General features: G+C 65.6%; 60 protein-coding genes and 1 tRNA gene (2 of these 61 cut by a window edge). 19 read left to right on the top strand and 42 right to left on the bottom strand.

Annotated features, from left to right (window positions below; all coding sequences use genetic code 11):
• Window positions 1-1,019, bottom strand: partial view of a phosphopyruvate hydratase gene (gene eno / locus ASE58_RS08975; RefSeq protein ID WP_055755964.1) — the 5' portion only. Its footprint begins 256 nt before the window's first position; the window shows 1,019 of its 1,275 coding nt (coding positions 1-1,019); the start codon lies at window positions 1,017-1,019; its stop codon lies beyond the left edge, outside the window.
• Window positions 1,020-1,163: 144 nt separating this feature from the next.
• On the opposite strand from eno, the gene ASE58_RS08970 reads away from it, so the two are divergent.
• From ASE58_RS08970 to ASE58_RS08950, 5 genes are all read left to right on the top strand, one after another.
• Window positions 1,164-1,661, top strand: a complete 498-nt coding sequence (locus ASE58_RS08970) for a hypothetical protein (RefSeq protein ID WP_156347679.1) — start codon at window positions 1,164-1,166, stop codon at window positions 1,659-1,661.
• A gap of 8 nt (window positions 1,662-1,669) precedes the next feature.
• Window positions 1,670-2,005: a phage holin family protein gene (locus ASE58_RS08965; protein ID WP_055820143.1), complete on the top strand. Its 336-nt coding sequence runs from the start codon at window positions 1,670-1,672 to the stop codon at window positions 2,003-2,005.
• Window positions 2,002-2,301: a hypothetical protein gene (locus ASE58_RS08960; protein WP_055755960.1), complete on the top strand. Its 300-nt coding sequence runs from the start codon at window positions 2,002-2,004 to the stop codon at window positions 2,299-2,301. Before ASE58_RS08965 ends, ASE58_RS08960 begins: the two co-directional genes overlap by 4 nt.
• A 4-nt stretch (window positions 2,302-2,305) precedes the next feature.
• The gene (locus tag ASE58_RS08955) at window positions 2,306-2,755 is read left to right on the top strand and encodes a DUF883 family protein (protein WP_055755958.1); all 450 of its coding nucleotides are present in this window, start codon (window positions 2,306-2,308) and stop codon (window positions 2,753-2,755) included.
• A gap of 90 nt (window positions 2,756-2,845) precedes the next feature.
• Window positions 2,846-3,067 (top strand): DUF4170 domain-containing protein, encoded by a 222-nt coding sequence (locus tag ASE58_RS08950; protein ID WP_055755956.1) that lies wholly within the window; start codon window positions 2,846-2,848, stop codon window positions 3,065-3,067.
• A gap of 136 nt (window positions 3,068-3,203) precedes the next feature.
• Here ASE58_RS08950 and ASE58_RS08945 read toward each other — a convergent pair whose 3' ends face one another.
• The 5 genes from ASE58_RS08945 to carA form a co-directional block, all read right to left on the bottom strand.
• Complete coding sequence (locus ASE58_RS08945; protein WP_055755955.1) at window positions 3,204-3,857, bottom strand: rhomboid family intramembrane serine protease; 654 nt, start codon at window positions 3,855-3,857, stop codon at window positions 3,204-3,206.
• Window positions 3,858-3,863: 6 nt separating this feature from the next.
• Window positions 3,864-4,340, bottom strand: a complete 477-nt coding sequence (gene greA, locus ASE58_RS08940; RefSeq protein ID WP_055755953.1) for a transcription elongation factor GreA — start codon at window positions 4,338-4,340, stop codon at window positions 3,864-3,866.
• A gap of 89 nt (window positions 4,341-4,429) precedes the next feature.
• Window positions 4,430-7,762: a carbamoyl-phosphate synthase large subunit gene (gene carB, locus ASE58_RS08935; protein WP_055820139.1), complete on the bottom strand. Its 3,333-nt coding sequence runs from the start codon at window positions 7,760-7,762 to the stop codon at window positions 4,430-4,432.
• A complete protein-coding gene (locus ASE58_RS08930) occupies window positions 7,762-7,986 on the bottom strand; it encodes a hypothetical protein (protein ID WP_055755949.1) in 225 nt (74 codons plus the stop codon). The genes carB and ASE58_RS08930 overlap by 1 nt, the downstream gene beginning before the upstream one ends.
• Window positions 7,986-9,194 carry a glutamine-hydrolyzing carbamoyl-phosphate synthase small subunit gene (gene carA, locus ASE58_RS08925; protein WP_055820136.1) on the bottom strand — a complete coding sequence of 403 codons (1,209 nt, stop codon included), beginning with the start codon at window positions 9,192-9,194 and terminating at the stop codon, window positions 7,986-7,988. Before carA ends, ASE58_RS08930 begins: the two co-directional genes overlap by 1 nt.
• 145 nt (window positions 9,195-9,339) lie before the next feature.
• Between carA and ASE58_RS08920 the strand changes: the two genes are divergently transcribed.
• The 8 genes from ASE58_RS08920 to ASE58_RS08885 all read left to right on the top strand — a co-directional run bounded on the left by ASE58_RS08920 (window position 9,340) and on the right by ASE58_RS08885 (window position 18,822).
• Complete coding sequence (locus ASE58_RS08920) at window positions 9,340-9,792, top strand: GatB/YqeY domain-containing protein (protein WP_055820133.1); 453 nt, start codon at window positions 9,340-9,342, stop codon at window positions 9,790-9,792.
• Window positions 9,793-9,838: 46 nt separating this feature from the next.
• Window positions 9,839-11,644 (top strand): DNA primase, encoded by a 1,806-nt coding sequence (gene dnaG, locus ASE58_RS08915; RefSeq protein ID WP_055820128.1) that lies wholly within the window; start codon window positions 9,839-9,841, stop codon window positions 11,642-11,644.
• A gap of 168 nt (window positions 11,645-11,812) precedes the next feature.
• Window positions 11,813-13,852 carry an RNA polymerase sigma factor RpoD gene (rpoD, locus tag ASE58_RS08910; RefSeq protein WP_055755942.1) on the top strand — a complete coding sequence of 680 codons (2,040 nt, stop codon included), beginning with the start codon at window positions 11,813-11,815 and terminating at the stop codon, window positions 13,850-13,852.
• A gap of 176 nt (window positions 13,853-14,028) precedes the next feature.
• On the top strand, window positions 14,029-14,679 hold the full coding sequence (locus ASE58_RS08905) for a DUF6975 family protein (protein ID WP_235513548.1): 651 nt from the start codon (window positions 14,029-14,031) through the stop codon (window positions 14,677-14,679).
• 48 nt (window positions 14,680-14,727) lie between these two features.
• Window positions 14,728-15,573 (top strand): AAA family ATPase, encoded by an 846-nt coding sequence (locus tag ASE58_RS08900; RefSeq protein ID WP_055820123.1) that lies wholly within the window; start codon window positions 14,728-14,730, stop codon window positions 15,571-15,573.
• A 103-nt stretch (window positions 15,574-15,676) separates the two neighbouring features.
• On the top strand, window positions 15,677-16,219 hold the full coding sequence (locus ASE58_RS08895; protein ID WP_055755936.1) for a CHAP domain-containing protein: 543 nt from the start codon (window positions 15,677-15,679) through the stop codon (window positions 16,217-16,219).
• Between the two features lie 53 nt (window positions 16,220-16,272).
• Window positions 16,273-17,634 (top strand): hypothetical protein, encoded by a 1,362-nt coding sequence (locus ASE58_RS08890; RefSeq protein WP_156347678.1) that lies wholly within the window; start codon window positions 16,273-16,275, stop codon window positions 17,632-17,634.
• Between the two features lie 9 nt (window positions 17,635-17,643).
• Entirely contained in the window at window positions 17,644-18,822 is a 1,179-nt protein-coding gene (locus ASE58_RS08885) for a vWA domain-containing protein (RefSeq protein ID WP_055820118.1), read from the top strand.
• Here the strand turns inward: ASE58_RS08885 and ASE58_RS08880 are convergent, their stop codons facing one another.
• Window positions 18,823-19,113, bottom strand: a complete 291-nt coding sequence (locus ASE58_RS08880) for an Hpt domain-containing protein (protein WP_055755929.1) — start codon at window positions 19,111-19,113, stop codon at window positions 18,823-18,825. It lies immediately after the preceding gene.
• Between the two features lie 80 nt (window positions 19,114-19,193).
• On the opposite strand from ASE58_RS08880, the gene ASE58_RS08875 reads away from it, so the two are divergent.
• On the top strand, window positions 19,194-21,479 hold the full coding sequence (locus ASE58_RS08875) for a hypothetical protein (protein ID WP_055820115.1): 2,286 nt from the start codon (window positions 19,194-19,196) through the stop codon (window positions 21,477-21,479).
• A 228-nt stretch (window positions 21,480-21,707) separates the two neighbouring features.
• Here the strand turns inward: ASE58_RS08875 and ASE58_RS08870 are convergent, their stop codons facing one another.
• From ASE58_RS08870 to ndhC, 20 genes are all read right to left on the bottom strand, one after another.
• Window positions 21,708-21,968 carry a DUF1467 family protein gene (locus ASE58_RS08870; RefSeq protein WP_055755926.1) on the bottom strand — a complete coding sequence of 87 codons (261 nt, stop codon included), beginning with the start codon at window positions 21,966-21,968 and terminating at the stop codon, window positions 21,708-21,710.
• A gap of 5 nt (window positions 21,969-21,973) precedes the next feature.
• On the bottom strand, window positions 21,974-23,614 hold the full coding sequence (locus ASE58_RS08865) for a ribonuclease J (RefSeq protein WP_055820112.1): 1,641 nt from the start codon (window positions 23,612-23,614) through the stop codon (window positions 21,974-21,976).
• Between the two features lie 48 nt (window positions 23,615-23,662).
• A complete protein-coding gene (locus ASE58_RS08860; RefSeq protein WP_055755921.1) occupies window positions 23,663-24,454 on the bottom strand; it encodes a type III pantothenate kinase in 792 nt (263 codons plus the stop codon).
• Between the two features lie 111 nt (window positions 24,455-24,565).
• Window positions 24,566-25,297 carry a biotin--[acetyl-CoA-carboxylase] ligase gene (locus ASE58_RS08855; protein ID WP_268795858.1) on the bottom strand — a complete coding sequence of 244 codons (732 nt, stop codon included), beginning with the start codon at window positions 25,295-25,297 and terminating at the stop codon, window positions 24,566-24,568.
• Complete coding sequence (nuoN, locus tag ASE58_RS08850; RefSeq protein WP_055820109.1) at window positions 25,264-26,709, bottom strand: NADH-quinone oxidoreductase subunit NuoN; 1,446 nt, start codon at window positions 26,707-26,709, stop codon at window positions 25,264-25,266. Before nuoN ends, ASE58_RS08855 begins: the two co-directional genes overlap by 34 nt.
• Window positions 26,709-28,274: an NADH-quinone oxidoreductase subunit M gene (locus ASE58_RS08845; RefSeq protein ID WP_055820107.1), complete on the bottom strand. Its 1,566-nt coding sequence runs from the start codon at window positions 28,272-28,274 to the stop codon at window positions 26,709-26,711. Before ASE58_RS08845 ends, nuoN begins: the two co-directional genes overlap by 1 nt.
• A gap of 37 nt (window positions 28,275-28,311) precedes the next feature.
• Window positions 28,312-30,405, bottom strand: coding sequence for an NADH-quinone oxidoreductase subunit L (gene nuoL, locus ASE58_RS08840; RefSeq protein WP_055820104.1), 2,094 nt, complete (start codon window positions 30,403-30,405; stop codon window positions 28,312-28,314).
• A 34-nt stretch (window positions 30,406-30,439) separates the two neighbouring features.
• Window positions 30,440-30,745 carry an NADH-quinone oxidoreductase subunit NuoK gene (nuoK, locus tag ASE58_RS08835; RefSeq protein ID WP_055755914.1) on the bottom strand — a complete coding sequence of 102 codons (306 nt, stop codon included), beginning with the start codon at window positions 30,743-30,745 and terminating at the stop codon, window positions 30,440-30,442.
• The gene (locus ASE58_RS08830; protein WP_055820101.1) at window positions 30,742-31,353 is read right to left on the bottom strand and encodes an NADH-quinone oxidoreductase subunit J; all 612 of its coding nucleotides are present in this window, start codon (window positions 31,351-31,353) and stop codon (window positions 30,742-30,744) included. The genes nuoK and ASE58_RS08830 overlap by 4 nt, the downstream gene beginning before the upstream one ends.
• A gap of 112 nt (window positions 31,354-31,465) precedes the next feature.
• Window positions 31,466-31,951: an NADH-quinone oxidoreductase subunit NuoI gene (gene nuoI / locus ASE58_RS08825; protein WP_055820098.1), complete on the bottom strand. Its 486-nt coding sequence runs from the start codon at window positions 31,949-31,951 to the stop codon at window positions 31,466-31,468.
• Window positions 31,948-33,003, bottom strand: a complete 1,056-nt coding sequence (gene nuoH, locus ASE58_RS08820) for an NADH-quinone oxidoreductase subunit NuoH (protein WP_055820095.1) — start codon at window positions 33,001-33,003, stop codon at window positions 31,948-31,950. Before nuoH ends, nuoI begins: the two co-directional genes overlap by 4 nt.
• Window positions 33,000-35,015, bottom strand: a complete 2,016-nt coding sequence (gene nuoG / locus ASE58_RS08815) for an NADH-quinone oxidoreductase subunit NuoG (protein ID WP_055820091.1) — start codon at window positions 35,013-35,015, stop codon at window positions 33,000-33,002. Before nuoG ends, nuoH begins: the two co-directional genes overlap by 4 nt.
• Window positions 35,015-36,319 carry an NADH-quinone oxidoreductase subunit NuoF gene (nuoF, locus tag ASE58_RS08810; RefSeq protein ID WP_055820088.1) on the bottom strand — a complete coding sequence of 435 codons (1,305 nt, stop codon included), beginning with the start codon at window positions 36,317-36,319 and terminating at the stop codon, window positions 35,015-35,017. The genes nuoG and nuoF overlap by 1 nt, the downstream gene beginning before the upstream one ends.
• 2 nt (window positions 36,320-36,321) lie before the next feature.
• Window positions 36,322-36,492, bottom strand: coding sequence for a hypothetical protein (locus tag ASE58_RS17895; RefSeq protein WP_156347677.1), 171 nt, complete (start codon window positions 36,490-36,492; stop codon window positions 36,322-36,324).
• Window positions 36,489-37,169 carry a complex I 24 kDa subunit family protein gene (locus ASE58_RS08805; RefSeq protein ID WP_055755904.1) on the bottom strand — a complete coding sequence of 227 codons (681 nt, stop codon included), beginning with the start codon at window positions 37,167-37,169 and terminating at the stop codon, window positions 36,489-36,491. The genes ASE58_RS17895 and ASE58_RS08805 overlap by 4 nt, the downstream gene beginning before the upstream one ends.
• Window positions 37,169-37,501, bottom strand: a complete 333-nt coding sequence (locus tag ASE58_RS08800; RefSeq protein WP_235511736.1) for a nuclear transport factor 2 family protein — start codon at window positions 37,499-37,501, stop codon at window positions 37,169-37,171. The genes ASE58_RS08805 and ASE58_RS08800 overlap by 1 nt, the downstream gene beginning before the upstream one ends.
• Entirely contained in the window at window positions 37,498-38,721 is a 1,224-nt protein-coding gene (locus ASE58_RS08795; RefSeq protein WP_055755903.1) for an NADH-quinone oxidoreductase subunit D, read from the bottom strand. The genes ASE58_RS08800 and ASE58_RS08795 overlap by 4 nt, the downstream gene beginning before the upstream one ends.
• A complete protein-coding gene (locus ASE58_RS08790; RefSeq protein WP_055820085.1) occupies window positions 38,721-39,485 on the bottom strand; it encodes an NADH-quinone oxidoreductase subunit C in 765 nt (254 codons plus the stop codon). The genes ASE58_RS08795 and ASE58_RS08790 overlap by 1 nt, the downstream gene beginning before the upstream one ends.
• Window positions 39,482-40,051 carry a NuoB/complex I 20 kDa subunit family protein gene (locus ASE58_RS08785; RefSeq protein ID WP_055755898.1) on the bottom strand — a complete coding sequence of 190 codons (570 nt, stop codon included), beginning with the start codon at window positions 40,049-40,051 and terminating at the stop codon, window positions 39,482-39,484. The genes ASE58_RS08790 and ASE58_RS08785 overlap by 4 nt, the downstream gene beginning before the upstream one ends.
• Entirely contained in the window at window positions 40,042-40,416 is a 375-nt protein-coding gene (gene ndhC, locus ASE58_RS08780) for an NADH-quinone oxidoreductase subunit A (RefSeq protein WP_055820083.1), read from the bottom strand. The genes ASE58_RS08785 and ndhC overlap by 10 nt, the downstream gene beginning before the upstream one ends.
• Before the next feature lie 173 nt (window positions 40,417-40,589).
• Here ndhC and ASE58_RS08775 point away from each other — a divergent pair, with 173 nt between their 5' ends.
• The gene (locus tag ASE58_RS08775) at window positions 40,590-41,057 is read left to right on the top strand and encodes a YbjN domain-containing protein (RefSeq protein ID WP_156347676.1); all 468 of its coding nucleotides are present in this window, start codon (window positions 40,590-40,592) and stop codon (window positions 41,055-41,057) included.
• Between the two features lie 42 nt (window positions 41,058-41,099).
• Here ASE58_RS08775 and ASE58_RS08770 read toward each other — a convergent pair whose 3' ends face one another.
• From ASE58_RS08770 to tkt, 12 genes are all read right to left on the bottom strand, one after another.
• The gene (locus ASE58_RS08770) at window positions 41,100-41,915 is read right to left on the bottom strand and encodes an inositol monophosphatase family protein (RefSeq protein WP_055755889.1); all 816 of its coding nucleotides are present in this window, start codon (window positions 41,913-41,915) and stop codon (window positions 41,100-41,102) included.
• A 135-nt stretch (window positions 41,916-42,050) separates the two neighbouring features.
• Window positions 42,051-42,614: an elongation factor P gene (gene efp, locus ASE58_RS08765; RefSeq protein WP_055755886.1), complete on the bottom strand. Its 564-nt coding sequence runs from the start codon at window positions 42,612-42,614 to the stop codon at window positions 42,051-42,053.
• Between the two features lie 38 nt (window positions 42,615-42,652).
• Window positions 42,653-43,246, bottom strand: a complete 594-nt coding sequence (locus ASE58_RS08760; RefSeq protein WP_055820077.1) for a peptidoglycan DD-metalloendopeptidase family protein — start codon at window positions 43,244-43,246, stop codon at window positions 42,653-42,655.
• Window positions 43,247-43,256: 10 nt separating this feature from the next.
• Window positions 43,257-44,249, bottom strand: coding sequence for a L,D-transpeptidase family protein (locus ASE58_RS08755; protein ID WP_055820073.1), 993 nt, complete (start codon window positions 44,247-44,249; stop codon window positions 43,257-43,259).
• Between the two features lie 55 nt (window positions 44,250-44,304).
• Window positions 44,305-44,991 carry a thiamine phosphate synthase gene (gene thiE, locus ASE58_RS08750; RefSeq protein WP_055820070.1) on the bottom strand — a complete coding sequence of 229 codons (687 nt, stop codon included), beginning with the start codon at window positions 44,989-44,991 and terminating at the stop codon, window positions 44,305-44,307.
• Between the two features lie 268 nt (window positions 44,992-45,259).
• Window positions 45,260-46,165 carry a fructose bisphosphate aldolase gene (locus ASE58_RS08745; protein ID WP_055820067.1) on the bottom strand — a complete coding sequence of 302 codons (906 nt, stop codon included), beginning with the start codon at window positions 46,163-46,165 and terminating at the stop codon, window positions 45,260-45,262.
• Window positions 46,166-46,195: 30 nt separating this feature from the next.
• Window positions 46,196-46,510: a type II toxin-antitoxin system PemK/MazF family toxin gene (locus ASE58_RS08740; protein ID WP_156347675.1), complete on the bottom strand. Its 315-nt coding sequence runs from the start codon at window positions 46,508-46,510 to the stop codon at window positions 46,196-46,198.
• Between the two features lie 8 nt (window positions 46,511-46,518).
• The gene (locus ASE58_RS08735) at window positions 46,519-46,755 is read right to left on the bottom strand and encodes a ribbon-helix-helix protein, CopG family (RefSeq protein WP_055755878.1); all 237 of its coding nucleotides are present in this window, start codon (window positions 46,753-46,755) and stop codon (window positions 46,519-46,521) included.
• A gap of 191 nt (window positions 46,756-46,946) precedes the next feature.
• On the bottom strand, window positions 46,947-48,137 hold the full coding sequence (locus ASE58_RS08730; protein WP_055755875.1) for a phosphoglycerate kinase: 1,191 nt from the start codon (window positions 48,135-48,137) through the stop codon (window positions 46,947-46,949).
• Between the two features lie 105 nt (window positions 48,138-48,242).
• The gene (locus tag ASE58_RS08725; RefSeq protein WP_327196336.1) at window positions 48,243-48,782 is read right to left on the bottom strand and encodes an MOSC domain-containing protein; all 540 of its coding nucleotides are present in this window, start codon (window positions 48,780-48,782) and stop codon (window positions 48,243-48,245) included.
• Window positions 48,725-49,732, bottom strand: a complete 1,008-nt coding sequence (gene gap, locus ASE58_RS08720) for a type I glyceraldehyde-3-phosphate dehydrogenase (protein WP_055755873.1) — start codon at window positions 49,730-49,732, stop codon at window positions 48,725-48,727. Before gap ends, ASE58_RS08725 begins: the two co-directional genes overlap by 58 nt.
• A gap of 12 nt (window positions 49,733-49,744) precedes the next feature.
• Window positions 49,745-51,724, bottom strand: coding sequence for a transketolase (gene tkt, locus ASE58_RS08715; protein ID WP_055821016.1), 1,980 nt, complete (start codon window positions 51,722-51,724; stop codon window positions 49,745-49,747).
• A 116-nt stretch (window positions 51,725-51,840) separates the two neighbouring features.
• Here tkt and ASE58_RS08710 point away from each other — a divergent pair, with 116 nt between their 5' ends.
• The 4 genes from ASE58_RS08710 to ASE58_RS08695 all read left to right on the top strand — a co-directional run bounded on the left by ASE58_RS08710 (window position 51,841) and on the right by ASE58_RS08695 (window position 53,272).
• Window positions 51,841-52,032 (top strand): hypothetical protein, encoded by a 192-nt coding sequence (locus ASE58_RS08710; RefSeq protein WP_055755871.1) that lies wholly within the window; start codon window positions 51,841-51,843, stop codon window positions 52,030-52,032.
• Entirely contained in the window at window positions 52,032-52,334 is a 303-nt protein-coding gene (locus tag ASE58_RS08705; RefSeq protein WP_055820064.1) for a cell division protein ZapA, read from the top strand. Before ASE58_RS08710 ends, ASE58_RS08705 begins: the two co-directional genes overlap by 1 nt.
• A gap of 180 nt (window positions 52,335-52,514) precedes the next feature.
• Window positions 52,515-53,060 carry a 5-formyltetrahydrofolate cyclo-ligase gene (locus tag ASE58_RS08700; protein ID WP_055820062.1) on the top strand — a complete coding sequence of 182 codons (546 nt, stop codon included), beginning with the start codon at window positions 52,515-52,517 and terminating at the stop codon, window positions 53,058-53,060.
• The gene (locus ASE58_RS08695; RefSeq protein ID WP_055821014.1) at window positions 53,057-53,272 is read left to right on the top strand and encodes a DUF2842 domain-containing protein; all 216 of its coding nucleotides are present in this window, start codon (window positions 53,057-53,059) and stop codon (window positions 53,270-53,272) included. Before ASE58_RS08700 ends, ASE58_RS08695 begins: the two co-directional genes overlap by 4 nt.
• A gap of 17 nt (window positions 53,273-53,289) precedes the next feature.
• On the opposite strand, the gene ASE58_RS08690 is transcribed toward ASE58_RS08695, so the two are convergent.
• The 3 genes from ASE58_RS08690 to ASE58_RS08680 all read right to left on the bottom strand — a co-directional run.
• Window positions 53,290-53,366, bottom strand: a tRNA-Asp gene (locus ASE58_RS08690).
• Window positions 53,367-53,463: 97 nt separating this feature from the next.
• On the bottom strand, window positions 53,464-54,789 hold the full coding sequence (locus ASE58_RS08685; protein ID WP_055820059.1) for an NAD(P)/FAD-dependent oxidoreductase: 1,326 nt from the start codon (window positions 54,787-54,789) through the stop codon (window positions 53,464-53,466).
• A gap of 29 nt (window positions 54,790-54,818) precedes the next feature.
• Window positions 54,819-56,100, bottom strand: the 3' portion of a protein-coding gene (locus ASE58_RS08680) for an aldehyde dehydrogenase family protein (protein ID WP_055820055.1). 161 nt of this gene lie beyond the right edge of the window; 1,282 of the gene's 1,443 nt are visible here — the last part of the coding sequence; its start codon lies beyond the right edge, outside the window; its stop codon occupies window positions 54,819-54,821.

Here is a 56,100-nt window from a genome sequence, read left to right as displayed (position 1 = left end):
TGGTTGACTTTCACCAGCAGCGAGTTGGCGAGGCCCTGCTCCAGACCCATGGCCAGACGCTTCGGATTGGTGACGAACAGGTCGTCCCCGACCAGCTGTACCTTATCGCCGATCTTGTCGGTCAGCGCCTTCCAGCCTTCGAAATCGTCCTCGCCCATACCGTCCTCGATCGACAGGATCGGGTAGCGCGCGGCGAGGTCGGCCAGATAATCGGCCATCTCGTGTGGGGTCAGCGACTTGCCTTCGCCGACCATTTCATAGCGACCGCCCTTAAAGAATTCGGTCGCGGCGCAGTCGAGCGCCAGCATCACGTCCTCGCCAGGCTTGTACCCGGCACGCTCGATGCTCTGCATGATGAAGTCGAGCGCATCGATCGTGCTGTTGAGCGCCGGGGCGAAGCCGCCCTCGTCGCCAACCGAGGTCGACAGACCCTTCTCCGACAGGCCCTTCTTCAGCGTGTGGAAGATTTCCGACCCGCAGCGAACCGCTTCGGCGATGCTGTCCGCACCGACCGGCATGACCATGAATTCCTGGAAATCGATCGGGTTGTCGGCATGCTCGCCGCCGTTGATGATGTTCATCATCGGCACCGGCAGCAGGTGCGCCGAAACGCCACCGACATAGCGATACAACGGCAGCCCGCGCGCATCCGCCGCCGCCTTCGCGACCGCAAGGCTGACGCCCAGGATCGCGTTCGCGCCCAACCGGCCCTTGTTCTCGGTCCCGTCGAGCTGGATCATCGCTTCGTCGATGTCGCTCTGGTCCTCGGCATCCATGCCCAGCACCGCTTCGGCAATGTCGCCATTGACCGCTTCGACGGCGGCCAGCACACCCTTGCCCAGATAGACGCCCTTGTCGCCATCGCGCTTTTCGACGGCTTCATGCGCGCCGGTCGATGCGCCCGACGGAACCGCGGCGCGGCCGAAGCTGCCGTCTTCCAGCAGCACATCAACCTCGACGGTCGGGTTGCCACGGCTGTCGAGGATCTGGCGGCCATGCACCTGGATGATTGCGGTCACGTAACGACTCCTTTTATGTCCGTGCGAAACGGCTTGGTCGCGGCTCCTCTATCCATTCGGCCCGCCGCCCGCAAATCCTCTACGCACGACGGAACCGCCGCACTGCCGCATGGTTTTCCTACCGAAACGACGAAAGGATTCGTTATGACCGACTTCAATCGGACCGGTATTTCGCCGACGAGCAACGACAGCAGTGTCGTGATCGACACCGACCTGCCCCCCGTTACCACGACCGGCACCAGCGACACCGTGGGCGGTGCCAAGCAGACGCTGAAGGACGAAGCATCGAAGCTGTCGGCCAAGGCGACCGAAAAGGCACGCGGTCTGGCCGATGAGGGCAAGGCGCGGGCGGCCGGTGCACTCGATGAATTTTCCAAGCTGATGGAAGATGCCGCCGGCACGGTCGATGAAAAGCTGGGCGAACAATATGGCCAGTATGCCCGCTCGGCCGCCAAGGCGATTTCGGGCTTTTCCGACGGCCTGCGGGGCAAGGAGGTCGAGGACCTGCTCGCCGACGCCAGCGATTTCGTGCGCAAGAGCCCGGCGATCGCGATCGGTACTGCTGCGGCGCTCGGCTTCGTGCTGGCGCGCATCGTCAAGGCCGGGGTCGATACCGACACCACCCCGTCGATCAAGGGCTGAGCCCGATCATGGGGGATGAGGGACTGGGAACGGTCGTCACCCGCGTAGTCGACGATGCCAAGGCGTATGCCCAGGCAGAGATGACGCTTTGGAAGACGGTGGCCAGCACACGCGGGTCGCAAGCCGGCATCGCCGTAGGAATGGCGGCTTGCGCGGTGGTGATCGCCCTGTCGGCGGTCGCTGCACTGCTGGTCGGCGCGATCCTGTCGCTGCAAGCGATGATGGGGCCGGGTTGGGCCACGTTGCTGGTCGTCGTCGTGGCGCTGGCCATCGCCGGACTGCTGGCCAAGATGGCGGTGACCGGGTTCAAGCGGGTTATGGCACCACTTGGAGACCGACATTGATCCCGCCCTCGCTCGCCGCCGCGCAGGCCGATGTCCTGGTCAAGCGTGCCCGACTGAAGGCCAGTTTGGCCGAAGCAAGGCATCGCCTGTCGCCCGCCACCATCGCCTCGGGCGTCGCAGACGACCTGCGCGACAAGGCTGAAGAGGGCGTGGCCGTCATCCGCGAACGGCCCGGTGTCGCCGCCGGCGTCGCGACCGGCCTGGTCGCGCTGCTTGCCCGCAAACGGATCATGGGTCTGTTCCGCAAGGCTCCTCCGCCCCCGCCCCTGCCACCGACCGCCCCGAACAAGGATTAGCATCATGAGTGAACTCAAGACCGCCCCGACCGCGACCACCCCCGGCACGATCGACACGATCAAGGACAAGGCCGCAACCGCCGCCCACGCGACCAGCGACGCGGCGCACGATGCAGCAAAGCGCGCCTCGGACGCCGCGCATGACGCTGCCGTGCGGGCGCAGGACACGATCGAGACGCACCCGCTCGCCGTTCTGGCCGGTGGCTTGGCCCTCGGTGCTGTTGTCGGCGCGCTGCTCCCACGCACCGCGCAGGAATCGAAGACGCTGGCACCGCTCGGTCGCAAGCTGTCGGCAGCGGCGACCGCTGCTGCGACGACGGCACGCGACGTCGGCAAGGAACAGCTCGCCGCCGCGCTGCCCAGCAAGGACGGCGCGAAGGAGCAGCTGCGTTCGGTCTTCTCGAACGTGGTCCAGGCCGCGACCGATAGCGGGAAAAGCGCGATCAAGGGCTGATCCGCACCGGCTTCGGCAACTTATGGGTTGAAGGGTACGCTCCGTCCGCTATGCGACGGGGCGTATTCTTTTTGCACTGCGGGAACGACCATGAGCAAACTCCACCTCGTCTTCGGCGGCCGCGTGGCCGATCCGCGCACGCTCGATTTCGCCGACCTGAAAGCGATCGATATCGTCGGCATCTTCGGCGATTATGCCAGCGCCGAAAAGGCATGGCGCGCCGCCGCCCAGCGGACGGTCGACGATGCCGAGATGAAATATGTGGTGGTGCATCTTCACCGCCTGCTGGAGCCGGAACTGCCGGCGGCTTAAGCCGCTGCCCGGCTCGTCCGTTTCGAGCCTGCCGGGAAGCAACCGTCGAGAACACCTCGCTTGGGGTGCCCATCTCTTGGCTGCGGTTCTCGATAGGCTCGAAGCGAACGGGTGAGGCCGCTGAAGGTGCAGCAAACTAAGCCGCCGTTTGTCGCCCCCAGCGCCACAGCAACAACGGCCGCAACAGCACCATGCCGGCAATGAACCCGCCGACATGCGCCGCGCCGGCGATCGGCATCTCGCTGCCCGCACTCGACCAAGCGATGAACAGGTTCAGCGCGGTCCAGAATATGCCTAGCCAGATCGCATGAACGACATGCGCGGGGATCGGCCCGATCGGCTTGGCCTTTGCCCCGCCGAACAACAGCGCATAGGCCCCGATCAACGCCGAGATCGCGCCGCTCGCCCCGATCATCGGCGCGGGCGAGGTCGGCCCGGCCAGCCACTGCGCCGCGATCGAAGCATAGGCTCCGACCAGCAACAGCACGATCACACCCCGTAGGCCGACCGCCCGCTGGGTCGGCGTCCCGACGATCGCCAGGCTCAGCAGGTTGAAGCCGAGATGCAGCCAACCATCATGGATGAACGCGGCGGTGATCGGCGTCAGCCACACCGGCACGAACGGCGCAAACCCTTCGATGGATGCGATGTTGCTGGTCAAACGCAACGGCACGAAGCCCGCCGCGATCGACGCGCTCCACACCCCGCCCGTCAGGATCAACCACGCGCTCACGCACGCGATCAATCCGCCGATCGTCAGGATCGCCGGTGACGAACGCTGTTCGAACATGGCGGTTTAGATAAACTCGATCTTCGAAATCTGGTAGTAGCGGTCACCCGACGGCACCGTCACCTCGACATCATCGTCGACCTTCCGCCCGATCAGCGCGCGGCCCATCGGCGAATTGTACGAGATACGGCCCGACTTCGCGTCCGCCTCGGTCTGGCCCACGATCTGGTACACGACCGTCTTGTCGTCTTCGTCGAGCAGGGTGACGGTCGCGCCGAACACTACCTTGTCGCCCGACAGGTCCTTCGGATCGATAACCTGCGCGCGCGACAGCTTGTCCTCGATATCGGCGATCGACGCCTCGATCTGGCCCTGCCGTTCCTTCGCCGCATGATATTCGGCGTTTTCCGACAGGTCGCCGTGCGCGCGTGCTTCCTCGATCGCGTCGATGATCTGCGGCCGTTCCACCTTCAACTGCTTGAGGTGCACCGTCAGGCGGTCATAGCCCTCCTGCAACATCGGCATCTTTTCGACCGTCGCCATCGCGCGCGCGTCCCTTTTTCTATCATTGCCCCCGCCACACGGACGGACCCGTCAAGGCCCGTCCGCGCGCAACTTTTCGCTGATGGGGATCAGTTGTGCGATTGCGAATAATAGGACTGGAGCGGCCGTACTTCAAGGGACCGGGCGCCCAGCGCCTGAATGGCCTGCGCCACCGCGACGCTGGCCGGGGCCGTCGTGAAATACGGCACCTTCTGCGATTGGGCCGAGGCGCGGATCGATTCCGAATCCTTCAGCGACTGCCACCCTTCGGTCGTGTTGAAGATCATCGCGATATCGCCGTCGAAGATCTTGTCGACGATGTGCGGACGGCCCTGCGCGACCTTGTTGACCCGTTCGACCGGCACGCCGTTTTCGGACAGGTAATCGGCAGTGCCGCTGGTGGCGACGATCCGGAAGCCCAGCTCGACCAGCAGCTGCACGCCCGGCAGGATCACCGGCTTGTCGCCATGCTTGACCGACACGAACACCGTACCGCTCTTGGGCAGGACGATGCTCGCGCCCATCTGTGCCTTGGCGAAGGCCGTGGCAAAATCGCTATCGATTCCCATGACTTCGCCGGTGGACTTCATCTCGGGCGAGAGAACCGGATCGACGCCGGGGAAGCGACCCCAAGGGAATACCGCTTCCTTGACGGCCACGTGATCGATGTTGCGGTCGATTACGGGCAGGTTGGCCAGCTTCTCGCCAGCCATCACTCGCGCCGCGATCTTGGCGACCGGCGTGCCGATCGCCTTGGCGACGAAGGGCACCGTGCGGCTGGCGCGCGGATTGACCTCGATCAGATAGACCTTGCCGTCCTTGACCGCGAACTGGATGTTCATCAGGCCCTTGACGCTCAGCGCCTTGGCCAGTGCCACTGTCTGCCGTTCGATCTCGACAATGACGTCCGCCGAGAGCGAGTAGGGCGGCATCGAGCAGGCGCTGTCGCCCGAATGGACGCCGGCTTCCTCGATATGCTGCAGCACGCCGGCTACGACCACGTCGTCGCCGTCGGCGATCGCATCAACATCGACCTCGATCGCGTCGCGCAGATATTGATCGATCAGCACCGGGCTGTCGCCAGACACCTGCACCGCGGTCTGGATATAGTCGTCCAGCTGCTGGAGCGAGTCGACGATCTCCATCGCGCGGCCACCCAGCACATAGCTTGGCCGCATCAGCACCGGATAGCCGATCCGCTCGGCGATCACCGCCGCTTCGTCGCGGCTGCGCGCAAGGCCATTGGCCGGCTGGAGCAGGCCGAGCGAATTGACCAGATCGGCGAAGCGCTCGCGATCCTCGGCCAGATCGATCGAATCCGGCGTGGTGCCGAGGATCGGGATACCGGCGGCTTCGAGTGCGCGGGCGAGGTTCAGCGGGGTCTGACCGCCGAACTGCACGATCACCCCGACCAGTTCACCCTTCTGCTGTTCGACATGCAGGATTTCCAGCACGTCCTCTGCGGTCAGCGGCTCGAAATACAGGCGATCCGACGTGTCGTAATCGGTGCTGACCGTCTCCGGGTTGCAGTTGACCATGATGGTTTCATAGCCGGCATCCGCCAGCGCGAAGCATGCGTGGCAGCAGCAATAATCGAACTCGATCCCCTGCCCGATCCGGTTCGGACCACCGCCGAGAATGACGATCTTCTTACGGTCCGACGGCTGGCTTTCGTCCTCCGGCTCGCCGAAGGTCGGCGCTTCGTAGGTCGAGTACATGTACGGCGTCTTCGCCTCGAACTCGGCGGCGCAGGTGTCGATGCGCTTGAAGACCGGCCGCACGCCCAATTTGTGGCGATGTTGGCGCACTTCGTCCTCGGTCACGCCACCGGTCATCATCTTGACGACCTCGTGGATCAGGCCCGAGCCGCGCTGGATACCGCGTTCCATGCCGCGCAAGTTGGCGGACTGCAGCGCCAGCCAAGCCAGGCGCTTGTCCGAGAAACCCATGGATTTCAGGCGACGCATGCCCGCCGCGTCCTGGGGCAAGCCGTTGGTGCAAACTTCGGTCTCGGCAGCGACGATTTCTGCCAAGCGCTCGAGGAACCACGGATCGTATTTGGCGATGGCGTGGACTTCGGCGACGGTGAAGCCTTCGCGCAGCGCCTGGGCCGCGACCAGCAACCGATCGGGGGTCGCGACGGCCAGCGCCGCCTCGATCTCCGCGCGGGGTGCGCCGACCAGCCGATCGACCTGATTGAAGCCCGACAGGCCGGTTTCGAGGCCGCGCAGTGCCTTCTGCATCGATTCGTGGATGTTGCGGCCGATCGCCATCACTTCACCGACCGACTTCATCGCGGTCGACAGCACCGCCTGCGACCCCTTGAACTTTTCGAAGGCGAAGCGCGGAATCTTGGTGACGACGTAATCGATCGTCGGTTCGAACGACGCCGGCGTCGCGCCGGTGATGTCGTTGGTGATCTCGTCCAGCGTGTAGCCGACGGCAAGCTTGGCGGCGACCTTCGCGATCGGGAAGCCGGTCGCCTTGGACGCCAGCGCCGAGGAGCGCGACACGCGCGGGTTCATCTCGATCACGATCAGGCGGCCGTCCTTCGGATTGACCGCGAACTGTACGTTCGAACCCCCTGTTTCGACGCCGATTTCCCGGAGTACCGCGATCGATGCATTGCGCATGATCTGGTATTCCTTGTCGGTCAGCGTCAGCGCCGGGGCGACGGTGATCGAGTCCCCGGTATGGACGCCCATCGGGTCGATATTCTCGATCGAACACACGATGATGGCATTGTCGGCGCGGTCGCGCACGACTTCCATTTCATATTCCTTCCAGCCGAGCAGCGATTCCTCGATCAGCACCTCGGTGGTCGGAGAGGCGTCGAGGCCTTCGCGGACAATCTTCAGGAACTCGTCGCGGTTGTAGGCGACGCCGCCGCCGGTGCCGCCCAGCGTGAACGACGGGCGGATGATCGCGGGCAGGCCGACATGCTCGAGACCAGCAAGCGCCTCCGCTTCGCTGTGCGCGATGTGGCTGCGCGCGGATTCGAGGCCGATCTTGTCCATCGCGACCTTGAACTTCTGGCGGTCCTCGGCCTTGTCGATCGCCTCGGCATCGGCGCCGATCATCGTCACGCCGAACTTTTCGAGCGTCCCGTCATTGGCCAGCGCGAGCGCGGTGTTCAGCGCCGTCTGTCCGCCCATCGTCGGGAGGACCGCATCGGGGCGCTCCTTCTCGATGATCTTGGCGACGATCGCGGGGGTGATCGGCTCGACATAGGTCGCGTCGGCCAGTTCCGGATCGGTCATGATCGTGGCGGGGTTGGAATTGACGAGGACGATACGATAGCCCTCCTCCTTCAACGCCTTGATCGCCTGCACGCCCGAATAATCGAACTCGCAAGCCTGGCCGATGACGATCGGCCCTGCGCCGATGACGAGGATGGACGAAATGTCGGTGCGTTTTGGCATTAGAAGTGGTCGTCCCCGAGAGCGACAAATTTGCGGAAAGCGGCTTCATCAAGGCGGATTGTCTGAGACAATTTCCCTGGAAACTCGCGCGATGCGCGACCGAATGTATCGATCTGTATCATCTTCTCACCATCACATTCGACTAAGCGAACGACAGCGGTCACCTCTTCCTGCGGCTTTGCGATACGCAGCGTGTCAGTTTCAAACTTACGAACGGTAGCCATCAGTTATTCCCGGCTACTGGTTCGCGCATCATGCCGACGAACCGCTCGAACAGATAAAAGCTATCCTGCGGACCCGGCGATGCCTCCGGGTGATACTGCACGCTGAACGCACGGCCACCGTCCGTTTCGATCCCGGCATTCGATCCGTCGAACAGCGACACGTGCGTTTCGCGGACGTTCCCCGGCAGGCTATCGCGTTCGACCGCGAAGCCGTGGTTCATGCTAGTGATCTCGACCGCGCCATCCGACAGGCGCTTGACCGGATGGTTCGCGCCGCGGTGGCCCTGGTGCATCTTGGTCGTCTTAGCGCCCAGCGCGAGGCCGAGCAGTTGGTGGCCGAGGCAGATGCCGAACAGCGGCTTGCCGGTGTCGAGCAGTTGGCGGATCACCGGCACCGCATATTCGCCCGTCGCGGCGGGATCGCCCGGCCCGTTCGACAGGAAGATGCCGTCGGGGTTCGCCGCCATCACCTCTTCATAGGTTGCGGTGGCTGGCAGCACGGTGACTTCGGCACCCGCGTGAACCAGGTTGCGGAAGATATTGCGCTTGCTGCCATAATCGATCGCCACGACATGCGGGCGGCGGGCATCGGCGGCAGGCTCGACACTTCCGGCCGCGGTGCTGTCGTCATAGCCCTTGCCCAGATGCCACGCCCCGCCGGCCCAGCCATAATGGGTTTCGCACGACACGGTCTTGGCAAGGTCCATGCCCTCCAGCCCCGGCCATGCCTGTGCCTGTGCCAGCAGCGTCGGAATGTCGAACTCGCCGGTCGCCGAATGGGCGATGACGCCGTTCGGCGCGCCGCCCTGCCGGATGCGACGGGTCAGCGCGCGGGTGTCGATGCCCGCTAGGCCGATGCGGTTGTGCCGCGCCATCCACGCATCCAGATGCTCGTTCGAACGGAAGCTCGACGGTGCGGTCACGTCCTCGCGCACGATCATGCCCAGCGCATGGGGGTCGTTCGCTTCCACATCGTCGACGTTGGTGCCGACATTGCCGATGTGCGGGAAGGTGAAGGTAATGACCTGCCCGGCGAAGGACGGATCGGTCATGATCTCCTGATAGCCGGTCATGGCAGTGTGGAAACACACTTCGCCGACCGCGGCGCCCTCTGCGCCGAAGCCACGGCCCCACAGCACGTCGCCATTGGCAAGGACGAGGACCCCGGTGGCTCCTTCGGGCATGGCGAATGGCTTGGCGTCGGCCATGATGGGCGGGCACTCCTGGGTAAATCTGATGATGTCGCTAAGCGGTGGCGGCTAGTCCCAACCCCGCGCCGCGTCAATCCTGTGATCGTATGACGAATGCGGCTAAGGGTGATCGCTTATCCAAACGAACGACATCGGAACCGCCATGATTCGCGACACCATCAAGGACGCGCTCGTCACCGCCATGAAGGGCGGGGACAAGGAAACGACCGCCACGATCCGCCTGATCCAGTCGTCGATCAAGAACCGCGATATCGAGGCACGCACCGGCAAGGCCCCCGACAGCGACGACGCGCTGGTGGTCGAAGTGCTGCAGAAAATGGTGAAGCAGCGTCGCGAATCGATCGAGATGTACGAGAAGGGCAACCGCCCCGAACTGGCCGCCGCCGAGGCGCGCGAAGTGACCGTCATTGAACGCTTCCTGCCCGCGCAGATGGACGATGCGCAGACGGCGGCGGCGATCGAGGCGATCAAGGCCGATCTGAATGCCGCCGGCATGAAGGACATGGGCCGGGTTATGGCCGAGCTGAAATCGCGCCACGGCAGCGAACTGGACATGAGCAAGGCGAGCGCGGCGGTGAAGGCGGCGCTGAGCTGAACGCAAACCCATTGCCGTACCCGTTCCGTTCGGGGCATATGGAGCCATGACCCTCTCGCCCCAGTTCCTTGACGAGTTGCGCACCCGCACGACGCTGTCGGCGCTGGTGGCGAAATCGGTGAAGCTCCAGCGCTCGGGCAACGAGTTCAAGGCGTGCTGCCCGTTCCATACCGAGAAGACGCCGAGCTTCTGGGTCAATGACGACAAGGGCTTCTACCATTGCTTCGGCTGCGGCGCGCATGGCGATGCCATCCGCTGGATGACCGACCAGCGTGGCCTGCCCTTCATCGACGCGGTGAAGGAACTGGTCGCGGCGGCGGGCATGGAGATGCCGGCACAGGACGCGCGTTCAGCCAAGGCGGCGGAACGGGCCAAGGGCCTGCACGAGCTGATGGCCGATGCGCAGGTCTGGTTTGCCGACCGGCTGGGCGACGAGGGCGGCATTGCCCGCGAGGCGCTGGCCAAGCGCGGGATCAAGCCGGAGACGGCGCGCGCGTTCGGTATGGGCTTTGCCCCCGATGCGCGCGGCCGGCTGAAGGCGGCGCTTGCGTCGTACGGCGATCCGATGCTGGTCGAATCGGGGATGCTGATCTCGGTCGAGGGCAAGGAACCGTACGACCGGTTCCGCGGCCGGCTGATGATCCCGATCCGCGATGCGCGCGGGCGGACGATCGCGTTCGGCGGGCGCATCCTGGGCGATGGCGAGCCGAAGTACCTGAACTCGCCGGAGACCCCGCTCTTCGACAAGGGGCGCACGCTCTACAATATCGACCGTGCGCAGGCCGCCGCGCGCAAGGCCAAGCGGGTGATCGCGGTCGAGGGCTATATGGACGTCATCGCGCTGGCGCAGGCCGGTTTCGATGAGGTCGTGGCGCCGCTTGGCACGGCGCTTACCGAGCATCAGCTCGAACGGCTGTGGCGGATGGCTGACGTGCCGATCCTGTGCTTCGACGGCGATGCGGCGGGGATCAAGGCGGCGCGGCGGGCGGCAGAACGCGCGCTGCCGCTGTTGCAGCCGGGCAAGAGCATTGCGATCGTTACCATTCCCGATGGCATGGACCCCGACGATCTGGTCCGCGCAGAGGGCGCGCAGGCGTTCGAGGACCTGCTCGCGCGGCGCGAATCGCTGTCCGATTTCCTGTGGCGGCTGGAACTGGCGACGCTGCCGCCCGGCGCGGGGCCGGACGAGCGCGCGGCGTTCGAGCATGAACTGGCGCGGCTGGCCGGCACGATCACCCATGAAGGCATTCGCCGCGAATATTTCCGGACCTTCAAGGATCAATTCTTTGCGCTGTTCGGCGCAAAGGACCGCCGCTTGCGGATCGTCGCCAACGACATGGCAGCGGCGGCCGAGGTCCAAAAGGTCGATATGGTCTTCGCCTTCCAGCGGGCAATCCTGATGGGGCTGATGCAGCATGTCGACGTGCTGAAGCGCCACTGCGAACTCGTCGCGCAACTGCCGATCGTGAACGGGCTGCTGCGGCGCTGGCGCGACCATCTCATCGACCTGGCCATTTACCGCAGCGACCTGACTGAAAGCCTGCTGACCGACACGATCGCCGCTGACCGGCAGCTGGTCGACATGGCGCGGCGGAACAAGGAAACCGATCTCGCCTTCAGCTTCTGGCTGCGCGATACCGAAGTGGAGACGGCCGAAACCGACCTGTTGCGGGTGATCCAAATCCTGGTCGACGAACAGGCGTGCCGCCGGGCGGAGAATGCGGCGGCCGAACGGTGCCGCCAGGATACGACCGAACGGACCTTCGCCGACTATCAACAGGCGCGATCCGACCACGCCGCCGTGCAGGCGCGCATCCGGAGCTGGATGGAGGAACTGGACGAGGCGGCTTGATCCCCTCGCCCTTGCCTCCCATATCGCCGTCGTACAATTACCGCGAATCTACCTCCGAACCGCTTCATTGCGCGCTCTTGGCTTGCAAAACGCGCGGTGCCGGACAAAGACGACGGGTAAAATAGCGCCAGCGCGGTTGTGCTGCGTGACATTTCTTGAGGGTTATTGATGGCCAAGGCGAATGGTGGCGGCGACGACACGATCGATACCGGCGACGCGCCGCTGATCGACCTGAACGAAGGGTCGATCAAGAAGCTGGTCGCCCGTGCGAAGAAGCGCGGCTACATCACCGTCGACCAGCTGAACGAGATGCTGCCGCAGGATCAGATGACCTCGGAGCAGATCGAGGACATCATGTCGGCGCTGAACGACATGGGCGTCAACGTCGTCGAGAACGAGGACGCGGGCGAGGACGGCGAAGGCGAGGAACGCGCCAAGCAGGAAGAGGACGGCGACGACGAAACGTCGACCGACCAGGACGATGCGTCCGCCGCGTTCGAACCGGTCAAGAAGAAGGAAACCGTCGACCGGACCGACGATCCGGTGCGCATGTACCTGCGCGAGATGGGCGCGGTCGAACTGCTCAGCCGCGAGGGCGAAATCGCCATCGCCAAGCGGATCGAGGCCGGTCGCGACACGATGATCTTCGGCCTGTGCGAATCACCGATCACGTTCAACGCGATCATCGGCTGGTCGACCGCGCTCAACGAAGGCACGATGCAGCTGCGCGAGATTCTCGATCTCGACGCGATGCTGTCGAAGGACCCGGCGCCGGAATCGCTGTCCGACGACGAGGACGCCGACGACAACGGCGAAATCTCGTCGAAGAACGCCGGCCCCTCCTTCAAGGAAGAGGAAGAGCCCGAGGAAGCATCGGCCGATGAGGACGAGGACGGCGAGCGCCGCACCCCGCGCCCGAGCGATGATGACGACGAGGACAACACCCTCAGCCTCGCGCAGATGGAAGAGCAGCTGAAGCCGCAGGCTTTAGAAAAGTTCGCCAACATCACCGCGATTTTCAAGAAATTCTCGAAGATGCAGTCGCAGCGTCTCGACGCGATGGCGGCGGGCGATGGCCTGAGCGCGGCGGAAGAGCGCAAGTACCAGAAGCTGCGCGAAGAACTGACCGCCGAGGTCGAGAGCGTCCAGTTCCACCAGGCCAAGATCGAATATCTGGTCGATCAGCTCTATGCCTATAACCGTCGCCTGACGGCACTGGGCGGGCAGATGCTGCGGCTGGCCGAGCGTCACAAGGTGCCGCGCAAGGCATTCCTCGACAGCTATGTCGACCATGAGCTGGACGAACAGTGGCTGACGTCGGTCGCGACGATCGACAAGAAGTGGAAGGCGTTCGCCGAGAACGAAGGCGCCGCCGTCGACCGCATCCGCACTGAAATCGCGGAGATCGCGCAGCAGACCGGCATGGCGCTGGGCGAATTCCGCCGCATCGTCAACATGGTGCAGAAGGGCGAGCGCGAGGCGCGGATCGCGAAGAAGGAAATGGTCGAGGCGAACCTGCGCCTCGTGATTTCCATCGCCAAGAAGTACACCAATCGCGGCCTGCAGTTCCTCGACCTCATCCAGGAGGGGAATATCGGGCTGATGAAGGCGGTCGATAAGTTCGAATATCGCCGCGGGTACAAGTTCTCGACCTACGCGACGTGGTGGATTCGGCAGGCGATCACCCGCTCGATCGCGGATCAGGCGCGGACGATCCGCATCCCGGTCCATATGATCGAGACGATCAACAAGCTGGTGCGCACCAGCCGCCAGTTCCTGCACGAACAGGGCCGCGAACCAACGCCGGAGGAGATGGCCGAACGACTGTCGATGCCGCTCGAAAAGGTTCGCAAGGTGATGAAGATCGCCAAGGAGCCGATCTCCCTCGAAACGCCGATCGGCGACGAGGAGGATTCGCATCTCGGCGATTTCATCGAGGACAAGAACGCGATCATCCCGGTCGATGCCGCGATCCAGGCGAACCTGAAGGAAACAGTCACCCGCGTCCTCGCGTCGCTGACCCCGCGCGAAGAGCGTGTGCTGCGCATGCGCTTCGGCATCGGCATGAACACCGACCATACGCTGGAAGAAGTCGGCCAGCAGTTCAGCGTGACCCGCGAACGCATCCGGCAGATCGAGGCGAAGGCACTCAGGAAGCTCAAGCATCCGAGCCGCAGTCGCAAGATGCGCTCCTTCCTCGACCAGTAAAATCCCCGCCCCGGCCCTTGTCAAAGCGCCGGGGCGGTTCGTTTCGGGGCAGTTCCGAACCTCGACTTGCGCGCGACATAGCGGTTAAAAACCCGGCAACCGTGTTCCTACGCGCTTGGGTTATCTATTGTCGCCATAACCCGTTCCCGTGAAGTCATGGGAGCCGGCGGTTGATAGTGGCGATTGCAAACAGGGATGGTTGCGACACGGCGGAACGTCTGTCGCGGATCGTTCTCGCCGATGGCAGTGCCGGGCATGTCGCCCCCGACCTGCTGTCGCGTGGCGACGCCCTGTTGCGTGATGTGGCCGATGCGCTGCATCAGCTCTGTTCGCTGCACGGGCGGCATCCGGGTGTCGTCGACCATGCGGCCGGGTCGGAGCTGCATCCTTCCGCCGCGCCGTGGCTGGCGCAGGCAGCGGCGGGGTTTGCCGAGGAACGCGCCTATCTGATCCGGGTATCCGCCGCCGTCGGCCCGCCGCCGGGTACGCCCGGACAGGCCGCCGCCGAAGCCGCGCTGGCGGCGCAACGGCATGCGATCGACCTGCTCGCGCGATCGGTGCGACCCGGCTGTGCGCTGGGCGCGGCAATCGCCGTGACGCTCGACTGGCCGGAGATCCGCCGCCCGCTGGACGCCGCTGCGATCCGGATGGGGCTGGAGACGATGCCGGTCACCCTGCCCTCGACCGCACAGACGCTGCGCCTGATCGACACGGTGACTGCGGAGGCGCCGGTCGAACGCGCCATGACCTTTGGCCTGCAACAGCTGCTGGCCCAGCATCGCGGGCTGTGGGACCTGTTGGTCGCACGGGCGGAAAGCCGCGGGTAGCGCACGCCCGCATCCCCGCCTATCGTCGCGGCCATGACGATACCGCCGATGCGCTTCGAGGGAACCGAGGGTTATGTCGCGACCGACGATCTGAAGGTCGCGGTGAACGCGGCGGTGACGCTGCGCCGCCCGCTGCTGGTGAAGGGCGAGCCTGGTACCGGCAAGACCGTGCTGGCGCAGGAAATCGCGCGCGCGGTCGGTGCGCCGCTGATCGAATGGAACGTCAAGTCGACCACCCGTGCGCAGCAGGGGCTGTATGAATATGACGCGGTGGCGCGGCTGCGCGACGGGCAGCTGGGCGATCCGCGCGTCCACGACATCGCCAACTATATCCGCCGGGGGAAATTGTGGGAGGCGTTTACCAGCCCCACCCTGCCGGTGCTGCTGATCGATGAGGTCGACAAGGCCGATATCGAATTTCCCAACGACCTGCTCCACGAACTCGATCGCATGGCGTTCGACGTCTACGAAACCGGCGAGCGGGTGACCGCGCGCGAACGGCCGATCGTGGTCATCACGTCGAACAACGAAAAGGAACTGCCCGACGCGTTCCTGCGCCGGTGTTTCTTCCACTATATCCGCTTCCCCGATCGCCCGACGATGCAGGCGATCCTCGACGTGCATTTTCCGGGTATCCAGACGCTGCTGGTCAACCGCGCGCTCGACCTGTTCTTCGCGGTGCGCGACACGCCGGGGTTGAAGAAGAAGCCGTCGACCAGCGAACTGATCGACTGGCTGAAGCTGCTGCTGCACGACGACATGCCGCTGGAGGTGCTGGCGTCGCACGATCCGGCAAAGGCGATTCCCCCGCTGCACGGCGCGCTGCTCAAGAACGAGGCGGATGTCATGCTGTTCGAACGGCTCGCCTTCCTTCATCGGCGCAAGGGCGGCTGACTGCGACCGGTCGTGGCGACGTAGCGGTGGGCCGTGACGGAAGGGTTTCGTTAACCATGATCGCCAACCGATTGGCGACCATCGCTCGCCCACAATCGTACCCATGTTCGGTTCGCTTTTCCGGGGCCTCCTGCTCCTCGTCTTCGCCGGTGCCGCCAGCTTCCCGCTCGAGGCGCGATCGCTGCTCGATTATGTCGGGCAGTGCGTGCCGTTCGCGCGCGCCGCGTCGGGGGTGGAAATCTATGGCGATGCATGGACCTGGTGGGATCAGGCGCAGGGTCGTTATCCCCGCGGCCACACGCCCCGCGTCGGTGCCGTGCTGACCTTTGAAAAGACATCGCGCCTGCCGCTCGGCCACGTCCTCGTCATCAGCCGGGTCGTCGAACCGCGCGTGGCGATGGTCACGCACGCCAACTGGTCGCGGATCAACGGCGTGCGCGGCGGCGTGGAGCAGGACGTCACCGTGTTCGACGTGTCGGCCAAGGGCGACTGGACCAAGGTGAAGGTGTGGTATCGCGATTCGCAGGGGTTGGGCAGTTCGGTCTATCCGACGCACGGCTTTATCTATGGCCCGCGCCCCGCGACCGAATTGAGCAGCGCAGCGCCGGACTATGTCGGGTCGCTGATCGACGCCTACGCCCGTTGAGAGCGTGACGGCCGTCGGATTTGTCGGGTAGACCCGCGCCCATGGGGATGGGCATGCAGCGGGAACATTGGCTTTGGATCGCCGGCATCACGCTGGCGGGGCTGGTGCTGCGGTGCCTGGCCGCGCGGGGCGGATTGTGGCTCGATGAGGCATGGTCGGCGATCTTTGCGCAGGAGGTGACGACACCCGCCGGGGTGCTGTTCCAGATCAATCACGACAACAACCACCATCTGAACACGCTCTGGCTCCAACTGGTCGGGCCGGCCGCGCCGCCGATGCTGCAGCGCGCGCTGTCGATCGTCAGCGGCACATCGACGATCGTCATCGCCGCACGGATCGCAGCACGGCGCGGGCCAGCGCCGGCGGTCGTTGCGGCCGTCGCCTTCTGCGTTGCGCCATTCCTGCTGACCTATGGTGCCGAAGCGCGCGGCTATGCCCCGATGCTGCTCGCCTGGGTCTGGGCGATCGACGTCGCCGATCGCTGGCTGGCCGATCCTGCCCACCCCCGGCCCACGACGGCGCTCGCCATCGCTGCGCTACTGGGGTGTCTGGCGCAGGCGACGATGCTGTTCGGCCTGTTCCTATTGGGATTGTGGGTCGTGCTGGAACGGTGCTGGGACGCCGGCTGGCGACAGGGCCTGCGCGATACCGTCGTCTTGCTGGCTCCCGCCGCTGCCGTCTCGCTTCTGCTGATTGCGACCGCCTGGTTCGCGGCGTCGGCCGGGGGCACCGGCTTCCACCTGGGCAACCGCGAACCGCATGACTGGGGCAAATGGTTCGATGCGATGGGCCAGTTGATCGGCGGCACGATCGGTCCGGCCGTCGTTCTGGTGCTCCTAGCCTATCTGGCGCGGGACGTATGCGACCGACTGAAGACGCTGGCGGCCATCGCCTGGGCATTTCCGCTGCTGGTGGCGCTGCTCGCACTCCCGAACAGCGGGGCCGCACGCTATTATATCGTCATCGTGCCGCCGCTGCTGCTGTTCGCGGCGATCACCCTGCCGGCGGCATGGCACCGGCACCGGTCGGTCGACCGATGGCTGGCCGGCGGGATCGTACTCGCGTTTCTGGTGCAGGCGGGGTTTGCCGATAGCGTGATGGTCCGCAATCTACGCGGCGACCCCGGCCGGGCAATCGCGACGCTCAGCAGGGTCGCGCCGCGCGGCGCCACCGTGTCGGTCGACTATGACCGGTCGAGCGCGATCCTGATCGCGGCGGCATGGTCGCAACAGTATCCGCTCACGCTCGCCGCCAGCCCCTGCCCGCCCGCGCATTTTCATTTCGTCGAGCGCGATGGCGACGCGGCCTTTCCCGGCAGCCCCGGCTGGTACGGCCGCGCCTATCGCGAGATCGCGCGGGGTGATCCGGCGGGGCTGTCGGGTACGCACTGGCGCCTGTACGCGGCGATGCGGTAAACAGCCGCGATGTTCCATTCGTTCGTCGAAGCGCTGCGCCGGGCCGGCCTGTCGGTCGGCATCCGCGAGCATCTCGTCCTGATCGACGCGATCGATCGCGGCGTCATCGAACCGACGCTCGACGCCTTCTACCACCTCGCCCGGACGACGTTCGTGAAGGACGAGGGCGTAGTCGACCGGTTCGACCGGGTGTTCGGCGAGGTCTTTGGAGGGATTGCCGCGCCGGCCGGGGTCGATCCGGTGGCGATCCCCGCCGACTGGCTGCGCGCCATCGCCGAACGCTATCTGACGCCCGAACAGATGGCGGCGATCGACCCGACCGGCGACTGGGACGCGCTGATGGAGACGCTGCGCCAGCGGCTGGCCGAGCAGGACGAGGCGCATCATGGCGGATCGAAATGGATCGGCACCGGCGGCACCAGCCCGTTCGGCCATGGCGGCTACAACTCCGAAGGCATCCGCATCGGCGGGCAGAGCCGGCACAACCGTGCGGTAAAAGTCTGGGAACAGCGCGAATTTCGCAATCTCGATCACGACCGTGAGCTGGGCACCCGCAACCTGAAGATCGCGCTGCGTCGCCTGCGCCGGTTCGCCCGCGAAGGCAGCGCCGACGAACTCGACCTCGACGCGACGATTGCCGACACCGCCCGGCGCGGCTGGCTGGACGTCGCGATGCGACCGGCGCGGCGCAATGCGGTGAAGCTGCTGCTGTTCCTCGACGTCGGCGGGTCGATGAACCCGTTCATCGAACAGGTGGAGGAACTGTTCTCGGCCGCCACCGCCGAGTTTCGCCACCTCGAATTCTTCTATTTCCACAACTGCATCTACGAAGGGGTCTGGCGCGACAATCGCCGCCGCTTTGCCGAGCGGTTATCGACCGCCGACCTGCTGCGGACCTATGGCCCCGACTACCGCCTGGTCGTGGTCGGCGATGCGGCGATGAGTCCGTATGAAATCGTCCATCCCGGCGGCTCGGTCGAACATCATAACGACGAAGCCGGCACCGTCTGGCTGCAACGGCTGACCGCGCACTGGCGGGCGGCGGCGTGGATCAATCCGGCCCCGCAGGCGCAGTGGGACTGGACCCATTCGACCCGCCTGATCCGCGACCTGTTCGCCGACCGGATGTATCCGCTGACGCTCGACGGACTGGAAGCGGCGATGCGCGAATTGTCGCGCCACCGATAGTCAGAAGCGGTCGACCGCGCGGTGCAGGCGGCGCAGCGTCGCCGCATCGCCGACCGGGGCCAAAGCCGCCTCCGCGGCCAGCGTCATCAGCCGAACCGCGCCGAAGCTGGCAGCCAGCCCTTTCAGGCGGAATGCCGCCCCGGCCCATTGCTCGCCGGTTGCACTTTCCATGGTGGTGAGGACCCGCCGGGCGCTGTCGATGAACGCCCCGCGCAGTTCGGCGATCAGTAGCGGTTCGTCGCCGACCGCCGCCGCCAGTGTCGCATCGATCGCACCGGGATCATAAGCCATGGAATCGGGATAGCGCGAACGGGGTTAATGGATCGTTACCCCGCTGTCGCTGTCCATCCGATCGTGATAGACCCCCGGCCATGAACGGGGGTTCGATCACCGGGCTGCATCAGCATCGCCACGACGCCGACGACGGGTTCACGGTGCGGGACACCGTGACCGACGACACGCAACACTGGCTGGCGGAGGCCTTTCCGGAGGCCGAACCGATCCGCCGCAACTGGATAGGACCCGGCCTTGCCGGGCTGGCGGTGGCCGCATGGATCGGCGGCATGCTCGCGTGGAGCGCCCCCTCCCTTCCCGCGCTCGGCCCCGTCGGCATCACCTCCTTCATCGCTGCATTGTGCGTGCCGCCGATGTTGATCGGCATCGCGTGGCTATTGCTGCGCCGGAACAGCCGGAGCGAAGCGCGACGTTTCGCCGCCACCGCGCAATCGATGCGGGCCGAAGCGTTCGCGCTGGAACAGGTTCTCGAATCGGTGCGGCGGACGCTTGCCGAATCGCGCACCGAAGTCGTCGAGCAAAGCGCGGCGCTGATGATGCTGGGCGATGCCGCGACCGACCGGCTCCGCGGGATCAGCGCCGACATGCGCGAACAGATCGCTGCCATCGGCGAAACCGCCGCGACGCTTGACCGGATGAGCCTGACTACCGAACAACGGCTGTCGACGGTCCTCGCCACCCTGCCGCGCGCCCATGCCGAAACGGCGGAGATGGCTGCGCTCCTCGATGCGACCGGCCTGACCGCCAGCGAGCGCGTTGCGGCGCTCGACGCGCAGCTGGCCGGGGTCGCGCAACGCTCGCGCGAGGCCGACGACCTCGCCAGCGGCGCAGCGCAGCGGCTGGCGGCGCATATGCAGCGGATGGAGGCGACCAGCGAGAGCGCGGGCGTACGTCTGGAAAGCGTCATCGGCACCATGTCGGGCGCGATCGACGCGGTCCTCGACCGCGCCGCCGCCGCGATCGACGAATCGCGCAAGGCGATCACCGCGCAGGGTGACGCCACCATCGCGATGATCGAGGCGAACGGCTCCGCGATCGAGCGCGCCGGGCGCGAGGGTGCGGAACTGCTCGCCACGCGCGTCGCCCAGATCGACGGATCGATCCGCAGCCTGGCCGGGCAGCTCGACGACCGCCGCCGCGATAGCGAGGCGCTGCTGACCCTGCTCAACGACGGCCTGTCGGGCGTCGATGAACGGTTCGACCGGTTGCGCACCACCGGCGTCGAACGGGCGCAGGCAGTGGCCGGATCGGTCGGCGCGCTGACCCAGGTCGCCGACGCACTGGCCGAGGCGCTGGCCAATGGCGACGACACTGCCCGCCGGGTCATCGCGACCGCCGAAGAGGTCCTGACCGCGCTCGATTCCGCCGCCCGCGAGATGGACGAAACGCTGCCGGGCGCGCTCGACCGGCTCGACGCCCGCATCGCCGACAGCCGCGCCGTGGTTGCCCGGTCGAAGCCCGAATTGCTGGCACTCGTCACCGCTGCCGAAAGCACCCACGACGCGATCGAAGCGATTGCCGGGGTCGTGGCGATGCAGCGCGATACGCTGTCGACCGTGCAACAGTCGCTGCTCGACACGCTCGATCGCGGCGCGGAGCGGATCGAGGGCGTGCGTACGATCGTCGACGATACGATCGCCACCACCGTCCGCTTCGCCGAAGACGCCGCGCCGCGCCTGTCCGAAGCGATGCTGCGCATCCGCGATACCGCCGAAGCCGCCAGCCAGCAGGCGCGCGACACGCTGGCCAAGGTGCTGCCCGACGCCGCCCGCGATCTGGAGACGCAGGGCGCCCGCGCGCTCGCCAATGCGGTCGACAATGCGGTGACGTCGCAGGTCGCGGAATTGTCGACGATCGCGAACCACGCCGTGGCCTCGGCAATCGAGGCATCGGAGCGTCTGTCGCGCCAGATGCTGGACATCGCCGATACCAGCAAGCTGCTGGAAGACCGGATGGCCGCCGCGCGGGCCGAGCGCGAAGCAGCGGACAGCGACCAGTTTTCACGCCGGGTGTCCCTGCTGATCGAGGCGATGAATTCGGCCGCGATCGACATCGCCCGCTCGCTGTCGACCGACGTGTCGGACACCGCCTGGGCCGCCTATCTAAAGGGTGATCGTGGCGTCTTTACCCGCCGTGCCGTTCGGCTGATCGACGGCGCGCAGGCACGCGACATCGCGCTGCTGTACGATCAGGCCGACGGCTTCCGCGATCAGGTGAACCGCTACATCCATGATTTCGAAGCGATGCTGCGCCACATCCTGACGCTGCGCGACGGATCACCGATGGGGGTCACGCTGCTGTCGTCGGACATGGGCAAGCTGTACGTCGTGCTCGCCCAGGCGATCGAGCGGCTGCGTAGCTGAGACGGCTACGGGACAGCATGCTGCCGTTGCACGACGTTGCAACGGCTATTCTCTATAACGCGTCTGACTGCTCTCTGACGACAGCGCGGACCTGCCCGGCACTGATCCGTGGCAGGTCGTGCGTTCCGGTCTGCGTCCGTCGACGCTGATGAAAACGGCGCATTTCCAGTTATGCTGGGGATTTGTCCGCCATCTCCACGATCTCGTCACAACGATGATCGACCGGCTTCAGCGATAGAAGTCGAGCATGTCGGCGGTCACCCACCCGAACACGAAGTTCAGATAAAACAGCGCGAACAGCACGGTCGCGACGATCGTCGTCCGCCATGCCATCCGGCCGAAGCGGAACCCGGCGGGTGCGCTGTCGGCCTGTCCCGGAACCGGGGGTTCGCCCGCCTCATGCGTCGTGCGAACCCCGAACGGCAGGACCAGGAACATGGCGAACACCCAGAAGAGCAGGTAGATCGCCAGCGCCGACTGCCACGCCATCTGCGTCAGGCCGGGATGATGAGGACGTCGACCACCGGCTTCTTGCCGGTCCAGCGGGTCGCCACGCGGCGCACGGCCAGGCGGATCGCCTCCGGCAGCTTGCCACGCTCGCGGCCCTTCGACGCGACCGCTTCGGCGGCGGCATCCACCGCTTCCTCAAGGAACGGCTCGCGGTCTTCCTCGACCGGCACGCCCTGTACCCGGATCTGCGGATCGCCGATCAGCTGCCCGCGCCGGTCGATCGCGACCGCGACCGACATATGGCCATAGGCGGCCAGCTTGCGCCGTTCGTTGATTGTGGTGCCGTCGGCCGGCAGGATCACGTCACCGTCGAGCGCCAGGCGACCGACCGTGGCATGGCCGACCTTCACCGGATTGCCCGGCGCCAGGCGCACGATGTCGCCATTGGTCTGCACCAGCGTCTGCTTGATCCCCTGCGACAGGGCGAAGCGGGCATGTTCCATCAGGTGGCGCATCTCGCCGTGCACCGGCATCAGCACCTTGGGCCGCAGCCAGCCATAAAGCTTGGCGAGTTCCGGCCGACCCGGATGGCCCGACACGTGGACATGCGCCTGCCGGTCGGTGATCATTTCGATGCCCGCCGCCGCCAGCTGGTTCTGGATGCGGCCGATCGCGACCTCGTTGCCCGGAATCTGCTTCGACGAGAAGATCACGCGATCGCCCGCCTCCAGGCTCAGCTGATGCTCGCGGTTCGCAATGCGGGCAAGCGCCGCGCGCTGCTCGCCCTGCCCGCCGGTCGCGATGATCAGCACCTGCTCGCGCGGCAGGCGCATCGCGGTATCGAAATCGACCGTCTGCGGAAAGCTCTTGAGGTAGCCGGTGGCCTTTGCGACCTTCAGGATGCGGTCGAGCGAGCGGCCCGCCACGCACACCTTGCGGCTCGTATCGCGCGCGACCTCGCCCAGCGTGTGCAGGCGCGCGGCGTTCGACGCGAAGCTGGTGACCATCACCCGCCGCCCCTTGGCCGACGAAATCTGTTCGAACAGCCCCTTGCGCACATCCGCCTCGGACCCGGACGCTTCGGTGTTGAAGACGTTGGTCGAATCGCAGACGAGCGCGAGGATGCCGTCATCGCCGATCGCGGTCAGTTCCGCCGGGGTGGCCGGGGTCGCGACCATCGGGTTCGCATCGAGCTTCCAGTCGCCCGAGTGGAACACGTTGCCATGCGGCGTCGAAATCACGAGCGAGGTCGATTCGGGGATCGAATGCGCCATCGGCACGAACTTCACGCCGAACGGGCCGACATTCACGTTGCCGCCCAGCTGCACGATCTTCAGCTTCACGCGGTCGGCGATGCCTTCCTCGTCCAGCTTGCCGCGGATCAGCCCGGCGGTGAACGGCGTGGCATAGATCGGCACGCCCAGATCGGCGGCGAGATAGGGCAGCGCCCCGATATGATCTTCATGGCCATGGGTGATGACGATGCCGAGCAGCTGGTCGCCGCGTTCCTCGATGAATTGCAGGTCGGGCAGCATCACGTCGATGCCCGGATAGGCCGGGTCGGCAAAGGTCACGCCGCAATCGACCATCAGCCATTTGCCGGCGGTGCCGTAAAGGTTGACGTTCATGCCGATTTCGCCCGATCCGCCGAGCGCGACGAAGAGCAGTTCTTTCTTAGGTGTCACTCAATTTCTTTCAATGCCCGCGCCCATTCGCGGGTTCGGTTTGCTTCGTTAATTTGCTGTAGAGATATGGGTGCGGCGCCACAGCATCGCCAGTCCCGTGATGGTCAGGTCCTGCTCGATCGAATCGAACACCTGCGTATGTTTTTCGAAAAGGATCGCCAGGCCGCCGGTGGCGATCACGCGAACCGGGCGGCCGATTTCCGCCTTCATCCGCGTGACCAGCCCCTCGATCATGGCGATATAGCCCCAATAGATGCCGATGTGCATCTGGTCGGCGGTGTTGCGGCCAATGACGCTGGTCGACAGCGGCGCCTCGATCGCGATCCGGGGCAGCTTCGCCGCCGCGGTCACCAGCGCGTCGAGCGACAGGTTGATGCCCGGCGCGATGATCCCGCCCTTGTACGCGCCCGAATAGTCCACGACGTCGAAGGTCGCGGCGGTGCCGAAATCGACGACGATCAGGTCGCCGGGATGCGCGGCGTGCGCGGCAATCGCGTTCAGCGCGCGGTCGGCACCGACGGCATGCGGCTCCTCGACGTCCAATGCGATGCCGAAGGCCGCCGCGCCGCGTCCCGCGACCAGCGCCTCGACCCCGAAATATTTGATCGCCAGCACTTCCAGATTGTGCAGCGCGCGCGGCACGACCGTGCCGATGATGACCGCGGTCACGACCGACCGGTCACGACCGTCGAGTGCCAGCAACTGGCTGAGCCAGACCGCATATTCATCCGCCGTCCGGCGAGGATCGGTCGCAATACGCCAACGCGCGACGATGCCGTCGTCCCCATCGACCAGTGCAAACACGATATTGGTATTGCCGGCGTCGATCGCTAGCAGCATCGAATTTCCTCGCCATGCCCGGATAGCATGCTCCGCCCTGCGGTATAGCTTGTACCGACCGGCGACAAGCACCGCATGGGATGGCGCCGCTGCGACGTTGCTCGACCATGGTCAGCCAAAGACGTCTCCGGCGTGTACCATCGTCACCGCGCCATCCCGGCCGATCAGCCGCAAGGCACCATCATCGCCCAGCCCGCCAAAGCCACCTTCCCGTTCACCGCCATCGGGCAGGCGGACCCGCAGCGGCGTTCCCCGCGGATGGGCCATGCCTTCCCACGCAACGCGAATGCCGTGGAGGTCACCCCCCCGCCACCGGGCAAGCCCGACGGCGAACCGGTCACGCAGCAGGTCCAGCATTGCCGCCGGCGCGACCGCGACACCATGATCGGCAAGGCTGGTCGTCGCCCGGTCGGGCAGTTGCGGATGGCTTGCGAGATTGACGCCGAAGCCGATGACGACCGCATTCCCTGCTCCCCGCTCCAGCAGGATACCCGACAGCTTGGCGCCATCGATCAACAGGTCGTTGGGCCATTTGATGGTCGCTAGACCGGGCGCAAAGGCCCCAACCGCCTCCGCCAAGGCGACTGCCGCCACCAGCGTCAGCGTCGGTGCGGGGGGACCACCGGGCCGGAGGCGGACGATGGTGCTGGCAAAGAGATTGCCGGCACCGTCCGCCCAACTCCGCCCGATACGGCCCCGCCCCGCAACTTGCCGATCGGCGCGAAGCCAGAGCCCTTCCTCGGCTCCGGCGTCTGCCGCCATCAGCAGGTCGGCGTTGGTCGATCCCGTTTCGGCGGTGACGCGTACGGTCAGAACAGCGCCCGCGCAGCGGTCAGCGACCAAGCGGTCAGCGGGCCGATGAGGAACAGGCTGACCGGCGAAATGACGATCGCCGCGGCGAGCGTCAGGCCACCCTCGACCAATGCCGGCTCGCGACCGAATGCCGGTGCCGGTTCGTCGAAGTACATCGTCTTCACGACGCGCAGGTAATAGAACGCACCGATCGTCGACGCGGCGATACCGATCACCGCCAACGACAGCAGCCCTGCCTGCACCGCCGCCTCGAACACCGCGTACTTGGCCCAGAAGCCGAACAGCGGCGGGATGCCGGCGAGCGAGAACATGAAAATCATCAGCGCAAAGGCCAGTGCCGGGCGCGTCCGCGACAGGCCCGCGAGGCTGGCAACCGTCTCGACCGGCTGGCCATGCTCGTCGCGCATCTGCAGGACGATCAGGAACGAGCCGAGCGTCATGACGACATAGACGGCGAGGTAGAACAACACCCCGGCCACACCCTGCGCTGACCCGGCGGCAAGGCCGATCAGCGCGAAGCCGACATTGTTGATCGACGAATAAGCGAGCAGCCGCTTGATGTTCTTCTGCCCGATCGCGCCGACCGCGCCCAGGATGATCGATGCCAGTGCCGCGAAGATGACGATCTGGCGCCACTCTAGGACCGCCGGGCCCATCGCCTCGACCGCGACGCGGAGCGCCATCGCCATCGCCGCAACCTTTGGCGCCGAGGCGAAGAAGGCCGTTACCGGCGTCGGCGCGCCTTCATACACGTCCGGGGTCCACATGTGGAACGGCACCGCCGCCAGCTTGAAGGCGAGCCCGGCGAACACGAACACCAGCCCGAACAGCAGGCCCATGTTGCGCGGGCCGGCATAGGCCACCGCGATATCGCTGAACAACGTGGTCCCGGCAAAGCCATACACCAGGCTGACGCCATAAAGCAGGATGCCCGACGCCAGCGCGCCCAGCACGAAATACTTCAGGCCCGCTTCGGCCGACCGCGTGTCGCGCCGCATGAAGCTGGCGAGGACATAGGCGGCAAGGCTCTGCAGCTCGAGACCGACATAGAGCAGCAGCAGGTCGGATGCCGACACCATCATGCCCATGCCGCACGCCGACAGTAGGATCAGCACCGGATATTCGGGCTTCAGGTCGTCACCGTTGGTACGCGCGAAAAAGCGCGGCGCGATGATGATCGCGACTGCCGAGGCGAGATAGATCAGCACCTTGGCAAAGGCCGCGAACGCATCGGCACGATACATGCCGTCGAACGCGGTACCCCCCGACGATCCGTTACCGACCAGCGCAACGCCGGCGCCTGCCAGGACGAAGACCGCCGCGATGCTGACGCCACGCGCCGCCGCCTGCTTGCCCCAGGCCGATACCAGCATCAGGACGATCGCCCCGACCGCCAGCACCAGTTCGGGCAGCGTCATCGTAAGTTGTTCGGCGTAGCTCATCAGTGCGATTCCCCGTGCGCCGCAGCCGCACCCGTTTCATGTTCCGCAGCCTTCGCCGCTGCCGCCGCCGGATTGCCCGGTGTCGGCCGTGAGTCCGACCCCGGATTCGCGCGCTCGATCCGTGCGACCAGCAGGCCGACATCCTTGCGCATCGGTGCCATGAAGCTCTCCGGATAGACGCCCATCCACAGTACCACCGCCGCGATCGGCGCCAGCAGCGCCAGTTCGCGTAACGACACGTCCGGCATCGCCTTCACGTCGTCATGCACCAGATCGCCCAGCGCGATGCGACGATAGAGGTACAGCGAATAGGCCGCGCCCAGGATGATGCCGGTCGTGCAGATCAGCGCGGCCCAGGTGGACAGCTGATAGGTGCCGGCCAAGCTCAGGAACTCACCGACGAAGCCCGACGTGCCCGGCAGGCCGATCGATGCCATGGTGAACAGCAGGAAGAACACGGCGTAGCGCGGCATGTTGATCGCCAGACCGCCGTACCGCGAGATTTCCCGCGTGTGCAGCCGGTCATAGATGATGCCGACGCACAGGAAGAGCGCGCCCGACACCAACCCGTGGCTGAGCATCACGATCATCGCGCCTTCGATACCCTGTTGGTTGAAGGCGAACAGGCCGATGGTCACGATCGCCATGTGCGCGACCGAAGAATAGGCGATCAGCTTCTTCATGTCCGACTGCACCAGCGCGACGAGCGAGGTGTAGACGACCGCGACCGCCGACAGGGTCAGGATCAGCCAGGTCAGCTGACCCGACGCCTCCGGAAACATCGGGATCGAGAAACGCAGGAAGCCGTAGCCGCCGAGCTTCAGCAGGACGCCCGCCAGGATGACCGATCCGGCGGTCGGCGCCTGCACGTGCGCGTCGGGCAACCAGGTGTGGACCGGCCACATCGGCATCTTGACCGCGAACGATGCAAAGAACGCCAGCCACAGCCACGTCTGGACATGCGCCGGGAAGTCATAGGCCATCAGCGTCGGGATGTCCGACGTGCCCGCCGTCTGGATCATGTAGATCATCGCGATCAGCATGAGCAGCGAGCCGAGCAGCGTATACAGGAAGAACTTGTACGACGCATAGATACGGTTCGCCCCGCCCCAGATGCCGATGATCAGGTACATCGGGATCAGGCCGGCTTCAAAGAAGACGTAGAACAGCAGCAGGTCCTGCGCCGCGAAGGTGCCGATCATCAGCACTTCGACGGTCAGGAACAGCGCCATATATTCCGGCACGCGGGTCGTGACCGACTTCCACGACGCGCCGATGCAGATCGGCATCAGGAAGACGCTGAGCATGATGAGCATCAGCGCGAAGCCGTCGATGCCGAGCGCGTAGCGGAACACGCCGAAGTCGCCCAGCGCGGGCGCCTCGACGAACTGCCACTGGGCACCGCCGATGTCGTAATTCGCCCAGAGCAGCACGCCCAGCGCGAGATTGACCAGCGTGGCGATCAGCGCCGTCCAGCGCGCTCCATTCGCCGATACGAACAGGCACAGCATCGCTGCGACCGCCGGTACCAGCAGCATCACCGACAGGATCGGGAAGCCGTTCACGAGTTATTCCCCCGAACCAATTGCTTGAAACCGCGCATCACGACGCGATCGCCCAGGTAACCGCCGCCGTTAGGCCGATCAGCATGACGAAGGCATAGGTGTAGAGATAGCCGGTCTGCATCCGCACCGCGAGGCGGCTCGACAGGTTGACCAGTGTCGCCGACCCGTCCGGGCCAAAGCGATTGATCGTCTGTTCGTCGCCACGCTTCCAGAAGAAGCGGCCGAGCGCGAACGCCGGGCGGACGAAGAGCAGGTGATACAGCTCGTCGAAATACCACTTCTTGAGCAGGAAGCGATGCAGCACGCGGAAGGTATCCGCTATCCCCGCCGCCGTCCCCGGACGAATGATATAGACGTAGAGCGCACTCACCAGACCGACCAGCATGACGATGGTCGCGGCCAGCTTCACCAGCAACGGCACCCCGTGCATCGCGTGCATCAGATGTTCGTTGAAGAACAGGCTGCCCTTCCAGAACGTCTCGCCCGATTCCGGCTCGATGAACCAGTGGTGGAAGACATAGCCGGCTGCCACCGCACCGATCGTCAGGACGATCAGCGGGATCAGCATCACGATCGGGCTTTCATGCGGATGATAGCCCGCCGTGCCCTCCACCACATCGCTGGCATGCGCATCGTGCGCCGACGGGGCATGGCCCGCGTCTTCCGCTGCCGGATGCGCGTCGTGATCGTGGTGCGCGTGATCGTCGTGGCCGTGATGGCCGTGCGCGTCATGCACCGCGTGCTGAATATGCTCCGACCCGGCCCAACGCGGCTTGCCGAAGAAGGTCAGGAACATCAGCCGCCACGAGTAGAAGCTGGTCAGCAGTGCGGCGAAGGTACCGACATAAAAGGCACCATAACCGTTCGGACCCGATGCCCATGCCGCTTCGAGGATTGCATCCTTCGAGTGATAGCCGGCAAAGCCACCCACGCCGTAGATACCGACACCGGTGATCGCGAGCGTACCCGCCATCATCGCCCAAAAGGTCAACGGAATATGCTTCCGCAGGCCACCATAGAACCGCATGTCTTGTTCATGGTGCATCGCGTGGATGACCGAACCGGCGCCCAGGAACAGCAGCGCCTTGAAGAAGGCGTGGGTGAACAGGTGGAACATCGCCGCGCCATAGGCACCGACCCCTGCCGCAAAGAACATGTAGCCGAGCTGCGAACAGGTCGAATAAGCGATGACGCGCTTGATGTCGGTCTGCACCAGACCGATCGTCGCTGCGAACAGGCAGGTTGCGGCGCCGACGGCGGTCACGACGGCCAGCGCGGTCGGCGACGTTTCGAACATCGGCGACAGGCGGCACACCATGAAGACGCCCGCGGTGACCATCGTCGCCGCGTGGATCAGCGCCGACACCGGGGTCGGGCCTTCCATTGCGTCCGGCAACCAGGTGTGGAGGCCGAGCTGCGCCGACTTGCCCATCGCGCCGACGAACAGCAGTAGACATAGGACTGTCATCGTGTCGGCACGGAACCACAGGAAGCCGATCGTCGAACCGGCCATCGACGGCGCTGCCTGCAGGATCTCCGGGATCGAGATGGTGCCGAACACCAGATAGGTGCCGAAGATGCCGAGCATGAAGCCAAGGTCGCCGACGCGGTTGACGACGAACGCCTTGATCGCGGCGGCATTGGCCGAAGGCTTGCGGAACCAGAAGCCGATCAGCAGGTACGACGCCAGACCGACGCCTTCCCAGCCGAAGAACATCTGCACCAGGTTGTTCGCGGTCACGAGCATCAGCATCGCGAAGGTGAACAGCGACAGATAGGCAAAGAAGCGCGGCTGATCGGGGTCCTCGCTCATATAGCCCCAGCTATAGAGATGGACGAGCGCCGAGACGCTGGTGATGACGACCAGCATGACCGCCGTCAGCGCATCGACCCGCAATTCCCATGCGATGTCCATGCCGCCCGACACGATCCAGGTCGACACCGGCGCGACATTCGCCTGCGCCGTACCGGTCAGGAACGGAATGAAGATCGACCAAGACAGCCCAGCCGCCGCCAGCAGCCCGGCGGTCGTGATGATCTTTGGCACCGTGATGCCGAACGCGCGGTTCGACAGCCCCGCGACGATCGACGCCAGCAGCGGCAGGAACACGACGATATGGATGGCGCTCACGAAAGCACCCCCGAAACCCGAAAAGCCACCGGCATCACCCCTTCATCCGGTTGACGTCGTCGACCGCGATGGAACCGCGACCACGGAAATAGATGACCATGATGGCCAGCCCGATCGCGCTCTCGCCCGCGGCGACCGCCAGGACGAACATCGCGAAAATCTGTCCGACCAGATCGCCCAGCTGCGCCGAGAAGGCGACGAAATTGATGTTCACCGCCAGCAGGATCAGTTCGATCGACATCAGGATGACGATCAGGTTCTTCCGGTTGAGGAAGATGCCCAGCACGCCGAGCGTGAACAGGATCGCCGCGACGACCAGATAATGGGTAAGACCGATCACAGCTCGACCCCCTGCCCGATGGGCTGATTGACGTTACGGATCGCATCCTTGGCGCGACGGTTGATCTGGCGATTGATGTTCTGCGCCTTCGCATCCGCCCGCTTGCGCTGGGTCAGCACGATCGCACCGATCATTGCGACCAGCAGCACCAGCCCGACGCCTTCGAAGACATACAGATAGCGCGTGTAGAGCAGCCGCCCGATCGCCTCGATGTTCGGCACCGCCGCGTCCGTCGGAGCAATCCGCTTGGCAAGATCGATCCGTGCCGCCGTCCAGGCATAGGCCCCGACGACCAGCTCGACCGCGAGCAGCACCGCCAGCGCCAGGCCGGCGGGCAGATAGCGGACGAACCCGGCACGCAGTTCGGTGAAGTCGATGTCGAGCATCATGACCACGAACAGGAACAGCACCGCGACCGCACCGACATACACGATGACCAGCAGCATCGCGATGAATTCGGCACCGCACAGGACCATTAGGCCGGCCGCGTTGAAGAAGGCGAGGATCAGCCACAGCACCGAATGGACCGGGTTGCGCGACGTGATCGTCAGCGCGGCCGATGCCACCACGATCGTGGCGAACAGATAGAAGGCGAGTGTCTGGATCACGAGCGCTGCTCTTCCCCCTGCCCGCCCCGCGCGGATGTGCGGGACGAAAAGCTAATCGAATTGCCGGCGAAGCGGAGCACCAGGCCCCCGCCGGTACGGAACATGCGCGCCATTACCGGTAGGCCGCGTCGCTCGCAAGGTTCGCGGCAATGGCGCGTTCCCAGCGGTCACCGTTCGCGAGCAGCTTGTCCTTGTGATAGATCAGCTCTTCGCGGGTTTCGGTGGCGAATTCGAAATTCGGCCCCTCGACGATCGCATCGACCGGGCATGCTTCCTGGCACAGACCACAATAGATGCACTTGGTCATGTCGATGTCGTAGCGCGTCGTGCGGCGGCTGCCGTCCTCGCGTGGTTCGGCCTCGATCGTGATCGCCAGCGCCGGGCACACCGCCTCGCACAGCTTGCACGCGATGCAGCGCTCTTCCCCATTGGGATAACGGCGCAGCGCATGTTCGCCGCGGAAACGCGGGCTCAGCGGGTTCTTCTCATACGGGTAGTTGATCGTCGCCTTGGGCTTGAAGAAGTACCGCAGCGTCAACGCATGGGCCTTCACGAACTCCCACAGGGTGAACGATCGGATGGTCTGGGCGATACTCATGCGGGCAGTCCTACGCGCTGGATCATCAGATAACCGGAGATCAGGAAGACGAAGATCAGCGACAGCGGGAGGAAAATCTTCCAGCCCAGCCGCATCAGCTGGTCATAGCGATACCGGGGCACCGTCGCCTTGATCCAGCTGAACACGAAGAAGAAGAAGAACGTCTTCGCGAGGAACCAGATGATCCCCGGCACGAAGTACAGCGGCGCCCAGTCGACCGGCGGCAGCCACCCACCCCAGAACAGTAGCGCATTGAGCGCGCACATCAGGATGACGTTGGCATATTCACCGAGCCAGAACAGCGCGAAGGCCATCGACGAATATTCGGTCTGATAGCCCGCGACCAGTTCCGATTCCGCTTCGGTCAAGTCGAACGGCGCACGCGCGGTTTCGGCGAGCGACGAGATCAGGAACACCACCGCCATCGGGAACAACAGCGGGTTGAAGCCGAAGCCGTTGATGAAGCCGAAGATGTGCGCGCGCTGTTCCAGCACGATCGTCGTCAGGTTGAACGACCCCGCCCACAGCACGACCGAGATCAGGACGAACCCGATCGCAACTTCGTAGGACACCATCTGCGCGGCGGCACGCAGTGCCGAATAGAACGGATATTTCGAGTTCGACGCCCAGCCCGAAATGATGACACCGTACACGCCCAGCGACGATGCCGCGAGAATGTAGAGCAGGCCGACATTGATGTCCGCCACCACCACGCCGACATCGAACGGAATGACCGCCCAGACGATCAGCGCGACGGTAAAGGTGATGATCGGCGCCAGCAGGAACAGGCCGCGATTGGCCGAGGACGGCACGATCGTTTCCTGCAGGAACACCTTCAGACCGTCGGCGAACGACTGCAACAGGCCCAGCGGGCCGACGACGTTCGGCCCCCGGCGCAGCGCCATCGCCGCCCAGATCTTGCGATCAGCATAGATGATCATCGCAACCGCCAGCATCAGCGGCAGCGCAATGACCAGAATGCCGATCAGCGTCGCGACGGTCCATGCCCAGCCATAGGGCAGACCGACGGTAGTTTCGAAGAACGAGGTCACTCGGCGGCCTCCGCGAAATCCTGGCCATGGACAAGTTCGGCCGAACAACGCTGCATCGTCGGGCTGGCCCGGCAGATCGCGTTGGTCAGGTAGAAGTCGGCGACCGGGTAGGTCACCTTGCCCTCGCCCTTAGCGTCGAGCGCGGGCGGGTTCCAGTCGTAACGTACCAGACCTTCCTCGCCCAACGCCGGCACCGCCGCCGTCATCGCGCGGCGGACGCCGGCAAAATCGTCGAACGGCAGCGTCACGCCCAGCACTTCGCCCAGCGCACGGAAGATCGTCCAATCCTCACGCGCGTCGCCGGGCGGGAACACGGCGCGATCGCCACGCTGCACGCGCCCTTCGAGGTTGACATAGGTGCCGGCCTTTTCGGCATAGCTCGCGCCCGGCAGGACGATATCGGCTGCCGCCGCGCCCTTGTCGCCATGATGGCCGACATAGACCTTGGTGGCGCCGGCGAACTGGCTGAAATTAACCTCGTCCGCGCCTAGGAAGAACACGATCTGTGGGTTCGCCGCGACGATATCGGCAATGCCGCCCGCCTGCGCATAGCCCAGCATCAGCGCACCCATCCGGGCTGCGGCGGTGTGGACCACGTTGAAGCCGTTCCAGCTCGTGCCGTCTTCCAGCGTGCGGACCAGATTGCCATCGCGCGCCAGCTTCAGCGCCGCGCCATGGCCGGCCTTCAGCGCGCCTGGCCCGACGATCACCGCCGGACGCTTGGCCGCATCCAGCGCTTCGGCGGCACGATCGCTCAGCCCGTTCAGCAGGCCCAGATCGTCGCCCAGCCATTCGACCTTGTAGGTCAGGTCGGTTTCCGGCCCGATGGCGAAGACGCGCGCGCCCTTCTTGATCGCCTTGCGGACGCGGGTGTTGATGAGCGGCGCTTCGTGACGCAGGTCGCTGCCGACCAGCAGGATCGCGTCGGCGTCCTCGATCCCCGCGATGGTCGTGTTGAATGCGACCGCGCCGAGATTGGTGACGTCATAGGCCATGCCCGTCTGCCGCCCTTCAAGCAGCGACGAACCAAGCGCATTCACCAGCGCCTTGGCCGCGAACATCGTCTCGCAATCGAGCAGGTCGCCCGCGATTGCCGCGACCGACGAACCGGCGTTGACGGCGGCGATCGCCGCGAAGGCTTCGTCCCACTCGGCTGCGACCAGCTTGCCGTCCTTGCGGACGAACGGCTTGTCGAGGCGACGACGGACCAGACCATCGACCGCGTGGCGCGTCTTGTCGTGCGCCCATTCCTCGTTCACGTCTTCGTTGATACGCGGCACGCAGCGCAGCACCTGCCGCCCGCGGCTGTCGAGGCGGATGTTGGTGCCGACCGCGTCCATCACGTCGATGGCGAGCGTCTTCTTCAGCTCCCACGGGCGTGCTTCGAACGCATAGGGCTTCGACGTCAGCGCACCGACCGGGCACAGGTCCACGACATTGCCCGACAGTTCGCTGGTCACGGCCTGTTCTAGGTACGACGTGATCTGCATGTTCTCGCCGCGGTAGATCGCACCGATTTCCTCCACGCCCGCAACTTCTTCCGCAAAACGTATGCAGCGCGTGCACTGGATGCAGCGGGTCATGACCGTCTTGACGATCGGACCCATATACTTCTCGGTGACCGCGCGCTTGTTCTCGTCATAGCGCGACTGGCCGCGACCATAGGCCACCGACTGGTCCTGCAGGTCGCACTCGCCGCCCTGATCGCAGATCGGGCAGTCGAGCGGGTGGTTGATCAGCAGGAACTCCATCACGCCTTCGCGCGCGGCCTTCACCATCGCGCTGTCGGTGCGGATTTCCTGATTGTCGGCGGCGGGCAGCGCACACGATGCCTGCGGCTTGGGCGGCCCCGGCTTCACCTCGACCAGACACATCCGGCAATTGCCGGCGATCGACAGCCGTTCGTGATAGCAGAAGCGCGGGATTTCCTTGCCCGCGGCTTCGCATGCCTGGAGGACGGTGGCACCCTGCGGCACCTCGACCTCGATCCCATCGACTTTGACCTTGGGCATTATTCGGCCGCTTCCATCATGGGCGACGCGCCGCCGCCACGCTTTTCATTGATCCGCCGCTCGAGTTCGGGGCGGAAGTTCTTGATGAGGCCCTGGATCGGCCACGCCGCAGCGTCGCCCAGCGCGCAGATGGTGTGGCCTTCGACCTGCTTGGTCACCTGCTGCAACGTGTCGATTTCCGACAGGTCGGCATCGCCGGTGCGCAGCCGCTCCATCACCCGCCACATCCAGCCGGTGCCTTCGCGGCACGGCGTGCACTGACCGCAACTTTCATGCTTGTAGAAATACGACAGGCGGCTGATCGCGCGGACGACGTCGGTCGACTTGTCCATGACGATGACAGCGGCGGTACCGAGGCCCGATCCGACTGCCTTCAGCCCGTCGAAGTCCATCGGCGCGTCGATAATGTGCTCAGCCTTCACCAGCGGCACCGACGATCCGCCGGGGATGACGCACAGCAGGTTGTCCCAGCCGCCGCGAATGCCGCCGCAATGCTTTTCGATCAGCTCGCGGAACGGGATGCTCATCGCTTCCTCGACCACGCAGGGACGGCTTACGTGCCCGCTGATCTGGAAGAGCTTGGTGCCCTTGTTGTTCTCCGCGCCGAAGCTGGCGAACCATTCCGGGCTGCGGCGCAGGATCGTCGGCACGACCGCGATCGATTCGACGTTGTTGACCGTCGTCGGGCAGCCATAGAGGCCGGCCCCTGCCGGGAACGGCGGCTTCAGGCGCGGCTGTCCCTTCTTGCCTTCAAGGCTTTCGAGCATCGCGGTTTCTTCGCCGCAGATATACGCGCCGGCACCCCGATGCGCGAACACGTCGAAGTCATAGCCCGACCCGCAGGCGTTCTTGCCCAGCAGCCCCTTTGCATAGGCTTCGGCGATCGCCGCGAACAGCGTCTCCGCCTCGCGGATATATTCGCCGCGAATATAGATATACGCCGCCCGCGCGCGCATCGCGAAGCCTGCGACCAGCGCGCCTTCGATCAGCTTGTGCGGATCGTGGCGGATAATCTCGCGGTCTTTGCACGAACCGGGCTCGGATTCATCGGCATTGATGACCAGGAAGTTCGGCCGGTCGGGCTTGGGCGCCTTCGGCATGAACGACCATTTGGTGCCGGTCGGGAACCCTGCCCCGCCGCGCCCGCGCAGGCCCGACGCCTTGATCCGATCGATGATCGTATCCGGCCCCAGCTGCAACAGCGCCTTGGTATTGTCCCAGTCGCCGCGCATCACGGCCGCGTCGAGGTTCCACGGCTGGAACCCGTACACGTTGGTGAAGATGCGATCCTTGTCGGCCAGCATCCTTATCGTCCCTTCCCGATCGCCTTTTCGGCGATGAAATATACGGCAACCATCGCCGCGATCCCGATCAGCACGCCGACGAGCTTCAGCGCGCCGATGAACAGCTTCAGCGCGACGATTATCACGACGATGCCGACGATGACCGCCAGCAGCAGGCTGCCCAAGCCCCTCACGAAGCGTTGCCCCATTCCGGGCGATAGTCGTGATTTTCGGTCATCATCGCGGCGAGGTTTGTCGGTTCGCCGACCGGCTCGACCGTGTGACGTCCCGGTTCCTGCGTGCCGGGCTTGGGCACTTCGCCCTTGCCCAGCGCCTCGAGGATCACGGTCATGCGATCATAATCCAGATCTTCGTAATTATCGTCGTTGATCTGGACCATCGGTGCCGAGGCGCAATTGCCCATGCACTCGACCTCGGTCAGCGTGAACAGGCCGTCAGGCGTGGTCTTGCCCTTCATCAGCCCGCGGTTCTTGCACGCCGCAAATACGTCGTCCGACCCGCGCAGCATGCACGGCGTCGTGCCGCAAACCTGCACATGGTACCGGCCGACCGGTGCGAGGTTGAACATCGTGTAGAAGGTCGCGACCTCGTACACCCGCATATAGGCCATGCCCAGTTCGCGGGCGATGAATTCTATCACCGGGACCGGCAGCCAGCCCTGGGTATGCGTTTCCGCGCCAACCTGACGCTGGGCCAGGTCGAGGAACGGAATCGTGCACGACTGCTGCCGACCTTCGGGATAGCGTGCGACGATCTCGCGCGCCTTTTCGGCGTTGGCCGGCGTCCAGGCGAAATTGCCCCAGCGCGCGCGGACCTCGGCTTCGTCGGGGATGTTGGGGGCGTCGGCCATCAGCGAATGAACTCCACGCGGCTGACCTTGTCGCCGCTGAACGAATAGACGGTCATCACGTCGAACGGTGCGGCATCGGCCGAGCGGCGGACGCGCTCGTGCAGCACGACGCGCTCGCCCAGTTCGAACGATTGCAGCACCTCGGCATGATTCTGCGGAAATTCGGCGAAGACCGCCGCCATGCCGCTTTCCACGCCCGCCCGCCCGTCGCGCACCACGTCGCCGCGATACTGCGCCTCGCAGCCATCGTCGGCGAAGAACGCGGCATAGCCCGCCGCGTCGCGCGCGTTGTAGCGCTCCATCATCGCCGTCACGGTGTCGAGACGGCTCACCGGTCACACTCCCCGAACACGATGTCCATCGCGCCCAGAATGGCGGTGATGTCGGCGAGCATGTGGCCCTTCGACATGAAGTCCATCGCCTGGAGGTGGCTGAACGCGGTCGGGCGGATCTTCACGCGGTACGGCTTGTTGCTGCCGTCCGACACCATGTAGATGCCGAACTCGCCCTTCGGGCTCTCGGTCGCCACATAGACTTCGCCGGCGGGCACGTGGAAGCCTTCGGTATACAGCTTGAAGTGATGGATCAGCGCTTCCATCGACTGCTTCATCTCACCGCGCTTGGGCGGCACGACCTTGCGATCCGACGACGCGATCGGGCCTTCGGGCATTTGCGCCAGGCACTGCTTCATGATGCGCGCCGACTGCCACACTTCCTCGACGCGGACCATGAACCGGTCATAGCAGTCGCCACGCGTGCCGACCGGCACGTCGAACTCGACCCGGTCATACGCGTCGTACGGCTGCGCCTTGCGGATGTCCCACGGGATGCCCGCGCCGCGGATCATCGGACCCGAGAAGCCCCAGCGCACCGCGTCCTCACGGCTGACGATCGCGATATCGACGTTGCGCTGCTTGAAGATGCGGTTTTCCGCGACCAGGCTGATCGCATCGCCGAACAGGCGCGGCAGGCGCGTGTCGAGCCATTCGGCAATGTCGGTCAGCAGCTTCAGCGGCACATCCTGATGGACGCCGCCGGGACGCAGATAGTTATGGTGCATCCGTGCGCCCGACATGCGCTCGAAAAAGCCCATGCAGTCTTCGCGGACTTCGAACATCCACAGGTTCGGCGTCATCGCGCCGACGTCCATCACATGGCTGCCCAGGTTCAGCATGTGATTGCAGATGCGGGTCAGCTCCGCGAAGAACACCCGCAGATACTGCGCGCGCAGCGGCACTTCGATGTCGAGCAGCTTTTCGACCGCCAGCACATAGCTGTGCTCCATGCACAGCGGCGAGCAATAGTCGAGGCGATCCATATAGGGGAGCGCCTGCTGATAGGTCTTGTACTCGATCAGCTTTTCGGTGCCGCGGTGGAGCAGGCCGACATGGGGGTCGATCCGCTCGATAATCTCGCCGTCCAGTTCGGTGACGAGACGCAACACGCCGTGCGCCGCAGGGTGCTGCGGGCCGAAGTTGATCGTGTAGTTCTGGATCTCGACATCGCCGGGCGTCGGGTTGGCGGCGTCGATCTGATGGTCGTAATCGGCCATTACTTCTTCTCCAACGGCGGCTTGCCCGCGTCGGGCGAGGGCACGTCGGCATGGACCGGCTTCGAGTCGGGCTGGTTGCCCGGATGCGGCTTGCCCGCTCCGGTCTGCGCCGGACCCTCGGAGGTCTTTGGCTTGTCGACCTGCGGCGTCGCGGCCTTCTCGTCGCCCGGCAGCACGTACTCGGCGCCTTCCCACGGGCTCATGAAGTCGAACGTGCGGAAATCCTGCGCCAGCTTCACCGGCTCATAGACCACGCGCTTGGCCTCTTCCGAATAGCGCATCTCGACATAGCCGGTCAGCGGGAAGTCCTTGCGCAGCGGGTGACCGCGGAAGCCGTAATCGGTCAGGATACGACGCAAATCGGCATTGCCGGTGAAAAGCACGCCGTACATGTCGTACACTTCGCGCTCAAGCCAGCCGGCATTGTACCAGATGCCCGTGACCGACGGCACCGGCCGTTCCTCATCGGTCGTCACGCGGACGCGGATGCGGTGGTTCCGCGTCATCGACAGCAGGTGATACACGACGTCGAACCGCTCAGCGCGCTCCGGGTAGTCGACGCCGGCGATCTCGGCCAGCATTTCATACTTCAGGCCCGGCGTGTCGCGCAGCGTCTCCATCGCGATGACCAGACGGTCGCGGTCGACGGTGAGCGATACTTCGCCTACCAGATCCTGCGCATGGAGCAGCATGTCGCCGAGCGCGGCGGTCGCCGCGTCGATGATGCCGTCATTGGTGGCGTAGCGGGGGGCGGGTGCCTTCACCGTTCGATGCTCCCCGAACGACGGATCTTCCGCTGCAGCTGCATGACGCCGTACAGCAGCGCCTCGGCGGTCGGCGGGCAACCAGGGACATAGATGTCGACCGGCACCACGCGGTCGCAACCGCGCACGACGCTATAGCTATAATGGTAATAGCCGCCGCCATTGGCGCAGCTGCCCATCGAGATGACGTATTTCGGTTCCGACATCTGGTCGTACACGCGACGCAGCGCCGGGGCCATCTTGTTGCAAAGCGTACCGGCAACGATCATCACGTCCGACTGACGCGGAGACGCGCGCGGCGCGGCACCGAACCGCTCCATGTCATAGCGCGGCATGTTGACGTGGATCATCTCCACCGCGCAGCAGGCGAGCCCGAAGGTCATCCACCACAGCGACCCGGTGCGCGCCCACTGGAACAGATCCTCGGTCGAGGTGACTAGAAAGCCCTTGTCGGTCAGTTCGCCGTTCAGGTCGTTGAAGAAACCCTGATCGGGTGCCTGTACCGGGACACCGGCGGCGTTACCCGCGCCGAAGCCGTGCGGCGGCGTGGTCAGTTCTACTCCCATTCGAGAGCTCCCATCTTCCAAGCATATACGAGGCCGAGCGCCAGTTCGCCGATGAACACCATCATCGAAATCCACGCGGTCCAGCCGAGGTCGAACACCGTCACCGCCCAGGGGTACAGGAACGCCGCTTCGAGATCGAAGAGGATGAACAGGATGGCGACCAGATAAAAGCGGACGTCATACTGGCTGCGCGAATCCTCGAACGCGGGGAAACCGCATTCGTACTCGGTCAGCTTTTCCGGCGTCGGCTTATGGGCGCCGGTGAAACGCGATGCCACCATGGGCAACACGACGAAGGCCGTCGACAGCACCAGGGCAATGCCCAGGAACATCAGGATCGGCAGATATTGCGACAGGTCGACCAAGGTGGGGTCTCTCGCGGTTGCGGTATGAATGGTGCCGGCTTTAGGACGATGGCGTTGGGGCATCAAGGGCGGAACAGGATGAGAATCACTCGCAATTCATCCTGTTGCCATACCGACGTGCCGTATCGTCACACGTCCGCAACCATGGCGGGCTGAAAAGAGGAGAACGCGAAGTGAGCCCATGGGTAAAGCTGGCCATTGGGGCAGCCGCCGCGAGCGCCGCGCTGCCTGCCGCTGCGCAGACGGTACAAGCCACCAGGCCGGAAACGGTCATGACGGCGCCGCGCGATGCGGGGTATCGCGCGATGCTGTCCAAGGACAATGTGGGCGACCCGATCATCAAGAGCGGCGCGGCAGGGGTCGATTTCTCGGTCCTGTTCTACAACTGCACCGAGCACAAGGATTGCAAGACGGTCCAGTTCTACGCCGGGTTCGTCAAGAAGGGCGTGACCGTCGACACGATGAACAAGTGGAACGCGGAACACCGGTTCGCGCGCGTCTATCTCGACGATGATAAGGACCCGCGAATCGAGATGGATGTCGACCTCGACAGCGGCGGGATGTCGCCCGGGTTGTTCAAGGCAAACATCGCCACGTGGGAATCGCTGCTTGGCGAATTCCAGAAGGCGATCGATTTCTAACGGGCATTGCGGGTGGCGGCACGGCGCCGCCACCCCGCCGGATCAGCGCAGCGCGCCCGCGACCAGCTTGTGCAGGCGGGTTTGCATCTGTTCGTTGCTGGCCAGCACCTCACCCTTTTCATAGGCGCGGTCGGCACCGCGATAGTCGGTGACGAAGCCGCCCGCTTCCTTCACCAACAGCATGCCGGCGGCGATATCCCACTTCTTCAGGCCCGATTCCCAGAACCCGTCGAACCGGCCCGCCGCGACATAGGCGAGGTCGAGCGCCGCCGAACCGAAGCGACGGATGCCGGCGACTTCCGGGGCGACCGCGCCGAAGATGCGGGTCCATTCGGCGAAATTGCCATGGCCGAGGAACGGGATGCCAGTCGCGATCAGTGCTTCCGACAGGTCGCGGCGCGACGATACGCGCAGCCGCTGTCCCTGCAACCACGCGCCCCGGCCCTTTTCCGCCCAGAAGCCTTCGTCGGTGATCGGATTATAGACCATCGCCGTCGTGATTTCGGGACGGCCGCCGACGCCGTTCGGCTCCTCGACCGCGACCGAGATCGCGAAATGCGGGATGCCGTGCAGGAAGTTGGTGGTGCCATCCAGCGGATCGACGATCCAGCGCGGCTTGGTCGGATCACCGGCGATCTCGCCGCCTTCCTCCAGCAGCATGCCCCAGTCGGGACGCGCCTTGCGCAGTTCCTCGACCAGCGTTTCCTCGGCGCGCTTGTCGGCCATCGACACGAAGTCCGCCGGCCCCTTGCGGCTGACCTGGAGATGCTGAACCTCGCCGAAGTCGCGGCGCAGGCGCGGGCCGGTCTTGCGGACGGCGCGTTCGAGGACGGTGATGAGGCCGGACTGGGCGGACATTGTTCTGATTCCTGTTGGTTCTTTTATTTGGCAGCGCCGCGGGCGAAGCCCGCGTCGTCGGTCGCGCGTTCCGCGCGCCGGCCGGGCTTGCGGTCAGGGCAAATAGCGCTCGCTATTTGCTCCGACCGCTGCGCCTCAATCCGCCCGCCTTACATACGTCTGCTCATACACGTCCACAACGATGCGCGTCCCAGCGGCGATATGCGGCGGGACCATCACGCGGACGCCGTTGTCGAGCACGGCGGGCTTGTAGGACGACGATGCCGTCTGGCCCTTCACCACGGCGTCGGCCTCGACGATCGTCGCTTCGATCGTGTCGGGCAGCTGGACGCTGATCGCTTCCTCGTCGTACATTTCCATGACGACATCCATGCCGTCCTGCAGGAACGCGGCGGCGTCGCCCAGCAGGTCGCGGGGCAGCGTCACCTGATCGTACGTGATCTTGTCCATGAACACGAGCGTGTCGCCTTCTGGATACAGGAACTGGAAGTCCTTGGTATCGAGGCGGATGCGCTCGACGCTCTCGGCGGAGCGGAAGCGGACGTTGTTCTTGCGGCCGTCACGAAGATTCTTCAGCTCGACCTGCATATAGGCGCCGCCCTTGCCCGGCTGCGTATGCTGGATCTTCACCGCGCGCCAGATGCCGCCTTCATATTCAATGATGTTGCCGGGGCGAATGTCGACGCCGCTGATCTTCATGACGAACCATACCTGTTGGAAAGAGCGAAGCTGCGCCCTTACCGCTCCGCCCGTCCGCGGGCAAGCAGCGGATAGGGGTTGATCGCCCGGCCCCGATACCATGGCTCCCCCGGTTCGACCCGCTCGATCCCGAAGTGCAGGTGGAAATTGCCCGCCCCGGCATTGCCGCTGTCGCCGACCGCGCCGATCGGATCGCCGGCCCGCACCATCCCGCCCTCGTGCAAGGTCGGGGCATAGGCGGCGAGATGGGCGTAGTAATAGCTGAGCCGCCGGTCAGGCGAGCGGACATAGGCGGTCACCCCGCCCCCGCCATTGCTGTAATACAGCTTCTCGACCGTGCCCGACGCCGCGGCGACGACCGGGGCACCGGCGGGGGCCATGATGTCGACCCCGGTATGATGCCGCTCCCCCCCGGCGCGCGCCTCCCCGAAACTGTCGCGGATGCCAGGCCAGCCGACGCCGCGCACCGGCAGCACCAGCTGTCCCGATGGCGGCGGCGCGGCAAGCCCGATCGGCGCATCGGCAAAGGCCCGGATCGGCGGCGCGGACGTGCCCCCGAAATCGACCAGCAGCGCCACCAGGCCGCCGACCAGTACGAAGATGCCGAGGAATGCCCAGCCGATCCGGTTCACCCCGTCCCCCTTACGGCTGGAAGATCGCCGGGGTGCCGGGCTTGACCATCAGCGACAGCCGCGCGACGTCCCAGTTGGTCAGGCGGATACAGCCATTGCTCTCGGTCTTGCCGATCTTGTCCGGCTCAGGCGTGCCGTGAATGCCGTAATGCTCCTTCGACAGATCGATCCAGACGACGCCGACCGGATTGTTGGGACCGGGCGGTACGATTTCCTTGCTGTCCGACTTGTCGGCATGGCGCAGGATCGCCGGGTTGTACTGCCAGTCCGGATTGGGCGCGACGCCCTGAATCTTCCATGCGCCGATCGGCAGCGGATCGTGCGACGAGCCCATGGTGGCCGGGAACTGGGCGAGGATCTTGTCGCCCTGATAGGCGCGCAGCCAGCCCTCGGATTTGTCGACGACCACCCGGTCGGCCTGGGGCTGGTTCGCATCGACGTTGAGGTTGGCGAGCGTCTGGCGATAGTCGCCGGACCAGGTATCGGCAAAGCTGCGCGACGACGGCAGGACGTTGGGGAACACGACGCGGGTGCCGGGGCGCAGCATCGTTTCCCGGCTGTTGAGCGCGACCAGCGTGGCCGGCGTCGTGTGGAACATCTCCGCCAGCTTTTCGAGGGGTGAGCGGTAGCCGATCGTGGTCAGCTTAGCCTGTTCGGCATAATCCTTCGGGATCGGGTTGGTGTACGGCCCGGCGAGTGCGCGATCGGACAGAGTGAGCGTGACCGTGGCCGGGCGCGTGTTCGGGTTCAGCGCGCGGGTGGTTGCCGCATCGAGCTTGCCGGTGACCGGCAGCCCCCGTGCCGTCTGGAACCCGCGCAGCGCCTGCTTGAACAGCATGCTGTCCTTGCCGTCGATCACACCGGTCGTGAAGCCGTGCCGGTCGAGCAGTACCTGCGCGTGCAGGATGGTCTGGTCGATCGCCGGAGCCTGCGGCGTGGGCGCAGGCGCCTGTGCCACCGCGACACCGCTTGCCAGAATTGCTGCCAAGGCCAACCGCTTCATACACCATCCCCAACATTGTTGAGGATGGATAACGACCGGACTTCGCAGACGATCCTTACTTGCCGAGCACGCCCGCAAAGGCGCGGATCGCCGCTGCTTCGTCGCCATTCCACACCGCGCCCGACACGGCGAGGAAGTCGGCCCCGGCCGCGACCAGCGGGGCGGCATTGTCCGGCGTGATGCCGCCGATCGCGACGCAGGGCAGTTCGAACACCGTCGACCACCACGACAGCAGTACCGGGTCGGCGACGTGGGTCACCTGCTTGGTCGTCGTCGGATAGAAGGCACCGAAGGCGACGTAATCGGCCCCCGCCTCACCGGCTTCCATCGCGAGATGGCGGCTGTCATGGACGGTCACGCCGATCTGGACGTTGGGGCCCAGCACGTCGCGGGCTTCGCGGGCATCGCCGTCGTCCTGCCCCAGATGGACGCCATCGGCGCCCAGCCGCTTGGTCAGGCTGATGCTGTCGTTGACGATGAAGGCGACGTCGTGGTCGGCGCAGATCTTTTGCAGCGGTTCGGCCAGCCGTGCGGCGGCGTGCTGGTCCATGTCCTTCACCCGGAACTGGAACGCCGCGACCGGCCCGGCATCGAGCGCGCGGGCGAGGCGATCGGGGAAAACGCCGGTCACGTCGAGCGGCGAGATCAGGTAGAGCTGGCACGGCGGGCGGCGGAAATCGCGGACGAACTGCTTCGCGAAATCGGGCGACAGGGGGCCAAGCGGGTCTTCGATGAGGGTCATGGCCCCTCCCTGCCCCAGTGTGACGGCGGGTGGAAGGGTTTCGGCGGGCCAAAGTTCACTAAGTTCACACTCGCACGCGTTTCGCGTGCGCAGTTGCGAGTGACTATCAATAGTTGTTCTGCCCGGTCGCTTGCGGCGGAAGAAGAAGCGGGACCCCGGGTCAAGCCCGGGGTGACGAAAGGGAACGGATCGGCCACAATGACAAAGAGCACCGGCCGCCGAAGCGTCCGATGCCCTTTTGCCATGCTCAGGAGCAGGTAGGAAAGCGTTACGCTGCGACGAGCGTCTTTTCGGTCGAGGCGCAGTGGATTTCGTCGATCGCCTGGCCCAGCGCTGCGTCGAATTCGGCGTCGGTCATCTGGTGGCGCAGGTCGGAGAGCAGCGCGCGGCTGAAGCTGGCGATGATGCCGGGGTTCTTCGCCAGTTCGGCGCATGCCTCGGTACGGCTGAACCCGCCCGACAGCGCGACGACGCGCAGCACGCGGGGGTGGTCGACCAGCGGCTGGAAGAGGCCGGGCTTGGCGGGCAGCGACAGCTTCAGCATCACCTTGTCATCGCCGGTCATCGCGTCGAGCGCCTTGAGCGTCTCGTCGAGCAGGATCTGGTCGGCCTCTGCCCGTTCGGCGCTCTTGATGTTCACTTCCGGTTCGATGATCGGCATCAGGCCGTGCGACAGCACCTGATCGGCGATCTCGAACTGCTGCTCGACCACGGCGGCGATGCCCTTCGCATTGGCGAGGTTGACGACCGAGCGTTCCTTGGTGCCGAAGATGCCGAGCTTGGCGGCGCGTGCCAGCAGCGCGTCGAGGTCGGGCATCGGCTTCATGAGTTGCACGCCGTTCGCTTCGTCCTCCAGCCCCTTGTCGATCTTCAGGAAGGGCACGACGCCCTTGTCGGCCAGCGCCTGCGGCACGGGCTTGCTGCCCGCCTGCCCGTCCATGGTGCGTTCGAACAGGATCGCACCGATCACCTTGTCCCCCGAAAAGGCAGGCGACAGGATGATGCGCGCGCGCATGTCGTGGATCAGGCCGAACATTTCCTCGTCCGAACCCCATGCGCCGTCGTCGATGCCATAGCCCTTCAGCGCCTTCGGCGTCGAACCGCCGCTCTGGTCGAGCGCGGCGATGAACCCGTGTCCGTCGGCAATCTTTGCAGTCATGTCGGCGTTGTTCATGTTCGACCCCTTAGGTTTGAAGCGTTGCGTCTAGAGCGCGAGCCAGCGCCGGAGCGCCTGGTCCACCTGCTCCATCGATGTGGCGTCCGCCTGCCCCAGAACCCGCACGATGCGGCTGCGGCGCAGCGTCTTGATCTTGTCGACCTGCGCCTCGCTCTCGACCGATATGCCGGTCGTGTCGGACACGGGAAACGGCACGCGAAACAGCGTCTCGCCGCCGGTCAGGCTGGTCATGGGCACGAGCGTGGCCGAGGCGTGCGCTTCGTTGAACAGATCGGATTGCACGACCAGGAAGGGGCGGCGCTTCACCGCCAGATCGCCCGGCCCCTCGACCAGCACGATCATGCCGCGCCTTATCTCCACCGGCCATCCTCCGCTTCCACCCGGTCGAAGAATGCCCAGTCGGCACCGTCGTCACGCGCCGCGGCACGTTCGGACTGACGGCGGGCTTCGGCGCGAAAGGCTTCGTCGTGCAGCTCGACATAGCGGCGCACGGCATCGCGGGCGATGTCGCTTTTCGATCGCCCCTGCGACCGGGCGACATTGGCGAGCCGCTCCTCCAGTTCGGTGTCGAGTCGTACCCCTAGCAACGCCCTACCCTTCGTTTAACGTGTTGAACGGGTAGTCGCGGTTGGGATTTGGATCAAGTCTGTTGTTGGGTGTGCAGGCCCTAAAACGCCGGACCCCCGCGCAGGCGGGGTCCAGAGCCAGACAACGCAGCGTAGCGTCCGGCGCCCTGGACCCCCGCCTGCGCGGGGGTACCGTGGATCGGGTGGCGGGTTTAGCGGATCAGCGCGGCGACGCCGGGCAGCTCCTTGCCCTCCATCCATTCGAGGAACGCGCCACCGGCGGTCGAGATGAAGCTGAACTGGTCGCTCACCCCGGCCTGGTTCAGCGCGGCGACGGTGTCGCCACCGCCCGCGACCGATACCAGCGAGCCATCGGCAGTCAGCGCCGCCGCCGTCTTCGCGAGCGCGACGGTCGCCACGTCGAACGGCGGGGTTTCGAACGCGCCCATCGGGCCGTTCCACACCAGCGTCCGGCAGTTCTTCAGCACGTCGCCCAGTGCCTCGGTCGCGGCAGGCCCCACGTCGAGGATCATTTCATCGGCGGCGACTTCGTGGACGTTGACGGTGCGGGTGGCGGGGTTCGGCTTGAACTCCTTGGCGACCACCACGTCATACGGCAGGTGGATGGTGCAGCCGGCCTTTTCCGCCGCGTCGAAAATCTCGTCGGCAGTGCCGGTCAGGTCATGCTCGCACAGCGACTTGCCGACGTTCACGCCACGCGCGGCGAGGAAGGTGTTGGCCATACCGCCACCGATGATGAGATGATCGACCTGCCCGACCAGATGCTTCAGCACGTCGAGCTTCGACGACACCTTCGCCCCGCCGACGACCGCGGCGACGGGGTGCTGTGGATTGCCCAGCGCCTTGTCCAGCGCGTCGAGTTCCGCCTCCATCTGCCGCCCGGCGAACGCCGGGAGCTTGTGGGCAAGGCCCTCGGTCGAGGCATGGGCGCGGTGGGCGGCCGAGAAGGCGTCGTTGACGTACATGTCGCCGAGCGACGCGAAGCGGTCGATCACCGCCGGGTCGTTCTTTTCCTCACCACCGAAGAAGCGCGTGTTTTCGAGGACGGCGATGTCGCCGGGGTTGAGCGTCGCGACATTCGCCTCGGCCCCTTCCCAGTCGACATAGCGGACTTCGCGGCCGAGCACCGACGCGAGCGGCCGGACGACCTGCGACAGCGAGAATTCGGGGCTCGGCTGCCCCTTGGGACGGCCAAAATGGGCGAGGATCAGGACGATCGCGCCGCGATCCGCCAGTTCGGTGACGGTGCCGATGGTGGCGCGCAGGCGGGTGTCGTCGGTGACGGCGCCATCGGCCATCGGCACGTTCAGGTCCTCGCGGACCAGCACGCGCTTGCCGGTGAGGTCGCCCATGTCGTCGAGCGTCTTGAAATTACGGCTCATGTCTTCGCTCCTTTTGGCCACCCGCTCCTCCTGAGTAGCCATTGAGCGAAGTCGAAATGGCGTATCGAAGGATGCTTCGATACGGGCCTTCGACAAGCTCAGTCCCTACTCAGCACGAACGGGGGCGTGGGTTTCAATTCTTATCTGGTCGCCGACGCGCATCATGCCGCCTTCGATCACCTGCGCCAGCGCGCCGCCGCGCCAGTCGGGGGTGAGCGCCGCGCGCAGGCCTTCGGCGATGGTTTCCATGCGGCTGCACGGGTCACATTCCTTGGTGATGGCGAGCAGCACTTCGCCCACGCGGATGCGCACGCCGGCGATCTTTGGAAGGTCGAAATCCTCTACAGCCAAATTCGCGCGGCGTTCCCACCAGGGCAGGTCGTGGCCGATCAGCGTCATCGCCTGTGCCCAGTCGCCGACTTCCATCAGCGACACCTGCCGCTTGTTGCGGCCGGGCTTCAGCGCGCCCCGGAAATCGCCGTCGATGCCGGTTTCGACGGTGACGCGCACCGCCTGGACCAGCTCGATCGGCCCGCGCGAAAAAGCGTGGCGGGCGATGCCCTTCAGGATACCGCCCGCCACCGGGATCAGCCCAGCTTCGCCATCGCGGTCGCGGTGTCGACCATGCGGTTCGAGAAGCCCCATTCGTTATCGTACCACGACACGACGCGGACCAGTTTGCCGTCGAGCACGGCGGTTTCGAGGCTGTCGACGGTCGACGACGCGGGCGTGTGCACGATGTCGATCGACACCAGCGGTTCGTCCGAGAAGACCAGCACGCCCTTCAGCGGGCCCGATTCCGCTGCGGCCTTCAGGATGGCGTTCACTTCATCCTTGGTCGTGTCGCGCTTCGGGGTGAAGGTCAGGTCGACCAGGCTGCCGTCCGGCACCGGCACGCGCACCGCCGAACCGTCGAGACGGCCCTTCAGTTCGGGCAGCACTTCACCGACCGCGCGGGCGGCGCCGGTGGTGGTCGGGATCATCGACATCGCAGCGGCACGGGCGCGGCGCAGATCGGGGTGGATCTGGTCGAGGATCTTCTGATCGTTGGTATAGGCGTGGATCGTGGTCATCAGGCCGCGTTCGATGCCGATCGAATCGTTCAGCACCTTGGCGACCGGGGCCAGGCAGTTGGTGGTGCACGACGCGTTCGACACGATCGTGTGGCCGGCTTCGAGCTTGTCGTGGTTGACGCCGTACACGACGGTCAGGTCGACATTCTTGCCCGGGGCCGAGATCAGCACGCGCTTGGCACCGGCATCGATATGCTTCTGGCAGGCGTCACGGTCGGTGAAGAAGCCGGTGCATTCGAGCACCAGTTCGACGCCCAGTTCCTTGTGCGGCAGGTTGGCCGGGTCACGCTCGGCAGTCACGCGGATGCGCTTGCCGTCGATGACCAGATCGTCGCCTTCGGCGGCGACGTCGCCCGGATACTTGCCATGGACCGAATCGCGGCTGAACAGCCACGCGTTCGACTTCGCGTCGGCCAGGTCGTTGATCGTCACCAGCTCGAGCCCGCTATCGGGGCGTTCGAGGATCGCGCGCGCCACCAGACGGCCGATGCGCCCGAACCCGTTGATCGCTACTTTCGTCATATCCGCGTCTCCTCAGTTGCCAAGCCGCGCCAGCACCTTTGCGGTGATGGCATCGGCGGTCAGTCCGAAATATTCGTAGAGCTTGTCGGCCGGGGCCGATGCGCCGAACCGGTCGATGCCGAAGCGCAGGCCGTCGACCATGGTGTAGCGTTCCCAGCCGACGGTCGTGCCCGCCTCGATCGACACGCGCAGGATCTCGTCCGGGCGGGCGTGCGGCAGCACGTCCTCGCGGTACGCCGCGTCCTGCGCATCGAAGCGCGACCAGCACGGCATCGACACGATATCGGCCCCGATGCCCTTCGCTTCCAGCTGCTGCGCGACGCCGACGGCGATCTCGACCTCCGAACCGGTTGCGATCAGGATGACGCGGCGGTCGGCTTCGGCCGATTTCAGGCGATAGGCACCCTTGGCGCTGCGGTTCTCACCCGTTTCCGTGCGAAGCTGCGGCAGGTTCTGGCGCGACAGGGCGAGCAGCGACGGGCCGTCGCGACGCTGTACCGCCAGTTCCCAGCATTCCGCCGTCTCGACCGCATCGGCGGGGCGATACACGTCGAGGCCGGGGATGATGCGCAGGCTCATCACATGTTCGATCGGCTGGTGGGTCGGGCCGTCTTCGCCCAGACCGATCGAGTCGTGGGTCATGACATAGACGACACCGGCATTCTGCAGCGCCGACAGGCGGATCGCGGGGCGGGCATAGTCGGCGAAGACCAGGAAGGTGCCGCCATAGGCCAGCACGCCGCCGTGCAGCGCCATGCCGTTCATCGCCGCCGACATGCCGAATTCACGGATGCCGTAGTGGATGTAGCGGCCCGAATAATCCTCGGCCGTCAGCGGGGTCAGCGCCTTGGTCTGAGTATTGTTCGAGGGCGTAAGGTCGGCCGAGCCGCCGATGGTTTCGGGCAGCGAGGCGTTGATCGCTTCAAGGGCCAGCGAGGATGCGACGCGGGTCGCGATCTTCTTCGGCTCGGTGATCAGGCCGTCGATATGGGCTTTCAGCGACCAGCCGTCGGGGAGCTGGTTCGCCATGCGGCGCTCGAACTCGGCGCGGTCGGCATGTGCCGACAGGCGGCTGTTCCAGTCGGCATGGACCGACTGGCCCCGTGCGCCGATTTCCTTCCATGCATCGGTCAGCTTTTCGGGCAGGTGGAACGCCTCATGCTCCCACAGCAGCGCGGCGCGGGTGGCGAGGATTTCGTCGGCGCCCAGCGGCGAACCGTGGACCTTGTGGCTGCCGCCCTTGTTCGGGGCACCCTTGCCGATCACCGTGCGGCAGCAGACCAGCGACGGGCGCGGGTCGGCGGCGGCTTCGGTCAGCGCGCGTTCGATGTCGGCGAAGTCGTGGCCGTCGCAGGCGACGACGTGCCAGCCGGTCGCGGCATAGCGGGCGGCCACGTCCTCGCTGGTCGACAGGTCGGTCGAACCGTCGATGGTGATGCGGTTGTCGTCCCACAGGACGTTCAGGCGGCCGAGCTTCAGGTGGCCGGCAAGGCCGATCGCCTCGTGGTTGATGCCTTCCATCAGGCAACCATCGCCGGCGATCACCCAGGTGCGGTGATCGACCAGCCCGTCACCGAACACGGTGTTCAGGTGCCGTTCGGCGGTCGCCATGCCGACTGCCATCGCGAGGCCCTGCCCCAGCGGGCCGGTGGTGCATTCGATGCCGGGCAGTTCGAAATTCTCCGGGTGGCCGGCACACGGGCTGCCGAGCTTGCGGAAATTCGCAATGTCCTGAAGGGTCGGCTTGGCATAGCCGGTCAGATGGAGGAGCGAATAGATCAGCATCGATCCATGGCCCGCCGACAGGACGAAGCGGTCACGGTCGGCCCAGTGCGGATCGGCCGGGTCGAACTTCAGGAATTTCGACCAGAGGACGGTCGCGACATCGGCCATGCCCATCGGCATGCCGGGGTGCCCCGAATTGGCGGCCTCCACCGCGTCCATCGACAAAACGCGGATGGCGTTGGCGAGTTCGAGCTGGGATATGGTCACGCGCACTCCTGTTGGGCGCTGATAGGGTCGCGCGAGCCTTTGGAACCGTCGCGCCGTTCAGTCAACCGCCAAACCCGAGGTTTGTTTAACATGTTTAGCAAGGATCGATAACTCCGATGAGCGACACACCCCATGCCGCCACCATCGCGCGGATCGAACGGGCGCTGGAACGGATCGAACGCGCGGCACAGGCCCAGGGCGAAACGACTCGTGCGCTGTCGTCACGCCACGCCGCGCTGCGTACCCGGATCGGCGATGCGATCGGCGCGCTGGACGCGGTGATCGCGCGCGAAGCGGACGCCGACTGATGGGCCAGATCACGCTGACCATCGCCGGCCGCAGCCATCAGGTCGGCTGCCGCGACGGGGAGGAGCCGAAATTGCGCGCGCTGGGCGCGATGCTGGAACGCCACGCCCCCGCCGTGCAGCACGCATCGGGCGGGTCGTCGGAGCGGACCCTGCTCTACATCGCGCTGATCCTGGCCGACCAATTGTCGGAGCGCGAGGCCCCGGCGGCGACCGCGGACGGAACCGGCGAACTGCTCGACCGGATCGCCGAACGGTTGGAAGCCGTCGCATCCGCCCTTGAGGAACCAGCTGCCGACGCCTAAATAGGGGTCGGCGGGACTGCCCGGTGCGAGCCTTGCATAATCCCTGAGGCTATTTCTTCATCCATGGGGGTTGTCCCTGCGCAGATCCTGGTCTGACGTACATGATCCCCACCTGACGTACCGTGCGTCAGTGGATAACGCGGCAAACGGCCCATGGTGGTTCCGCCACACCCCATTTCCATGACCGACAAGCGTATCCTTCGCGCCGAACTGCGCGCACGGCGACGGGCATTCGTTGCGGGCGGGCCGACGCCCCCTGCCCCGCCGCCGCTGTTCCTCGCTGCGCTGCGACCCGGCATGATCGTCGCCAGCTATGTCCCGATCGGCGGCGAGGCCGATCCGGCGCGGTTCGATGCGGCGGCGCGGGCGGCGGGCGCGCGGCTGGCATGGCCGGTGGTCATCGACCGCGAATCGCCGATCAGCTTCCATAGCGACGATACCATGCACGACGGGCCATTCGGGCTGCGTCAGCCAGGGGCCGAATCGCCGGCGGTCGCGCCGGACATCATCCTGACGCCGCTGGTTGGGTTCGATGCAGCCTGCAACAGGCTGGGCCAGGGGGCGGGCCATTACGACCGGGCGTTCGCGTGCTGGCCGGATGCACTGCGAATCGGTATCGCGTGGTCGGTGCAGCACGTCGACGCCCTGCCGTGCGACCCGTGGGACGTGCCGCTGCACGCGATCGTCACCGAAACCGACCTGTTCCTGACCGGAGAATGCCCATGAACGAGCCGACATGGCGCAAACCCGCCGGGGTATTGGCGATCCTGCTGATGCTGACGCTGTGGGCGATCGCGGTGGCGATGCTGTCGCCGATCGTCGGCGGCTGGCACTGGGCGGTGCAGCTCGTGTTCTACGTCGTGGCGGGCATCGCGTGGCTATGGGTGCTACCGATGCGACGGATGCTGTTGTGGATGGAAACAGGCCGCTGGCGGTAGCGCCGATCCGGTAAGGATGGCGCGAGTGACGGGGCTCGAACCCGCGACCTCCGGCGTGACAGGCCGGCGCTCTAACCAACTGAGCTACACCCGCTCTCTAGCGAGGAGGTGGCGTCTAGGGGAGCGAATCGCCGGTGTAAAGCAGGTATTTTGCGCCCGACACGAAAAGCACCCGCCGGAGCCGGCGCCGATCAGAAATCGGCGACCTTGCCCCAGGCGGATTCGCGGAATCGGTCGGGGTGATAGGGCTTCGGGTCCACGATCGGTTCGGCCCCGGTCAGCATGTCGGCCAGCAGGTGGCCGACGCCCGGCCCGATGCCGAAGCCATGCCCGCTGAAGCCCGAGGCGATGACGAAGCCGGGGATCGTCTCCACCTCGCCGATGCCGGGTACGCCGTCCGGTGTGCTGTCGACATAGCCCGCCCAGCGCGCGGTGACCGGACGCCCTTTGAGTGCGGGCATCAACGCGAGCGCGCGTTCGTGCGTCATGCGGATCGCCGCCGGATCGGGATCGGGGTCGAGGATGCGGGTCTTTTCCATCGGCGTCGGGCGGTCGAGCCGCCATTTCGCCAGCGTCTCATGCCCGGCGCGCGCGCCCTGCACCCCGCCGGGGCGCAGCTTGCGCCAGCGCCGCAGGAACATCGGGATAAACTGGGGTGAGAAACGCAGCAGCTGCGGCGTCGGATCGACCCGGCCAAAGCCGCTGATCGCCAGCGTGTAGCTGCCATCGACGCGGCGGGTGGCCGATACCTCGCTGGTATGGAGTGCGGGCGGCAGGTCGCCATCGCCGGGACCGACCGACAGCGCCGCCTGCCGGATCGTCGCCTGCGGGAAGCGGATGCCATATTGGTGGCAGAAGGACGACGCCCATGCGCCTGCGCTCAGGATCGCGGTACGGGTGCGGATGGTGCCGCGTTCGGTGACGACCGCCGAGAGCCGCCCGCCGCTCGTCTCCAGCCCGCGCACCGCGCAATCCTGCACCACCGCCGCGCCCAGCCGCTGGGCGGCGCGGGCAGCGGCGGGAGCCGCGCGCGACGGGTCGGCGGTGCCGTCGGTCGGCGACCACACCCCGCCCTTCCACGCGCCATCAATGCCATTGCTGCGCTCGGCAGTCTGCGCGGCGGTCAGCATGTGCGTTTCGACATCGACGCTGCGCGCGAACTGGCCCCAGCGCGCCCACGTCGCGATCTCGGCTTCGTCGCGGCTGAGATAGAGGAGGCCGCAGCGGCGAAAGCCCGCATCCTCACCGGTTTCCGCCTGGAACTGCTCCCACAGGTCGAGCGACTTGGTGGCCATCGGCAGTTCGCGCGCGTCGCGATTTTGCTGGCGGCACCAGCCCCAGTTGCGGCTGGACTGTTCCGCGCCGATCCGCCCCTTTTCCAGCAGCATAACCGACAGGCCTCGCTTGGCGAGATAATAGGCGGTGAATGCGCCGATGATGCCGCCGCCGATGACGACGACATCCGCTTCCGCCGGCAGCGCGGGCGAGGATTCGACAGGGGTGAGCGGTACGCGCATCGAAAGGCTCCTGCGACAGGCGGCGCGGCTCAATAGCCGAGCATCGCCTTCGTCTCCAAAAATTCGTCGAGGCCGTGGACGCCATATTCGCGGCCATTGCCCGACTGGCGATAGCCGCCGAACGGGGCGTGCGCGGTCCAGGGGGGATAGTTGATATGCACCTGCCCCGCGCGAATCCGGCGCGCGACGGCACGGGCGCGGTCGTGATCGGCCGACTGGACATGCGCGCCCAGGCCATAGACCGTATCATTGGCGATGCGCACCGCATCCTCGATATCGTCATAGGGCTGGATGCACAGGACGGGGCCGAAGATCTCCTCCTGCGCGATCCGCATCCGTGGGCTGACGTCGGAAAAGATCGTCGGGCGCACGAAATAGCCGCGATTGAGCCCGTTCGGCCGGCCGGGACCGCCGCACACCAGCCGCGCGCCCTCCGCCATGCCCGCCGCGATCATCGCCTGCACCCGGTCATGCTGGGCGCGATTGGCGATCGGGCCCATCGCGGTCGCCGGATCGGCGGGATCGCCGACGACGATGGCCTCCGCCGCCGCGCGGGCCAGCGCCTCCACGTGCGCCAGACGCGTTACGGGGACGATCATGCGGGTCGGGGCGCTGCACGACTGGCCGACATTGCGCATCGCCGACAGCACGCCCTTGCCCACCGCCGTGTCGAAATCGGCATCGTCGAGGAAGACATTGGGCGATTTACCGCCCAGTTCCTGCACGACGCGCTTGATGGTCGGTGCCGCCCCTTGCGCGACCAGCATCCCCGCCCGCGTGGAACCGGTGATCGATACCATGTCGACATCGGGATGCGACGACAGCGCAGCGCCGACGACCTCGCCCGTGCCGTTCACCAGGTTGAAGACACCGGGCGGCGTGCCGGCATCGGCCATCACCTCGGCAAACAACAGCGCGCTGAACGGTGACAGCTCGCTGGGTTTCAGGACGACGGTGCACCCGGCGGCGAGCGCGGGGGCGACCTTTGCCGTGATCTGGTACAGCGGCCAGTTCCACGGCGTGATGAGCGCGGCGACGCCAATCGGTTCGCGCGCAATGGCAAAGCCGGCCTCTTCGCGCAGGAAGCGATAGCTGCCCAGCACCTCGATCTGGGCGCGGACATGGGCGATACCGGCGGGCACCTGCGATGCGCGGGCAAAGGCGATCGCCGAGCCCATTTCGGCGGAGATCGCCTGCGCAAAGCGTTCGGCGCGTTCCTCCAGCAGATCGGCGATCCGCTGCAGCAGTGCGATGCGATCCGCGACCGAGGTTTCCGAAAACGAGACAAATGCGCGGCGCGCGGCGGCGACC

Origin of the sequence: Sphingomonas sp. Leaf9 (genome assembly GCF_001421355.1) — a bacterium.
In the GTDB taxonomy this organism is placed as follows: Bacteria; Pseudomonadota; Alphaproteobacteria; order Sphingomonadales; family Sphingomonadaceae; genus Sphingomonas.
The sequence above is the reverse complement of the archived record's forward strand: the minus strand, read 5'-3'. Positions and strand labels throughout refer to the sequence as shown.

What these genes read in the sequence shown, in the direction of transcription:
- nuoI (WP_055820098.1), bottom strand. Translation starts at nt 31,951, where the DNA reads ATGAGTATCGCCCAGACCATCCGATCGTTCACCCTGTGGGAGTTCGTG.
- greA (WP_055755953.1), bottom strand. Translation starts at nt 4,340, where the DNA reads ATGGCGACGGTCGAAAAGATGCCGATGTTGCAGGAGGGCTATGACCGC.
- ASE58_RS08870 (WP_055755926.1), bottom strand. Translation starts at nt 21,968, where the DNA reads ATGGCGTGGCAGTCGGCGCTGGCGATCTACCTGCTCTTCTGGGTGTTC.
- ASE58_RS08900 (WP_055820123.1), top strand. Translation starts at nt 14,728, where the DNA reads ATGCGCTTCGAGGGAACCGAGGGTTATGTCGCGACCGACGATCTGAAG.
- ASE58_RS08950 (WP_055755956.1), top strand. Translation starts at nt 2,846, where the DNA reads ATGAGCAAACTCCACCTCGTCTTCGGCGGCCGCGTGGCCGATCCGCGC.
- ASE58_RS08730 (WP_055755875.1), bottom strand. Translation starts at nt 48,137, where the DNA reads ATGAGCCGTAATTTCAAGACGCTCGACGACATGGGCGACCTCACCGGC.
- ASE58_RS08795 (WP_055755903.1), bottom strand. Translation starts at nt 38,721, where the DNA reads ATGGCCGATTACGACCATCAGATCGACGCCGCCAACCCGACGCCCGGC.
- nuoG (WP_055820091.1), bottom strand. Translation starts at nt 35,015, where the DNA reads ATGCCCAAGGTCAAAGTCGATGGGATCGAGGTCGAGGTGCCGCAGGGT.
- ASE58_RS08875 (WP_055820115.1), top strand. Translation starts at nt 19,194, where the DNA reads ATGAACGGGGGTTCGATCACCGGGCTGCATCAGCATCGCCACGACGCC.
- ASE58_RS08785 (WP_055755898.1), bottom strand. Translation starts at nt 40,051, where the DNA reads ATGGGAGTAGAACTGACCACGCCGCCGCACGGCTTCGGCGCGGGTAAC.
- ASE58_RS08740 (WP_156347675.1), bottom strand. Translation starts at nt 46,510, where the DNA reads ATGATCGTGCTGGTCGAGGGGCCGGGCGATCTGGCGGTGAAGCGCCGC.
- efp (WP_055755886.1), bottom strand. Translation starts at nt 42,614, where the DNA reads ATGAAGATCAGCGGCGTCGACATTCGCCCCGGCAACATCATTGAATAT.
- ASE58_RS08700 (WP_055820062.1), top strand. Translation starts at nt 52,515, where the DNA reads ATGACCGACAAGCGTATCCTTCGCGCCGAACTGCGCGCACGGCGACGG.
- ASE58_RS08965 (WP_055820143.1), top strand. Translation starts at nt 1,670, where the DNA reads ATGGGGGATGAGGGACTGGGAACGGTCGTCACCCGCGTAGTCGACGAT.
- nuoF (WP_055820088.1), bottom strand. Translation starts at nt 36,319, where the DNA reads ATGCTGGCCGACAAGGATCGCATCTTCACCAACGTGTACGGGTTCCAG.
- ASE58_RS08705 (WP_055820064.1), top strand. Translation starts at nt 52,032, where the DNA reads ATGGGCCAGATCACGCTGACCATCGCCGGCCGCAGCCATCAGGTCGGC.
- ASE58_RS08880 (WP_055755929.1), bottom strand. Translation starts at nt 19,113, where the DNA reads ATGGCTTATGATCCCGGTGCGATCGATGCGACACTGGCGGCGGCGGTC.
- ASE58_RS08745 (WP_055820067.1), bottom strand. Translation starts at nt 46,165, where the DNA reads ATGAACAACGCCGACATGACTGCAAAGATTGCCGACGGACACGGGTTC.
- thiE (WP_055820070.1), bottom strand. Translation starts at nt 44,991, where the DNA reads ATGACCCTCATCGAAGACCCGCTTGGCCCCCTGTCGCCCGATTTCGCG.
- ASE58_RS08725 (WP_327196336.1), bottom strand. Translation starts at nt 48,782, where the DNA reads ATGGGGCTTCTCGAACCGCATGGTCGACACCGCGACCGCGATGGCGAA.
- rpoD (WP_055755942.1), top strand. Translation starts at nt 11,813, where the DNA reads ATGGCCAAGGCGAATGGTGGCGGCGACGACACGATCGATACCGGCGAC.
- gap (WP_055755873.1), bottom strand. Translation starts at nt 49,732, where the DNA reads ATGACGAAAGTAGCGATCAACGGGTTCGGGCGCATCGGCCGTCTGGTG.
- ASE58_RS08710 (WP_055755871.1), top strand. Translation starts at nt 51,841, where the DNA reads ATGAGCGACACACCCCATGCCGCCACCATCGCGCGGATCGAACGGGCG.
- ASE58_RS08695 (WP_055821014.1), top strand. Translation starts at nt 53,057, where the DNA reads ATGAACGAGCCGACATGGCGCAAACCCGCCGGGGTATTGGCGATCCTG.
- ASE58_RS08895 (WP_055755936.1), top strand. Translation starts at nt 15,677, where the DNA reads ATGTTCGGTTCGCTTTTCCGGGGCCTCCTGCTCCTCGTCTTCGCCGGT.
- ASE58_RS08885 (WP_055820118.1), top strand. Translation starts at nt 17,644, where the DNA reads ATGTTCCATTCGTTCGTCGAAGCGCTGCGCCGGGCCGGCCTGTCGGTC.
- ASE58_RS08955 (WP_055755958.1), top strand. Translation starts at nt 2,306, where the DNA reads ATGAGTGAACTCAAGACCGCCCCGACCGCGACCACCCCCGGCACGATC.
- ASE58_RS08890 (WP_156347678.1), top strand. Translation starts at nt 16,273, where the DNA reads ATGCAGCGGGAACATTGGCTTTGGATCGCCGGCATCACGCTGGCGGGG.
- ASE58_RS08930 (WP_055755949.1), bottom strand. Translation starts at nt 7,986, where the DNA reads ATGGCTACCGTTCGTAAGTTTGAAACTGACACGCTGCGTATCGCAAAG.
- ASE58_RS08805 (WP_055755904.1), bottom strand. Translation starts at nt 37,169, where the DNA reads ATGGCCGACGCCCCCAACATCCCCGACGAAGCCGAGGTCCGCGCGCGC.
- ASE58_RS08945 (WP_055755955.1), bottom strand. Translation starts at nt 3,857, where the DNA reads ATGTTCGAACAGCGTTCGTCACCGGCGATCCTGACGATCGGCGGATTG.
- ASE58_RS08970 (WP_156347679.1), top strand. Translation starts at nt 1,164, where the DNA reads ATGACCGACTTCAATCGGACCGGTATTTCGCCGACGAGCAACGACAGC.
- dnaG (WP_055820128.1), top strand. Translation starts at nt 9,839, where the DNA reads ATGACCCTCTCGCCCCAGTTCCTTGACGAGTTGCGCACCCGCACGACG.
- ASE58_RS08755 (WP_055820073.1), bottom strand. Translation starts at nt 44,249, where the DNA reads ATGAAGCGGTTGGCCTTGGCAGCAATTCTGGCAAGCGGTGTCGCGGTG.
- carB (WP_055820139.1), bottom strand. Translation starts at nt 7,762, where the DNA reads ATGCCAAAACGCACCGACATTTCGTCCATCCTCGTCATCGGCGCAGGG.
- ASE58_RS08770 (WP_055755889.1), bottom strand. Translation starts at nt 41,915, where the DNA reads ATGTCCGCCCAGTCCGGCCTCATCACCGTCCTCGAACGCGCCGTCCGC.
- carA (WP_055820136.1), bottom strand. Translation starts at nt 9,194, where the DNA reads ATGGCCGACGCCAAGCCATTCGCCATGCCCGAAGGAGCCACCGGGGTC.
- ASE58_RS08920 (WP_055820133.1), top strand. Translation starts at nt 9,340, where the DNA reads ATGATTCGCGACACCATCAAGGACGCGCTCGTCACCGCCATGAAGGGC.
- ASE58_RS08860 (WP_055755921.1), bottom strand. Translation starts at nt 24,454, where the DNA reads ATGCTGCTAGCGATCGACGCCGGCAATACCAATATCGTGTTTGCACTG.
- nuoN (WP_055820109.1), bottom strand. Translation starts at nt 26,709, where the DNA reads ATGAGCTACGCCGAACAACTTACGATGACGCTGCCCGAACTGGTGCTG.
- ASE58_RS08685 (WP_055820059.1), bottom strand. Translation starts at nt 54,789, where the DNA reads ATGCGCGTACCGCTCACCCCTGTCGAATCCTCGCCCGCGCTGCCGGCG.